Source organism: Kitasatospora sp. NPDC005856, assembly GCF_040629945.1.
GTDB lineage: Bacteria > Actinomycetota > Actinomycetes > Streptomycetales > Streptomycetaceae > Kitasatospora.
Genome location: NZ_JBEXWT010000063.1, coordinates 1 through 54,428, shown reverse-complemented (window position 1 = coordinate 54,428; position 54,428 = coordinate 1). Strand labels below are relative to the sequence as shown.

Below are 54,428 nucleotides of genomic sequence, written 5' to 3'. Positions count from 1 at the left end.
CCCGCGGCCCGCCGGGGGGTCACCGCGGGGGGGGCGGGGGGGGGGGCGGGGGGGGCCCGCCGGGGGGGGGGGGGGGGGGGGGGGCCCCCCCCCCCGCTCCGCGCGCTGTCGGGCGCCCGCTTTGCCCGGAACCTGAGTACGGATACTCAGGCGCCCGCACTCCCGCGCGGCGCACTCTGGACGGGTGCTCTGGTCAGATCCCCGCGACGAGCCCTCGCCCGAGGCCCGTCGGATGCAGGTGCGGATGCAGCGGGCCGGCAAGGTGCTCGCCGTCCTGGTCCTGGTCGGCGCCGTGCTGATGATGCTCTCCCAGCCGTTCAGCTGAGCCCTCCGGCCCGGCCCTCCGGCCGGGCCGTCCCGCCGGGCTGTTCACCCGAACGGCGGACACGGGCACCCCCTACGCTGGTGGGCATGACCGACCAGCGCACCCTCGTCCTCGCCTCCGCCTCCCCCGCCCGCCTCGGGCTGCTGCGCCAGGCGGGCCTCGACCCGCGCGTGGTGGTCAGCGGCGTCGACGAGGACGCGATCACCGCCGCCACCCCCGCCGAGCTCGCGCTCGTCCTGGCCGAGGCCAAGGCGAAGGCCGTCACCGCCGAACTCTCCGACGGCGAGCTGGTGATCGGCTGCGACTCCGTCCTGGAACTGGACGGCCTGGCCCTCGGCAAGCCCGCCGACGCCGCCGAGGCCCTGGCGCGCTGGCAGTCCATGCGCGGACGGGCCGGCGTGCTGCGCACCGGCCACTGCGTGATCGACACCACGACCGGCCGGCAGTCCTCGGCCACCGCCTCCACCACCGTCCGCTTCGGCACCCCGGACGACGACGAGATCGCCGCCTACGTCGCCTCGGGCGAGCCGCTGCACGTGGCCGGGGCGTTCACCCTGGACGGCCGCTCCGCGCCGTTCGTCGACGGCATCGACGGCGACCCGGGCAACGTCATCGGCCTCTCCCTGCCGCTGCTGCGCCGTCTGCTCGCCGACCTGGACGTGCGCATCACGGACCTCTGGGCCCGCAACGACGGCTGACCGGACGGTCCGGATCCGACAAAATCCGGGCAGCATGCCTGGGTCAACCGGCCGACGACAGCGGGATTCCGCCCCCCATAAGCTGGCCGCGGTCCCGAACGGGAGGGGGTGCGGCAGGTGACCGACAGCGTGCTCAACGTGGTGCTCGGCCTGGTGGCCAGCGCGATCAGCGCCGGTCTCGGCTGGCTGGCCCAGGTGCTGCGCCGACGCCGCAAGGTCGAGCGGGTGCGGGCGTTCCTCGGCCTGCCGAACGGCAGCGAGTGCCTGATCGTGGTGCCGCGCAGCATCGGGACGGGCTCGCACGCCAACACCGTCACCCGGCGCGACGCCTACGCGCTGATGTGGCTGGCCGGGCTGGTCGAGGAGTGCGGGGCGCGCCCCGAACTGGTCGCCCACGACGCCGCGCACCGCGGCCTGGGCACCAAGACCGAGCTGTGCCTGGGCGGTCCGGTCAGCAACGAGCGGATGGCCGCGCACCTGGCCTGGGGCCTGCCGGGGGTGCTCGTCACCTCCGGACCGGGCCCCGGCAGCAACGTGATCGTGGTGGGCGAGCGCGACTACACCGCCGACCGCGACCAGGCGCACGCCCTGCTCGCCCGGCTCGCCACCCCGGACGGCGGCCGCCCGGTGTTCCTGGTCGCCGGCCAGACCGGCATCGCCAACCAGGCGGGGGTCCGCCACCTGGTCGCGCACCACCGCGAACTCGCCCGGAGGTACGGGCAGGACGGCACCTTCGCGCTCGTCCTGCGGGTGGTCAACCCGGAGGCGTACGGACCGGACATGGTCGAGGTGGCCGCCGACGTGACGGCCGAGGCGCTGCGGCGTCCCACCGCCCGTTCCGGTGCCGCTTGAACGGTCCGCGCGGGACTGTGGCCCATGCCACGTGCCGCCACGCCGCCCGCCGGTCACCCCCCGTGGCCCCCTCCGGCACCGGCCGCCCCGCGCCGACCTGCGAAGTCGTCCGCGGGGCCGTCCGCCGGGGTGGGAAGCCCATCACCGAGCGTGTGGGATAGTTCACAACCTGGGGCTACTCGCCGGTACCGCCCAGGAATCCATAAACTCAACGAGGTTCAAGAAGGGAGCCACAGTGCGCAAGGTGCTCATCGCCAACCGCGGGGAAATCGCCGTCCGCGTCGCCCGGGCCTGCTCGGACGCCGGTATTGCCAGCGTCGCCGTCTACGCCGAGCCGGACCGGGATGCGCTGCACGTCCGCGCGGCCGACGAGGCTTACGCGCTGGGCGGTGACACCCCCGCTACCAGCTACCTGGACATCGCCAAGGTCCTCAAGGCGGCCGCCGACTCCGGCGCCGACGCCGTCCACCCCGGTTACGGGTTCCTGTCGGAGAACGCCGACTTCGCCCAGGCCGTCCTCGACGCGGGTCTGATCTGGATCGGCCCGCCGCCGCAGGCCATCCGCGACCTCGGCGACAAGGTGACCGCCCGGCACGTCGCCCAGCGGGCCGGTGCCCCGCTGGTGGCCGGCACGCCGGACCCGGTCACGGGCGCCGACGAGGTCGTCGACTTCGCCCGGGAGCACGGCCTGCCGGTCGCCATCAAGGCGGCCTTCGGCGGTGGCGGCCGCGGCCTGAAGGTCGCCCGCACGCTGGAGGAGATCCCGGAGCTCTACGAGTCCGCGGTGCGCGAGGCCGTCGCCGCCTTCGGCCGCGGCGAGTGCTTCGTCGAGCGCTACCTGGACAACCCGCGGCACGTGGAGACCCAGTGCCTGGCCGACAAGCACGGCAACGTGGTGGTCGTCTCCACCCGTGACTGCTCGCTGCAGCGCCGCCACCAGAAGCTCGTCGAGGAGGCGCCCGCGCCGTTCCTGACGGAGGAGCAGAACGCCGAGCTGTACCGGGCGTCCAAGGCCATCCTGAAGGAGGCCGGCTACCAGGGCGCCGGGACCTGCGAGTTCCTGGTCGCACTGGACGGCACGATCTCCTTCCTGGAGGTCAACACCCGTCTGCAGGTGGAGCACCCGGTCACCGAGGAGGTCACCGGCCTCGACCTGGTCCGCGAGATGTTCCGGATCGCCGACGGCGAGGAGCTCGGCTACGGCGACCCGGAGGTCCGCGGCCACTCCTTCGAGTTCCGCATCAACGGCGAGGACCCGGGCCGCAACTTCCTGCCCGCGCCCGGCACCGTGTCGCTGTTCGCCCCGCCGTCCGGCCCGGGCGTGCGCCTGGACTCCGGAGTGGAGACCGGCTCGGTCATCGGCCCCGCCTGGGACTCGCTGCTGGCCAAGCTGGTCGTCACCGGCCGCGACCGCAAGCAGGCCCTGGAGCGGGCCCGCCGCGCGCTGGCCGAGTTCAAGGTGGAGGGCATGGCCACCGCCATCCCGTTCCACCAGGCGGTCGTCACCGACCCGGCGTTCGCGCCCGAGGTGCACGGCAGCGACGAGCCGTTCAAGATCTTCACCCGGTGGATCGAGACCGAGTTCGACAACACCATCCCGCCGTTCGCCGGCGCGGCCGGTGACGGCGAGGAGGCCGAGACCCGGGAGACCGTGGTGGTCGAGGTCGGCGGCAAGCGGATCGAGGTCTCGCTGCCGTCCTCGCTGGGCGTCGCGGCGGCCCCGGCGGCCGGTGCGGCGGGTGCCGCCAAGGCCAAGCGCCGGGTGGGCGCCAAGAAGGCCGGCTCGGCCGTCAGCGGTGACACCCTGGCCTCGCCGATGCAGGGCACCATCGTCAAGGTCGCCGTGGAGGAGGGCCAGGTCGTCGCCGAGGGCGAGCTGATCGTGGTCCTGGAGGCGATGAAGATGGAGCAGCCGCTGAACGCCCACAAGGCGGGCACCGTCTCCGGCCTCAAGGCCGAGGTGGGCGCGAGCGTCAGCAGCGGTGCCGCGCTCTGCGAGATCAAGGACTGACGCCGTCCCAGGACGGGCGCCTGCCCTCGGACCGGTCCGTACGCCCTGCGCGGGTGTGCGGACCGGTCCCGTTTCCGAGGTCTGCCGGGAGCGCGGCTCGCGGGGCGGCGCCGTACGGGCTCAGCGCCCGCGCGGCAGGCCCAGCTCGGCCAGCCGGGCCGGCATGCCGCCCGGGCCGGCCGGTCCGCCGTGCGCACCGGGGCGGCGCTGGCCGGGCAGCGGGGCGCCGCCGGGGGGCGGGCCACCGCGGCGGGCCATCGGGCCGGGCTGGGTCTGGTGCACCGGGCCGCTGCCGGTGCCGTGCACCGGGGCGTCGCCGCTCGGGCCCGCGCCCAGCGGGGCCAGGTCGACCTGCACCCCGCAGTCGGCGAGCGCGTCCAGTTCGCGGGCGGTGGTGTCGTCCGCGGTGGCCTGCTCGTCGGTGACCAGCCGGGTGATGGTGTCGGTGGTGACGGTCTGGAACATGCCGGCCGCGCCGAGCTTGGTGTGGTCGGCGAGGACGATCACCTCGGCGGCCGCCAGCACCATGGCCCGGTCCACGCTCGCGGACAGCATGTTCGCCGTCGACAGCCCGCGCTCGGCCGTCAGCCCGCTGCCGGAGATGAAGGCCTTGGAGACCCTCAGCCCCTGGAGGGCCTGCTCCGCGCCGCTGCCCACCAGCGCGTAGTTGGAGCCGCGCAGGGTGCCGCCGGTCATCACCACCTCGACCCGGTTGGCGTGCGCCAGCGCCTGGGCGACCAGCAGCGAGTTGGTGACCACCGTCAGCCCGGGCACCCGGGCCAATCGGCGGGCCAGCTCCTGGGTGGTGGTGCCGGCGCCGACCACCACGGCGTCGCCCTCCTCCACCAGGCCGGCGGCGAGGTCCGCGATGGCGCTCTTCTCCGCCGCGGACAGGTGGGTCTTCTGCGGGTAACCGGGTTCGCGGCTGAAGCCGCCGGGGAGCACCGCGCCGCCGTGCCGGCGGTCGAGGAGCCCTTCTGCCTCCAGCGCCCGCACGTCACGGCGCACGGTCACTTCGGAGGTCTGGACGACGCGGGCCAACTCCCGGAGCGAGACGGCTCCGTTGGCGCGCACCATTTCGAGGATCAACTGGCGACGTTCTGCAGCAAACACAGAACCGACGGTAACGTGCGTGACCGTCTGCTTTCAGGCGTTTGCAGCTGGTAGCGGGAATTGCTCACGCACGAGCGGCGCGTGACCGTACAATACGCGCCGTCGACGGACCCGGGACTGCGCCCGCCGTCCGGGTGACGGCCATGCCCGCGCGAAGGCGGCCGCCGATCGGCAGCCGCCCCCAACTGTGCACCGGACGCTCAGGATTCGCCGTCGGCCCGCTTGCGGATGTGCAGCTGCCGGGCGGCCTCGGCGGTCGAACCGGAGACGGACGGGTAGACGGTGAAGGCGCTGGCCACCTGTTCGACCGTCAGATTGGCGTCCACCGCGAGCGAGATCGAGTGGATCAGCTCGCTGGCCCGCGGGGCGACGACCACGCCGCCCACCACGATGCCGGTGCCCGGGCGGCAGAACAGCTTCACGAAGCCGTCCCGGATGCCCTGCATCTTCGCCCGCGGGTTGCCGCGCAGCGGGAGCTTGACCACGACGGCGTCCATCTTGCCGCACTCCACGTCGGCCGCCGTGTAGCCGACGGTGGCGATCTCCGGGTCGGTGAAGACGTTGGAGGCCACGGTCTTGAGGTTCAGCGGCTGCACCGCGTCGCCGAGCGCGTGGTACATGGCGATCCGGCCCTGCATGGCCGCCACCGAGGCGAGCATGAAGACGCCGGTGCAGTCGCCCGCCGCGTAGACGCCGGGGGCGGAGGTGCGGGAGACCCGGTCGACCTGGATCTGGCCCCAGTCGTTGAGCTTGACCCCGGCCTCCTCCAGGCCCATGTCGGAGGTGTTGGGGATCGAGCCGACCGCCATCAGGCAGTGGGTGCCCTCGATCACCTTGCCGTCGGCCAGCATGACCTCGACCCGGTCGCCGATCCGCTTGACGCTCTCGGCCCGCGAACGGCCCATCACGTTCATGCCGCGGCGGCGGAAGACGTCCTCCAGCACCTCGGCGGCGTCCGGGTCCTCGCCCGGCAGCACCCGGTCGCGGCTGGACACCAGGGTCACCTTGGAGCCGAGCGCCTGGTAGGCGCCGGCGAACTCGGCGCCGGTCACGCCGGAGCCGACCACGATCAGCTCGCGGGGCAGCTCCTCCAGGTCGTACACCTGGGTCCAGGTGAGGATCCGCTCGCCGTCCGGCTGCGCGTCCGGCAGCTCGCGCGGGTGGGCGCCGGTGGCGATCAGCACGGCGTCGGCGCGCAGCGACTGCACGGTGCCGTCGGGCGCGTCCACCAGCACCTCGCGGGAGCCGTCCACGGCCTGCCCGCCGGTGCCGAGCCGGCCGCGGCCGCGCAGCACGGTGACGCCGGCCCGGGTGACGGACTGGGTGATGTCGTGGGACTGCGCGATGGCCAGGCGCTTCACACGGCGGTTGACCTTGCCCAGGTCCACGCCGATGACCCGGGCCGCCTGCTCGACCGGCGGGGTGTCGTCCGCGACCAGGATGCCCAGCTCCTCGTACGAGCTGTCGAAGGTGGTCATCACCTCCGCGGTCGCGATCAGGGTCTTCGACGGAACGCAGTCCGTGAGCACCGCCGATCCGCCCAGACCGTCGCGGTCGACGACGGTCACCTCCGCGCCGAGCTGAGCGGCCACCAGAGCCGCCTCGTAGCCGCCGGGTCCGCCACCGATGATCACGATCCGAGTCACGTTCCCCATTGTCCCGCACGCCGGGACCGCCGCCACGCCGGGGTCCGGGCTCCGTACGTTCGTCCAGTGGCCGCGGCCCGCCCGCCGCCCGGGCTACGCTGGCCCCCATGCCCCTTTACGCCGCGTATGCCACCAACCTCGATGCCCGGCAGATGACCCGCCGAGCCCCGCACTCCCCGCTGCGCGGCACGGGGTGGCTAGCCGGCTGGCGGCTCACCTTCGGCGGCGAGCAGCTCGGCTGGGAGGGCTCGCTGGCCACCGTGGTCGAGGACGAGAAGGACCAGGTCTTCGTCTCGCTCTACGACGTCGCGCCGATGGACGAGGAGGGCCTGGACCGCTGGGAGGGCGTCCAGCTCGGCATCTACCGCAAGATCAAGCTGCGCGCGCAGACCCTGGACGGGGACATCCCGGTCTGGACGTACGTGCTCAACGACTACGAGGGCGGCCTGCCCGCGGCCCGCTACCTCGGCCTGATCGCCGACGCCGCGGAGAGCGCCGGCGCCCCGCACGACTACGTGATGGACCTGCGCCGCCGCCCCTGCTGACCGCCGGGCCCGCCGCCGGGACGGACCCCAGGGCGTGACCGGCACGCCCTACGGCCGGGCACCCCAGCTGCGCGCCGTCTCCGCCAGCACCCCGGCCACCACCGCCCGCCGGGCCGGCTCGGTGCGCAGCCCGTTGCCCAGCTCCACGTGCAGCCACGGCACCCCGACGCCGGCCGCGAACCGGCCCTCGACGTTCGTGGTGCCCTCCAGCTGCCCGCACTTCTCCCGCCAGGCCCGGCAGACCGCGTACCCGGCCCGGCCCAGCCCGGCGGCGGTCAGTTCGGCGGCCGGGCCGGCCTGCCCGGCGCCGCTGGAGACCACCGCGTCCTGCCCGGGCAGGCTGCCCTCGTCGAAGCCGTGCACCTGGATGCCGGGCAGTCCGCGTCCGCCGAGCGCCTCGACCACGGCGGCGAACACGGTGTCGGAGCGGTGCGCGACGTCCGAGGAGCCGTCCGCCCCGGCCCGGCGGTGCGCCCCGGCGAGCACCAGCACGCCCCCCGGCGCGGCCCGGAACAACTCCACGCCGAGCGCCTCGGTCCGGGCGTCCGACACCGGGTGGGGCACCTGTACGGACCAGTTCGCGCGGGCCGAGAGGTCCAGGTAGACCCGGCCCCAGCCACGGCTCCCGGCCGTGGTGCCGTCGGCGATCTCGGCCACCCGGCGGCCGGTCGCGGCCTCGGTGAACTCGGTGAGCCGGTAGCCGACCCGGGCCAGCTCCCGGCCCGCCTGGTCGGGCTGCCCGTCCAGCGCGCCGAGCACGCCGTCGGCCACCGCCCGGCGCTGCGCCGCGTCCGGTGCGGTGTACGGGCCGCCCGGCGCGAAGTCGGCGGTGTACTCGTCCACCCGGGCCGCGAGGTCCACCGGGGCCGGGCCGGAGGGCACCGACCGGACCACCCGCGGCCGATCGGCCCGGCCGCGCGCGGCCAGGGTCAGCACCCCCGCGAGCGCCGCCAGCACCAACAGCACCGCCACCGGCAGCAGCAGTGTGCGTCGCGAACCCCGAGTCTCCATGGCGGTCGAACCTACCGTGCCCGCCACCGCGGCCATGATCCGCGCCGGAGACCGGCGAACCGACACCCAAGCGGCACCGGATCGCAACCGGTACGTGACAACTTTTCGCGAAAGCCATTCGTACGCTGGTTCGGCTTGAACCATTCTTGATCATCGCTTGACCGGGAAGGCCGGCCGCCGCCTCCCGGAGCACGGCACGGCGAGCCCGGAGAAGAACGAGGCCCCTCGTGAGCACGGCACCGAACCCGCCGCGGCAGCACCGCTACCGCCGCCGTGCCGACATGCCACTGCTCGGAGGCATCCGCCCGCCCATCGTGCTGCTGCTGGTCCTGCTGCTCGCGGTCGCCGCGATCACCGCCCTGGCCGTCGGCGGACTGAGCGTCGACGACACCCCGCAGGCCGTCCGCGAGTCCCACCAGTACGCCGCCGAGGACACCGCGGCCTCGCTGCGCGCCGGACTGCACGAGAGCGCCACCGACCTGGGCCGGGCCGCCGCCCGCTACGAGAACGCCCCCGCCGAGCCCGCCGCGGTGCTGACCGCACTCGGCCAGGCGTACCACAAGTGGCGCGGCACGGTGGTGGTCCGCCCCGACACCGGCCGACTGCTGGCCGCCCGCGGCGAGACCGTCCCGCTGGCCGGACTGGACCTCACCAAGGTCACCGACACCGCGCCCGCCCCCGTCCTGGTGCCCTCGACCGCCGGCACCCGGCTGCTCACCTTCGCGCTCGTCGCCACCAAGGCCGACGGCCGCGCCCTGCTGGTCGCCTCCGACAACCTGCGGCTGCCCGGCATCGCCACCCGCAAGGAGCAGACCATCCAGGTCCTCGACGCCACCGGCGCCGTCCTGGACACCACCGGCGCCGCGCTCACCGCCGACGGCGACCGCAAGGTGGTCACCGCCGCCCGCGAGCGCGCCGCCCGGCAGCACCCGGCCCCCGGCGAGACGGCCTCCGGCAGCCTGGCCGGCAGCCCGGACGACAAGGGCCTGCGCCGGGTCGCCGGCTGGGCCGCCGTCGCCGCCCCCGGCGGGCACGACCCGGCCACCCCGCTCGGCCTGACCGTGGTCTCCACCAGCACCATCGACGGCAAGCCCGGCAACCTGCGCCACCCCATGCTCGGCCTGGCCGCCGCCGGCGCCCTGCTCGTCCTGGCCCTGCTGCTCGCCTGGTACCTGATCCGCAGCCTCCAGCGCCCGCTGCTGGGGCTGTTCCTGGAATCCCGCCGGCTCACCCGCGGCGACCGGCTGGAGCAGCCGGTGCGCGGCCCGAAGCGCGGCGAGGCGGGCCGGGTCGCCCGCGCCCTGGAGGAGTTGCGCCGCCAGCTCCTCGACCCGGCCCGCCCGCCGGCCGACGCCCCCGCCCGCGGGCGCCGCCCCGGCACCGCACTGCCGCTCGCGCTCTGCGCCGTCCTGGTGCTCGGCTGGTCCGGCCCGCTGCTGTTCCTCGGCGGCAACGACCCGACCGTACGGGTGCCCACCCAGGTCGTGGCCGGCCAGCGCGACCGCACCGACACCGCCGCCGACCGGATCCGCCAGGCGCTCAACGAGGGCTACGCGGACCTGCGTTCGATCGCCCCCTCGCTCACCGAGGCCTCCGTCGGCAAGGCCGAGAGCCTGCTGCGCGACACCCTCGCCGAGCACGACCGCTACCGCTCGCTCTACGTCCTCGGCGCCGACGGCGCGGTGCTCGCCCACGCCGGCGAGGCCCCGCACCGCACCGGCCCGGAGGCCCTCGGCGCGAGCGGCGTGCTGCTGCTCAACAGCTCTGGCAAGGAGCCCCGGATCGCCGCCCGCGCGGCCCTCACCGCCGCCCCGGCCGACGCCGAGGCGGAGGGCGCCCCGGAGCCCAAGGGGCCGGTCCTGATCGGCGAGTTCAAGACCGACTTCCTCAGCGGCCTGCTGGTCCGCCCCGGCCTCGGCCGGGTCTGGCTGGTCGACGACCGGCAGCGGGTGCTCGCCGCCAACGAGGGCTACACCTCCTTCGGCGACCTGCCGGACGGCCGGGCCCGGAAGATCCTCGCCGACGCCGGGAAGTCCGCCGCCGCCGACGTGCTCCGCGACGGCGGCGACCCGGCCCTGCTCGCCGCCGCCCCGCTCGGCGGCAACGGCAGCGTCGCCAAGCTCGGCTGGTCCGTGGTCACCGCCCACTCGGTGGCCTGGCTGCACCTCGACCAGAACCGGGCCGACCGGCGCGCGATCCTGGCCGGCATGCTCGGCCTGGCCGCCGCCGCGCTCTGCCTGGGCTGGCTGTACATCGCCGTCGGCCTGCCGCTGCGCCGGCTCGCCGCGAGCGCCGAGGCGCTGGCCGCCGGGGACCGCCGCACCGTGCTCTACCCCGTCCACCACGACGAGGTCGGCGCCGTCGCCCGCAGCCTGGAGCTGATCCGCCAGGAACTGGTGCGCGCCGAGCTCGCCGAGCGCGCCGTCCGCCGCACCCCCGCCACCGCCCGCTGAGCCCCGCCCGAAGGACCTCCCGTGCTCTTCCTCTACCTCGTGCTGCTGGTGTGCTGCACCGTGCTGCTGGTAGCCGGCATCGTCGAGCAGCGCCGGCACTTCACCGCGCTGGAGGCGATCCCGACCCGGGTCCTGGTCAACGGCATCCGCGGCAAGAGCTCGATCACCCGGCTGTGCGCGGGCGCGCTGCGCGGCGGCGGGCTGGTGACGGTCGCCAAGACCACCGGCACCGCGGCCCGTTTCATCCACCCGGACGCCACCGAGGAGCCGGTCTACCGCAAGTTCGGCATCGCCAACGTGGTGGAGCAGATCGGCATCGTCCGCCGCGCCGCCACCTACCGGCCGGACGCCCTGGTGATCGAGTGCATGGCCGTCATGCCGGCGCTCCAGGAGGTCAACCAGACCAAGCTGATCCGCTCCACCATCGGCGTGCTGTGCAACGTCCGCGAGGACCACCTGGCCGAGATGGGCCCGACCCTGGACGACGTCGCCCGCTCGCTTTCGCGCTCGATGCCGGTCGGCGGCGTGTGCGTCACCGCCGAGCAGGAGCGCGCGCACATCCTGCGCGAGGAGGCGGCCAAGCGGGACTGCCGGCTGATCGTGGTGGACCCGGAGACGGTCACCGACGAGGAGCTGCGCGGGTTCAGCTGGTTCACCTTCAAGGAGAACGTGGCGATCGCCCTCGCCGTCGCCGAACTCCTCGGTGTGGAGCGGCAGACCGCGCTGCAGGGCATGTGGGCGGCCCCGCCGGACCCGGGCGTGCTGTCGGTCGACCGCTACCGCACCGCGGACGGCAAGCGGCTGCGCTTCGCCAACGTCTTCGCCGCCAACGACCCCGAGTCCACGCTGATGAACGTCCGCCAGCTGGAGGACCTCGGTGCGATCCACCGCCCGCTCAACGTGGTGATCAACTGCCGCCCGGACCGGGTCGAACGCAACGGCCAGATGGGCCAGATCGTCCCGGACCTCGACCCAGACACGGTCTTCCTGATCGGCCACCCCACCAAGAGCGCCCGCGACGGCATCCCGGCCGGCTGGTCGGGCCGGGTGGTCGACCTCGGCGGCGACAAGCGCGACCCGGAGCGGCTCACCGCCGAACTGCTGGCCGAGCTCGGGCCGGACTCCTCGCTGGTGGCCGTCGGCAACATCCACGGCCAGGGCGAGCTGTTCCTGGAGGAGCTGGCCCGGCTCGAACCCGACGAGGCCGCGGACGCGCCGGAGGCCCCGGAGTACGCCTACCACGAGCCCGAACCGCTCTACCCGGAGCCGGACTACCCCGGGCCCGCGTACGACGCCGCCCCGGAGCCGTACCCCGAGCCGGCCCGGTACGCCGCCCCGGATCCGTACCCCGAGCCGACGCAGTACGCCGCCCCGGATCCGTACCCCGAGCCGACGCAGTACGCCGAACCCGCGTACCACCCCGAACCGCCCCCGTACGCCCGACAGGCGCCGTACACCGAGCCGGTGTACTACCCCGAGCCGCTCCCCGACTCCTGGTACGACCCCCACCACCGCACCACCACCGCCCCCTACGGAGACCAGCCGTGATCCCCACCGAGCTCACCCCCGAGATCGCCGCCATCGGCATCGCGCTCGGCCTGGTCTTCTCGCTGGTCTGCTACCTGACCACCAACCTCTCCCCGGGCGGCATGATCACCCCCGGCTGGCTGGCCCTCACCCTGGTCGAGTCCCTCCAGCGGGTGGCCATCGTGATCGGCGTGACGGTGCTGACCTACCTCGCCATCCGGGTCGTCCAGAAGCTGGTGATCCTGTACGGCAAGCGGTTGTTCGCCGCCGTGGTGCTGATCGGCGTGCTGCTGCAGGCCACCGTGATGCTGGTCCTGCAGCGCGAGCTGCCCACCCTGTACGCCAACCAGACGCTCGGCTTCATCGTCCCCGGCCTGATCGCCTACCAGCTGGTCCGCCAGCCCCGGGCGGCCACCCTGATGGCCACCAGCACGGTGACGCTCGCCAACTACGTCGTCCTGACCGCCGGCGTCCTGCTCGGCGCCCTGCCCGGCACCTGATCCCGACGGGAACCCCCATGCCAGTGACCCGCAAGTCCCTGCTCAGCGGCGGCCTCGCCGTGACCCTGCTGGCCGCCAGCGGGTACCTCACCGTCCAGCTGCGGGACCGCGACCGGCAGCCCGCGGCCGGCAGCAGCGCGCCGCTGATCACCGCGGCCGCCGCGCCGAGCCCCGCCACGGACGCCGGAACCGCCCGGGCCGCCGCGACCGCCCAGTACCGCTACGAGCGGCTGGCCGGACCGGACCGCACGGTGGTCCGCGACGCCCGCGGCGGCGTGGTCGCCACGCTGACCGACAACGCCCGCACCGCCGTGCTGGCCGGCCCCAGCCGCACCTTCGCCGAGCCGGGCACCACCACCGCCACCGTGGTGACCGACAGCTGGGTCCGGCTGATGCCGCAGGCCTGGAAGCCGGGCGCGGAGCAGGAGGGCTGGTTCCGCACGTGGTTCCAGCAGTCGCTCGGCTCCACCGCCGACGACGTCCTGGCGGCGGCCACCCAGTACGTGGCCGGGTCGCCCGCCGAGAAGGACGCCAAGGGCGTGCGCTTCAAGGGCGACGCCTCCTTCGGCCCGCTCAACCCCAACGGTTCGGCCGGCAACGACCTGCGGCTGGAACAGACCGACTTCTTCGACTACCTCGGCGTTCCGTACACGTTCGCCGACAAGGTGACCAGGCAGCCCGACAAGACCCGCTACGGCGCTTTCGACTGCTCGGGTTTCGTCCGGATGGTGTACGGCTACCGCTCCGGCTACCCGCTGCTCTCCAAGGACGCGTCCGGCCCCGGGCTGCCGCGCACCGCCAACGGCCTGGCCCGGATGGGCCCGGGCGTCCCGGTGATCCCGCTGGCCACCGCCGCCGGCTCGGACACCACGCTGCGCCCGGCCTCGATCGACCCGCTGCAACCCGGCGACCTGGTGTTCTTCGAGATCGACGCCCGCACCGGTGCCCGGCTCGACCACACCGGCATCTTCCTGGGCCTGGACACCGACGGCCACCCCCGGTACATCTCCAGCCGCGAGGAGGCCGACGGCCCGACCTTCGGCGACAAGGGCGGCACGGCGCGGCTCGACGACAACGGCATGTACGCGAAGGGGCTGCGCAGCGCGAAACGGCTCTGAGCCGCGGGCCGTCCACGCATACCCCGGAGGCGTGAAAGGCCGGGTGTGTGGAAACCGACGAACCGGGTCACCCGGACAGCGGCACCGAGCTGTATTTTCGGGTCAACCGGGTAACGATCCGGCATGCCGCGACGGAATTTCTACGCGCGTAGCCGAAACCCGTCTATCCTCGGACCCGTGAACGCTTCTCCTCAGTCGGTCGTCTCCGCCGACCCCTATGCCGCCGCCCAGGCCGCCGCCGAGCGCCTGCGCGAGCTGACCGGTGCCGAGCGGCACGACGTCGCCCTGGTGATGGGCTCCGGCTGGGTGCCGGCCGCCGACGCCCTGGGCGAGACCGTGGCCGAGTTCCCGGTCACCGAGCTCCCGGGCTTCCCCGCCCCCGCCGTCGCCGGCCACGCCGGCAAGATCCGCTCGGTGAAGATCGGCGACAAGCGCGCCCTGATCTTCCTCGGCCGCAACCACTACTACGAGGGCCACGGCGTGGCCACCGTCGTCCACGGCGTGCGCACCGCCGCCGCGGCCGGCTGCGGCATCATCGTGCTGACCAACGGCTGCGGCGGCCTGCGCCAGGGCTGGACCCCCGGGCAGCCGGTCCTGATCAGCGACCACATCAACCTGACCGCGGACTCCCCGATCGTCGGCGCCAACTTCGTCGACCTCACCGACCTCTACTCCAAGCGCCTGCGCGCGCTCTGCCGCGAGGTCGACGCGACCCTGGACGAGGCCGTCTACGTCCAGTTCCGCGGCCCGCACTACGAGACCCCGGCCGAGGTCAACATGGCCCGGGTGATCGGCGGCGAGCTGGTCGGCATGTCCACCACCCTGGAGGCCATCGCCGCCCGCGAGGCCGGCGCCGAGGTGCTCGGCATCTCGCTGGTCACCAACCTGGCCGCCGGCATGACCGGCGAGCCGCTCAACCACGCCGAGGTGCTGGAGGCCGGCAAGGCCTCCGCCGAGCGCATGGGCGAGCTGCTGGCGAAGGTCCTTGAGCGGATCTGACGTCCGCGGCGCAGAATGACTGACCGACGGGGCCCACGGGCGGCGTGATCCGCTGATCACGCCCTCCCGTGGGCCCCGTCCGCATGCGCGACCCCCTTCCCGGCGGAACCCTCCGGTCACAGCGGAGCCCTCCCGGTCACCCGCGGAAGCTCCGGCCGACACACCGACGCACTTCCCGATGGAGCTGTCATGACGCAGGCACCCAACACCGACCTCCTCGCCCGGGCCCGGACCTGGCTGGCCGAGGACCCCGACCCGCAGACCCGCGAGGAGCTCGCCGCCCTGCTGGCCCGGGCCGAGGGCCCGGAGGCCGAGACCGACAGCAAGCTCGCCTGGGCGGAGGTCGCCGACCGCTTCTCCGACCGCCTCCAGTTCGGCACCGCCGGCCTGCGCGGCGAACTCGGCGCCGGCCCGATGCGGATGAACCGCGCCGTGGTGATCCGGGCCGCCGCCGGCCTGGTCGCGTACGTCAAGCAGCAGGGCCTGGGCGACCTGGTCGTCATCGGCTACGACGCCCGCCACAAGTCGTACGACTTCGCCCGCGACACCGCCGCCGTGGTGGTCGGCGCCGGTCTGCGCGCCGCGCTGCTGCCGCGCCCGCTGCCGACCCCGGTGCTCGCCTTCGCCGTCCGCCACCTGGGCGCGGCCGCCGGCGTCACCGTGACGGCCAGCCACAACCCGCCGCAGGACAACGGCTACAAGGTCTACCTGGGCGACGGCTCGCAGATCGTCCCGCCGGCCGACGCCGGGATCGCCGCCGAGATCGACGCGATCGGCTCGCTGGACGAGGTCCCGCGCGCCGAGGAGGGCTGGGAGGTGCTCGGCGAGGAGGTCGTCGAAGCCTACCTGACCCGGGCCGTCTCCATCCTCGACGAGCACGGCCCGCGCGACCTGGAGGTGGTCTACACCCCGATGCACGGCGTCGGCCGCGACACCCTGGTCGCCGCGTTCCGCCGGGCCGGCTTCCCCGCGCCCACCGTGGTCGCCGAGCAGGCCGAGCCCGACCCGGACTTCCCGACCGTGGCCTTCCCCAACCCGGAGGAGCCGGGGGCGATGGACCTCGCCTTCCGCACCGCCGCCACCGTCGGCCCGGACATCGTGATCGCCAACGACCCGGACGCCGACCGCTGCGCGGTGGCCGTCCCCACCAACGGCAACGCGGCCGGCGGCGGCAGCGGCGCGGCCGGCTGGCGGATGCTGCGCGGCGACGAGGTCGGCGCGCTGCTCGGCTCGGCCCTGGTCGCGAAGAAGGCCGCGGGCACCTTCGCCACCACCATCGTCTCCGCCACCCTGCTCGGCCGGATCGCCGAGGCGGCGGGGCTGGAGTACGCCGAGACGCTGACCGGCTTCAAGTGGATCTCCCGCGCCGAGGGCCTGCGCTACGGCTACGAGGAGGCGCTCGGCTACTGCGTCGACCCGCAGGGCGTCCGGGACAAGGACGGCGTCACCGCCGCCCTGCTGGTCGCCGAGCTCGCCGCCACGCTCAAGAAGTCCGGCCGCACCCTGTCCGACCTGCTGGACGACCTGGCGCTGGAGCACGGCCTGCACGCCACCGACCAGCTCTCCGTTCGGGTCCAGGACCTCACGCTGATCGCCGACGCCATGCGCCGCCTGCGCGAGCAGCCGCCGACCGTCCTGGCCGGGCTCCAGGTCACCCGCGCCGACGACCTGTCGGCCGGCTCCGACGACCTGCCGCCCACCGACGGCCTGCGCTACTACCTGGCCGGCGAGGGCGTCCGCTCCGCCCGCATCGTGGTCCGCCCCTCCGGCACCGAGCCCAAGCTCAAGTGCTACCTGGAGGTCGTCCTCCCGGTCGCCTCCGCCGCCGACCTCGGGCCCACCCGCGAGCGGGCCGCCGCCCTCCTCGCCACCGTCAAGCACGACCTCGCCGAGGCCGCCGGCATCACCGCCTGACCTCCGCACGCACCCGAAGGGGCCCGCCGGTCACGACCGGCGGGCCCCTTCGTGCGGTCGGCGGGTCAGACCGCGATGACGGTGATCAGCGCGATCAGGCCGGCCAGGGTGGGGGCGATGACCCACCAGCACCAGCGGACCTCGACCGGGCCGGCGGCGGCGGGGCGGGCGGCGTTGCGCTCGGCCATCTCCTGGAGGACGGCGGTGACCTGGTCGGACCAGGCGCGGGTGGGATCGGGCGAGCCCTGGACGACCGGGTTGGTCCGCTTGGCCAGGCCCATTCCGAGGCCGGTCCGGGAGGCGTGCTCGGCGACGCTGCCGCTCTGCGCCCGGGCGGCCCGCTTGCGCTGGCGCATCGACACCGGCACCGCCCACAGCTGGTACTTCCTGCCGCCCGCGAGCAGTTCGACCGAGTAGCCGGCGCGCAGCGCGTCCACCGAGGCCCACGGCGCCACGACGGTCCGCCACGGGTTGCGCACCACCAGCCGGTCGCGGCCGGCCGTCACGGTCGGGCGCAGCGTGTACGCGATCACCGGGAACGCGAACACCGGCACCGCCGCGAGCGAGACGTACGGGGTCTTCCCGGTCCCGCTCACCACCGCGTCGCCGATCAGCCAGGCCGCCACGACCAGCAGCAGCACTCCGGAGATCACACCGGGGACAGAGCGGTACACGCGGTCCGCGTACTCGGGGTCCCCGTCGGGGGCGGCGGGGCCCTGGCGGGGCTTGCCGTCGGAATCGGTCATGGCATCGATTCTGCCCCATGCCCCTCGCGCCGAGGTCTCGGTCCGGCCACGAATGGCGAGCGCCCTGGCGGCCCACTACGCGCGTAGATATGCTGGTCTGGTGACTATGTCCACTGTTGCAGCCAATGCCCTCGGCGTTGCGGGCAGCGGCCTTCAGGACGTTGCGGCGTCCGAGGCCTCGCTCCGCCGTTTCCTGCACGGCCTGCCCGGCGTCGACCAGGTCGGCCTGGAGGCGCGTGCCGCCGCTCTCGGTACCCGCTCGATCAAGACCACGGCGAAGGCGTACGCCATCGACCTGGCGATCTCGATGATCGACCTGACCACGCTGGAGGGCGCGGACACGGTCGGCAAGGTGCGCGCGCTGTGCGCCAAGGGCAGGACCCCCGACCCGACCGACCCGACCACCCCCCGCGTCGCCGCCATCTGCGTCTATCCGGACATGGTCGCCACCGCGAAGGCCGCCCTCCGGGGCACCGACATCCAGGTCGCCTCGGTGGCCACCGCCTTCCCGGCCGGCCGCGCCGCCCTCCCGGTCAAGCTCGCCGACACCGCCGACGCGGTGGCCGCGGGCGCCGACGAGATCGACATGGTGATCGACCGCGGCGCCTTCCTCTCCGGCCGCTACCTCGACGTCTTCAACGAGATCGTGGCCGTCAAGGAGGCCTGCGAGCGCCCCGACGGCAGCTCCGCCCACCTCAAGGTGATCTTCGAGACCGGCGAGCTCCAGACCTACGACAACGTCCGCCGGGTCTCCTGGCTGGCGATGCTGGCCGGCGCCGACTTCATCAAGACCTCCACCGGCAAGGTCGCCGTCAACGCGACCCCGCCGGTCACCCTGCTGATGCTGGAGGCGGTCCGCGACTTCCGCGCGGCCACCGGCGTCCAGGTCGGCGTCAAGCCCGCCGGCGGCATCCGCACCACCAAGGACGCCATGAAGTACCTGGTGATGGTCAACGAGACCCTCGGCGACGACTGGCTGACCCCGCACTGGTTCCGCTTCGGCGCCTCCAGCCTGCTCAACGACCTGCTGATGCAGCGCCAGAAGCTGGCCACCGGCCGCTACTCCGGCCCCGACTACGTGACGGTGGACTGATCACCATGGCCAAGAAGAAGAACACCGAGGAGCCCGCGGCCAAGCCCGCCGGCGGCCTCTTCGCCTACGCCCCGGCCCCGGAGTCCCCCGCCGCCGCTGGCGACATCGCCACCTCCTACGGCCACTTCATCGGCGGCGAGTTCGTCGACTCCTCCGGCAACGAGGCCCTGAAGACGGTCAACCCGGCCACCGAGCAGGTGCTCGCCGAGTTCGCCCAGGGCACCGAGGAGGACGTGGACCGCGCGGTCGCCGCCGCCCGCAAGGCCTTCGCCGACTGGTCGGCGCTGCCCGGCAGCGAGCGCGCCAAGTACCTGTTCCGGATCGCCCGGATCATCCAGGAGCGCAGCCGCGAGCTGGCCGTGCTGGAGTCGATCGACAACGGCAAGCCGATCCGCGAGACCCGGGACGTCGACCTGCCGCTGGTCGCCGCCCACTTCTTCTACTACGCGGGCTGGGCGGACAAGCTCGACCACGCCGGCTTCGGCCCGAACCCGAAGCCGCTGGGCGTGGCCGGCCAGGTCATCCCGTGGAACTTCCCGCTGCTGATGCTGGCGTGGAAGATCGCGCCCGCGCTGGCGACCGGCAACACGGTCGTCCTGAAGCCGGCCGAGACCACCCCGCTGACCGCGCTGCGCTTCGCCGAGATCTGCCGCCAGGCCGGTCTGCCGAAGGGCGTCGTCAACATCGTCACCGGTGACGGCCGCACCGGCGCCGCGCTGACCTCCCACCCGGACGTCAACAAGGTCGCGTTCACCGGCTCCACCCCGGTCGGCCGCGCCATCGCCAAGCAGCTGGCCGGCACCCGCAAGAAGCTCTCGCTGGAGCTGGGCGGCAAGGCCGCGAACATCGTCTTCGACGACGCGCCGATCGACCAGGCGGTCGAGGGCATCGTCAACGGCATCTTCTTCAACCAGGGCCACGTCTGCTGCGCGGGCTCGCGCCTGCTGGTCCAGGAGTCGATCCAGGACGAGCTGCTGGACGCCCTGAAGCGCCGGATGGCCACCCTGCGGGTCGGCGACCCGCTGGACAAGAACACCGACATCGGCGCCATCAACTCGGCCGAGCAGCTGGCCCGGATCACCGCGCTGACCGACGCCGGCGAGGCCGAGGGCGCCGAGCGCTGGTCGCCGGCCTGCGAGCTCCCGGGCACCGGCTTCTGGTTCAAGCCGACCCTGTTCACCGGCGTGAGCCAGGCCCACCGGATCGCCCAGGAGGAGATCTTCGGCCCGGTCCTGTCGGTGCTGACCTTCCGCACCCCCGCCGAGGCGGTGGAGAAGGCCAACAACACGCCGTACGGCCTCTCCGCGGGCATCTGGACGGAGAAGGGCTCGCGCATCCTCTGGATGGCGAACCGGCTCCGGGCCGGCGTGGTCTGGGCCAACACCTTCAACAAGTTCGACCCGACCTCGCCGTTCGGCGGCTACAAGGAGTCGGGCTACGGCCGCGAGGGTGGCCGCCACGGTCTGGAGGCCTACCTCGATGTCTGACACGACCTTCGCGCGTCTTGACGTCCTCAAGACCTACAAGCTGTACGTCGGCGGGAAGTTCCCGCGCTCCGAGAGCGGGCGGGTGTACGAGGTGACCGACGCAAAGGGCGAGTGGCTCGCCAACGTGCCGCTGGGCACCCGCAAGGACGCCCGCGACGCCGTCGTGGCCGCCCGCAAGGCGGTCAAGGGCTGGTCCGGCACCACCGCGTACAACCGCGGCCAGGTGCTGTACCGGGTGGCCGAGATGCTCCAGGGCCGACGCGAGCAGTTCGCCGCCGAGGTGGCCGTCTCCGAGGGCATCGGCCCGAAGAAGGCCGCCGCGCTGGTGGACGCCGCGATCGACCGCTGGGTCTGGTACGCGGGCTGGACGGACAAGGTCGCCCAGATCGCGGGCGGCGCCAACCCGGTCGCCGGGCCGTTCTTCAACCTCTCCACCCCGGAGCCGACCGGCGTGGTCGGGATCGTCGCCCCGCAGGCCGGGTACGGGCACTCGCTGCTCGGCCTGGTCTCGGTGATCGCCCCGGCGATCGCCACCGGCAACACGGTCGTGGTCGCGGCCGCCGCGGACGCCCCGCTGCCCGCGCTGTCGCTGGGCGAGGTGCTGGCCACCTCGGACGTCCCGGGCGGCGTGGTCAACATCCTCTCGGGCCGGACGGCGGACGTCGCCCCCACCCTGGCCTCGCACCAGGACGTCAACGCGCTGGACCTCACCGGTGCCATCGCCGCCGACGGTCCCGGCGCGGCGCAGGCGCTGGAAGCGGCCGCCGCGGATACCCTGAAGAGGGTGGTCCGTCCGGTGCTGGACCCGTTCGCCCAGGACTGGACCAATGCGCCCGGTACGGACCGGCTACTCTCCTTCCTGGAGACGAAGACGGTCTGGCACCCGATGGGGATCTGACCTCCCCGCTCCGAGTAACAACTCCACAGACTGGCCGTCCCCAGCGCCCTCACCCCCCCCAGGGCCCGGACGGTCATCGGACGGACCCGCGCCTCTCCCCCCCTGGCGCGGGTCCGTCGCCCTTCCGACGACTTTCGTCGCCGCCCGGGCCGACTTTCGGGGCTCCCGGTCCGTGTGCGACCGGACCAGGATCACCGGTGGGAGAACGATCGAGGGGGCGCCGTGGGAGAGTTGATCGCCGAGCTGATGCCGCTGTTCGCGGACGGGTTCGTCCGCAGGTGGCACGTGGCCCGGGTCCGTCGGCGACTGGCCGCCGGGAAGCCCGTACGGGTGCCCTGCTCGGCCCGGTCGGACCGGCCCGGCTGGCAACGCGAGTACGTCAACGGCAGGTTGGGCATCACCCCGGGCGCCGCCACGGTCGCCTTCGGCTCCCGTGCGCTCGGTCACGTCGAACTGCCCACCGGCGGGGGCTTCCACGAACCCGAGCCGGGGACCTGGCACGACCAGGACTGGGCGGCGACCGCCTACCTGCCGCCCGGCGGCGACCACCCGGTGTACCTCCAGGTCGACAGCCGCTACCTGCCGCTGGTCCACGTCGCCCTCGCCGGCCCGCAACCGCCGCGGAAGGTCTGAACCGACCGGTTTCGGCAACCGGCCGGGATGCGTCAGACTGGTGTCCCGTGAGTGACTCCCCCATGAACCCCGCACCGACCGGGCATGCCCGGGTGATCCTGCTCTCCGGGCCCTCCGGGTCGGGGAAGTCCTCGCTGGCCGAGCGCAGCGGGCTGCCGGTGCTCCAGCTCGACGACTTCTACAAGGACGGGGACGACCCGACCCTGCCGCGGCTGCCGGACGGCGCCGTGGACTGGGACTCCCCGCTGGCCTGGCACCGCGACCAGGCCGTCGCCGCGATCCGCGCCCTGCACGAGCGCGGGCGCGCCGACGTCCCGGTGTACTCGATCCCGGACAACGGCCGGATCGGCACCCGTGCCCTGGAGCTGGGCGGGGCGGGCGCGTTCATAGCGGAGGGCATCTTCGCCGCCGAGATCACCACCGAGTGCGCCGACCAGGGCCTGCTCGGCGACGCCCTGTGCCTGCGCAACGGAGCGCTCACCACGGCCTGGCGCCGGCTGCGCCGGGACGTCCGGGAGGGCCGCAAGTCGCTGCCGGTGCTGCTGCGCCGGGGCCTGCGGCTGATGCGGGCCGAGCGGTCCATCGTCGGACGGCAGGTCGCGCTCGGCTCGTACGCGTGCGCCGGCCCGGAGGCCGCGCGGCGGATCCGCGCCGCGGCCCGAACCGGCGAGCTCTCCGCCGTCTGAGCTCCGCGGTCTGCGCGCCCGCCGGGACACGACGAAGGGCCCGGTGCGTCTCCCCCGCACCGGGCCCTTCGCCCTCTTCCCCGAACGGTCCTCGGCTCCCCCACGGGCGTGCTCCCCCGAGCCACTGCCCCCGGACCGTGACCGTCCGATCCCCGTCCCCCGACGGGAGTCCCTTACGCGACCAGCTCGCCGAACGCCCGGACGGTGTCGCCCGACTTGTTCAGGTGCTCGTCCTCGCGCAGCCGGCGCAGGGCGCGCCAGATGCTGCTCTTGACCGTGCCGACGCTGATCCCCAGCACGTCGGCGATCTCCGGGTCGGTCTTGCCCTCGTAGTACCGCAGCACCAGCATGGTGCGCTGGTTCTCCGGCAGCTTCGCCAGCGCCTGCCAGAGCACGGTGCGCAGCTCGGTGCCGCCCATCGCGTCGGTGTCGCCGGCCGTCTCCGGCAGCTCCTCGGTCGGGTACTCGTTGACCTTGCGGCGCCGCCAGGCGGAGATGTGCAGGTTGGTCATGGTGCGGCGGAGGTACCCGCCGACCGCGGCCTTGTCGGTGATCCGGCCCCAGGCCCGGTAGGTGCTGAAGAGCGCGCTCTGCAGCAGGTCCTCGGCCTCGTAGCGGTCACCGGTCAGGTGGTAGGCCGTGGCGTACAGGGAGGCGCGGCGCTCGCGCACGTACGCGGTGAACTCCGTGATGTGGTCCTCCGCGACGGCCGGGTGCTCCCCCTGCGCGCCCCCCTGTCCGGCCTCGGTGGTGCGGGCCGCCGCGGGGTTCAGCCGCAGCAGCGTCGCACCGGCGGCCTCGCGGCCGGTCGGCTCCCCCGAACCGACCGTCCGCAGACCGTTCCCCCCGGTCCCCCGGTTCCCCCCCGGGGCGTCCTTGCCCTCGACGCGCACGGGGAGGATCCCCCGCAGCGTGAGGGTGCCGGCGGAGTCGGCCGAACTCCCCAGACGGCCGATCCCGTACAGCTCCCCCGTCCTGCCGCCGCCGCTCACCCGACGGGCGCCAGGGTTTCCACCGGTGCTGTGCGCGCACCCCCGCACGCTCACCGCACCGGAGTTCTCGTCGGTCCTGATCTCGTACCGGGTCCGGTGGGACGTGGCTGACGAACGCGCGGTGCGGACAGCCGGGTTGGTCCGGGTCTGAAGCATGGCGTTCATCGTGCGCCCCCTGGGTCGGTACGAGCGGTTCCGGTAGCCGCCCTTCAGCCGGCCTCTGCGGCCCGCTGTCCTGCGGCGACATGGAAAATCCTGCCCGCCGGTTGTGATGGCGCTGTCCGCCGACTGTCACAGGGGTGTCACAGGAGGGGGCCGAACGTCCCGGACCGCCCCCCGCCGTACCGGACGCCGGTGGCGCTCGTTCCGGTTCCCGAGGGGCCGGTGAGCGGTCCGGGGGGTGATTCGGCGCGGCCGGTGGGCCAAAATGGGGCCGTGCCTTTCCTCCTACTCATCGAGGACGACGACGCCATCCGGACCGGCCTCGAACTCGCCCTCACCCGCCAGGGCCACCGCGTGGCCACCGCCGCCTCCGGCGAGGACGGCCTGAAGCTGTTCAAGGAGCAGCGGCCCGACCTGATCGTGCTGGACGTGATGCTGCCCGGGATCGACGGCTTCGAGGTGTGCCGCCGGATCCGCCGCACCGACCAGCTGCCGATCATCCTGCTGACCGCGCGCTCCGACGACATCGACGTGGTGGTGGGCCTGGAGTCCGGCGCGGACGACTACGTGGTGAAGCCGGTGCAGCCGCGCGTGCTGGACGCCCGGATCCGGGCGGTGCTGCGGCGCGGCGAGCGGGAGAGCTCGGACTCCTCGGCGTACGGCAGCGTGGTGATCGACCGCGCGGCGATGACCGTCACCAAGGACGGACAGGACCTCCAGCTCACCCCGACCGAGCTGCGGCTGCTGCTGGAGCTCAGCCGCCGCCCCGGCCAGGCGCTCTCCCGCCAGCAGCTGCTGCGGCTGGTCTGGGAGCACGACTACCTCGGCGACTCCCGCCTGGTGGACGCGTGCGTGCAGCGGCTGCGGGCCAAGGTCGAGGATGTGCCGTCCGCGCCGACGCTGATCCGCACCGTCCGCGGAGTGGGATACCGGCTGGACCCGCCGGCCTGATCCCGAACGCCTCCGACCAGCCCACGCCCACCCGCCCCTGAACTCCCGTACCACGACAGGCTCTTGTGACTGACCATCAGACGACTGCCCGGCGGTTCCCGACGGGCCGGTGGCGTCGGCTGCGCTCCCTGCGGGTGCGGCTGATCGCGGTGTTCGCGGCCGTCGCGCTGCTCGCCGCCGTCTCGGCCTCCGGCATCGCGTACTGGCTGAACCGCGACGCGGTGCTCAAGCGCGCCCAGGACACCGCGCTGAACGACTTCCGGGTCTCGCTCACCCGCAACGTCTCCGAGCTGCCGCTGAACGCGAGCTGCCCGGAGCTGGCCACGCTGGCGTCCAACGTGGCCAGCTCCGGGCTGACGTACGACGTGGTGGTGGTCGACCCGGCGCACCCGGAGTGCTCGGCCTCCTCCGACCCCGCGAACTTCACGCTGGCGGACGTCCCGGCGGCGCTGCAGTCCACCGTCGCCAAGCCGCGCGAGATCACCGAGAACAACCCGTACCCGTACCACCTGTACTGGCAGCGGCAGAACCTGGAGGGCCGGCCGTTCGTGATCGGCGGCACCAAGGTGGTGCCGAACGGCCCGACGGCGTACATGTTCAAGTCGCTGGAGAACGAGCGGGCCGACCTCAACACGCTGGGCTGGTCGCTGGCCATCGCCACGCTGCTCGCGCTGATCGGCTCGGCGCTGCTCGCCCAAGCCGCCTCGGCGACCGTGCTGCGGCCGGTCAAGCGGCTCGGGGACGCCGCCCGGCGCCTCGGCGAGGGGCACCTGGACACCCGGCTGGAGGTCGAGGGATCGGACGAACTCGCCGACCTGGCACGGACCTTCAACCGGGCCGCGGAGTCGCTGCACGAGCAGGTCGAGGAGCTGAGCGCGCGCGAGGCGCAGAGCCGGCGGTTCGTCGCCGACATGTCGCACGAACTGCGCACCCCGCTGACCGCGATGACCGCCGTGACCGACATCCTGGAGGACGAGGCCGAGTCGCTGGACCCGATGATCGAGCCGGCCGTCCGGCTCGTGGTCAGCGAGACCCGGCGGCTGTCCGACCTGGTGGAGAACCTCATGGAGGTGACCCGCTTCGACGCCGGCACCGCCAAACTGGTCGCCGACGAGGTGGACGTCGCCGACCTGATCATGTCCTGCATCGACGGGCGGGCCTGGTACGACGCGGTCGAGTTGGACGCCCCGCGCGGCATCCTGGCCGTGGTCGACCCGCGCCGGCTCGACGTGGTCTTCGCCAACCTGATCGGCAACGCGCTGAAGCACGGCGGCTCGCCGGTGCGGGTCAAGGTCCGGCAGGACGGGGAGTCGGTCGTGGTCGAGGTCTCCGACAGCGGCCCGGGCATCCCGGAGGACGTGCTGCCGCACGTCTTCGACCGCTTCTACAAGGCGGACCGCGGGCGGGCGCGCTCGGAGGGCAGCGGCCTCGGACTGTCGATCGCGATGGCCAACGCGCAGATACACGGGGGGACGATCACGGCGGCGAACGGGGAGGTCGGCGCGGTGTTCACCCTGACCCTGCCGCTGGCCCCGCCGCCGCCGTCCGCGGGCGAGGCCGAGGGCGGCCCCGTCGGCGACGCCGCCGAGGACAAGGACGCCACGTGACCGCCCCGACCGACACCGCTGCCCCCCGCACCGTCCTGCGCCGCGGCGCCGGCGTGCTGCTGTTGATCGCGCTGGCCTCCGGCTGCGGCATCCGGCCGACCGCCGTACCGGTCGACGCCGGCGCGCCCGCCAGCCGGACGGCCTGCCCGACCACCCCGCACATACCGGCGGCCCTGGCCACCCCGCCCGGCCCGGCCCCGAGCACGACCCCGGCCCGTGGCACCAAGGCGGCCGCGAGTCCCAGCCCGTCCCCCGTCCCGGTGGCGCCGGGCACTCCGCCGCCGGACAACGTGTTCGGCGCGGTGCCGACGGCCTCGCCCTGCCGGTAGGCCACCGGGGAGGGGCGCCGGCGAGGGGCGTCGGCGGGGTTCGGGGGGCGCGTTTGGGAATGTTCACGCCCGGTGTGGAACCGACGTGACGTCGACCCACGTCCTTCCCCCCGTGCAGCGAGATGGCACCAGGACACGCGACGAGCGTTCCGGCGCGGGGACCGAGAGCAGCCCGGCGGCGGCCGTCCACCGTCCCCTCCGGCTGGCCGGACTGGCGGGTCTCACCGGCCACCTGGCGCTGGTGCTCTGGCTGGTGCTGAGACCGCTGCCGGTGGCCTGGGTGTACGACGCCAACCTGACGCCGCTCGCCTCGCTCCGCTCCTCCAGCGGCTGGCAGGTGGTCGGCGAACTCCTGCTGCTGGCCCCGCTCGGGGTCCTGCTGCCGCTGGCCGGGGGCCGGCTCCGGGCCCGCTGGCTGCCGTCCTTCCTGCGCACCACCGGCGTCTCCGCGCTGCTGGCGACCGCGCTGGAGTTCCTCTCCTCCTGGGCGCCCGGGCACGTCCTGAACGTGGACCACATCCTGCTCGCCGTGGCCGGCGTGGCCGTCGCCCACCTCGCGCTCGTCCCCGGTCTGCGGCACCTGCTGCGGGACCGGCGGCCACGGGCGCCCCGGATGGCGGTGCTCTCCGTGCCGCCGGTGGCCGCCGCCGCCTCGGTCGCCGCCGTCACCTCCGTCGCGGCCGTGGCCCCGGCCGCCCGCCGGTGCGCCTACGCCGAACCGACGCCGCCGGCCGGCTGAGCCGGTCCGGCGTCCCGGACCACCCGGCCACCGACCTCGACCAGCCCGCCGGGCAGCGGTCCGGCCAGCAGCTGCGAGCCCCGGCCCTGAGTGACGGTCAGCGCCCGGCCGAGGCTCGCCGCCAGCAGCAGGGCGGCCGCTCCGGTCGCCTCGTCCTCGTCGATCCCGTCGCCCCGCCCGGGGAAGGCCCGGGCCCGTACGGTGCCGGCCGCCTCGTCCTGCCAGGCCCAGGCGTAGACCCACTCCCCCGGCGGAGGAACCTCCAGCGCCTCCACCTCGGCCGCCGAACCGTACTGCCGCAGGGTGCGCCCCGGGGCCCACTGCGGCCGGGCCGCGATCCGGGTCACCCCGCCGTCGCGCCGCACCGCCACCTCCCCGGCGGCCGTGACCAGCCGGTCCACCCCGAGCAGCCAGGCGGCACCCACGCACGGGTGACCGGCGAACGGCAGGCGCACCGACGGGGTGTAGATGTCGATCTCCCCGCGCTCCGGGTCGTCGACGAAGACCGTCTCGCTGAAACCGAGTTCGTGTGCGATCCGCTGCCGCTGCGCGCGCCCCGGCACGGCGGCGCCGTCGCGCACCACGCCGAGCGGGTTGCCCCGGCTCCCGTCCGGCCCGCAAAAGACCCGCAGCACCTCAAAGTCCGTCATTTCCCACCTCGTCGACTGCCGCTGTCGTGCAGCGCAATGACACCGTGACACAAAGGCCGCGACGGATGTCCGCCGCCTCCAGTACTGTGCGCTGTCGTCCCCGAACGGCGCCTGCCGTTTATTCTTCTTCCCCTTCCCAGGAAACCGCTTTGAACAATCTCGACTTCAGCGCCGAACCGCTCTTCTCCTGGTACGTCGTGGCGCTGGCGCTCAGCGGCGTCATCTTGGCGGCCATCGGGGCCGTCGCGACCCGGATGAAGGCCGGTCTGCGCGTCCTCAACATCGTCATCGGCCTCGGGTTCCTGGGGTACGCCTACTACCTGGCGTTCGTCTTCGAGGGCGGCACGTACACCATCTTCTACAAGGTGTTCATCCTGCCGGTCCTGCTGATCTTCGCCTCGGTGAAGACGCTCGTCGAGCGCAACAACGAGAAGCAGCAGCAGGCCGCCCAGGCGGCCGCCGCGTTCAACCCGAACGCCCCGCAGGCCCCGTTCAACCCGAACGCCCCGCAGGCTCCGTTCAACCCGAACGCCCCGCAGCCGGGCGCGCCCGTCCCGCCGGCCGCGCCGCAGGGCGCCGCGCCGTACCAGCCGGGCGTCCCGCCGCAGCCGGTGGCGGACAACCCCTACGCGCAGCCGCAGCCGCCGGCGAACTGACTGGGCCGCACCTCCGTACGAACGCCGGAAGGCCCGGCCGCCACCCGCTCCGAGCGGTGACGGCCGGGCCTTCCGGTCTGTCAGTTCCCCGCGCCGCGCCGCACCCGGTTGCGGCGCCGCGCCACCACCAGGGTGCCGACTCCCATGGCGATCGCGGTCACCCCCGTGATCGCCATCGGCTCCGCGCCCGTACCGCCACCGGTGGAGGCCAGCCGGGGGCCGGCGGCCGGGGCGGCGACCGCCCGCGGCCCGCCCGCCGAAGGGCTCGGCGCCGCCGAGGGGGCCGCCGCCGGGACGACCTGGACGGCGGACGGCTCCGGCAGCTCCGGAACGGGGTCCGGGTCCGGGAAGGCCGGAGCGGGCGCGACGGTGGCGCCCGCCGCGGGCACGGTGATGAAGTCGGCCGCCTGGCCGACCGCCTCGGCCGCGCTCTCGCCCGGCTCCGGCAGGGTGTCCGAGACGGCGACCAGGGACTCGAACAGGATCGGCGCGTCCTTGGTGAAGGCCAGCCGGACCTCGACGGTGCGGCTCTCGCCCTTCGCCAGCACGATGACGTCGGAGTTCCCGTTCCCGGTCCGCAGCCCGAAGCGGAGCCCGGCCGGGCGCTCGGGGCCGTCGCCCGGGGTGGCTTCCCACCAATGCCCGTCGGCGGTACGGAACTCGAACCTGACGGTGCTCGAAGGGAGTCGGGACGCCCCCTGGAACAGGGCCGCGGGCACGACCCGCAGCTCCCGGCCGCTCCGGTTGGTGAGCACCAGCCTGAACGGCTTCGCCTCCCCGCCCACCGTGAACGAGACGGGCATGCCCTCGAACCCGACCTCCGCGGTGGCCGCCGGGGTGGCCGGTGTGGTGGTCGGCGTGGTGGTCGGCGTGGTGGCCGGCGCGGTGCTCGGCGCCGCCGCCGGGGCGACGACCAGGTCCGGGTGGTCGCTCTGCGCGCCGGTGGTGCGCTGCTCCGGCGGCAGGTCCGGGTCCGAGACCACGGCGTCGAAGGCCGGCGCCACCCGCCCGGCAGGGGCGTCGGCGGCGACGGTGAGGCGCAGCCGGTAGGTGACCTCGGCGCCGGCCGCCAGCGACAGCACGGCGGGCTGGTCGAGCGCCCAGCGGACGCCGGCGCCCGCGGCGTCCGCCCTGGCGTCCTGCCACCGGGCCGCACCGGGCGAGCGGTACTCCAGCCGGAAGCGGCCCTGCCCGGTGACGGCCTCCGCGAGTCCGAAGGCCGGGGACAGGACGTCCAGCCGGTGGTCGGCGGTGTTGCGGAGCGTCGCGGTGAACTCCACCGGCGCGCCACCCGCCCTGACGGTGCCGGGAAGGCCGCCGAGGGCGATGGTGACCGGCGAGGGGCCGGTCCGGGCGCCCGGGACCACCGCGACGGCCCGCGGCGCGGCGATGACGGCCGGGGCTCCGGCGGCGGCCAGGCCGGAGGCCAGTGTGACGGCGGCGGTCGCGGTCAGGAATCTGCGATGCCGAGTGCGCAATTCAACCTCACGAGAGAATGCGGGAGAGAACCCATCAGGACGTGAAATCGCTTGCGCGAGAGGTCATTCCACAACGAAGCCGGGCTTTCGTCCGCCCCCCGGCCGACTGCGATCGGCAGCATCCTACCGAGCCCGTCGCGCCCCTCCGGACGGGCCCGGCCGAACGTTGCGGGCCCCGGCCCTCAGGGTCACCCCGAGGACGACCCCGACATCCGGATACGACTACCCGGTGACTCGGCGGGGTGGAGAATCACCTGCCGGACTGAGGCTCCGGAGCCGTCCGCGACGGACCATGGAAACAGCCCACCGGACCGGCCGGAGAGGGCCGCCACCACATGGAGCCGACCATGACCGCCCGCCTCGCCCGCCCCCGCCGCAACCGCGTCATCGCCGGCGTCTGCGCCGGTATCGCCGAACGCTTCGGCCTGACCCCGTGGACCGTCCGACTGATCTTCCTGCTCTCCTGCCTGCTGCCCGGCCCCCAGTTCCTGCTCTACCTGGCCCTCTGGCTGCTGCTCCCGCAGGAGCCGTGAGCCGGGCGGCCCGGTACGCGGCGACGGGCCGCCCGCCCCGGATCCCCGGGGTGGGCGGCCCGTCGCCGCGCCTGTGGGTCGGGGCGCGCCGGTCGACGCGCCCCGGGCCTCAGCCGGTCAGACCGGGAAGGGCCGGGAGGGTGCTGGTCAGCTGCCCGATCGGGGTCTTGTCCAGGCCCGGGACGGTCGGGAGGGCGGCGCGCTGGGCGGCCCGCTCCTGGGTGACGCCGGCCAGCGGGGTGTCGCCGGCCGGGACGGCCTTGCCCACGCTCGGGGCGAGGGTGCCCAGCGTCTCGGTCACCTTGCCGGTGGGCAGCTTGGCGGCGGTGTCGGCGACCGCACCGGTCACCGCCGGGTTCGTCAGCGCGCCGGTGGGCAGCCCGAGGCCGCCGGCCGCCTGGCCGTCGGCCGCGGAGGCGGTACCGGCGCCGACCGCCGCGATGGCGATGCCGAGCGCCGCGGTGCCGGCGGCCTTGAGAGCCTGCTTCATGGTTGGTCCCCTTTGGGTCCTCGTCGGTGGCCGACTTCACGCACGGGACCGGCGGACGGGGGACCGCCGCCGGGACGTGTCGGCAATGACGGGCACACCGTAGTGAGCCGGTCGCGCGGGAACCAAAGGGCGTTCACTCACCCGAGTGAGTAGTCGGATGAACGCCAACTCCTGTGCAGGGAACCGCCGTTCATCCGACCACCGGGGCCGGACGCACCGCCCGACGGCTCAGTTGCCGCCGGCGGCCGCGCTGAACAGCCACTCGGCCTTCAGCTCGGCGTAGCCCGGCTTGATCACGTCGTTGATCATCGCCAGCCGCTCGTCGAAGGGCAGGAACGCGGACTTCATCGCGTTCACCGTGAACCACTCCAGGTCACCCAGGGTGTAGCCGAAGGCCTCCACCACGTGGCCGAACTCCTGGCTCATGCTGGTGCCGCTCATCAGCCGGTTGTCGGTGTTCACGGTGACCCGGAACTTCAGCCGGCTGAGCAGCCCGATCGGGTGCTCGGCGTACGAGGACGCGGCGCCGGTCTGGATGTTGGAGGTCGGGCACATCTCCAGCGGGACGCGCTTGTCGCGCACGTACGCGGCCAGCCGGCCGAGCTCGACCGTGCCGTCCTCGCCCACCGTGATGTCGTCGACGATCCGCACGCCGTGGCCGAGCCGGTCGGCACCGCAGCACTGCAGGGCCTCCCAGATCGACGGCAGGCCGAAGGCCTCGCCCGCGTGGATGGTGAAGTGGTTGTTCTCGCCCTTGAGGTAGTCGAAGGCGGCCTGGTGGCGGGTGGGAGGGTATCCGGCCTCGGCGCCGGCGATGTCGAAGCCGACCACGCCGCGGTCCCGGTAGCGGTTGGCCAGTTCGGCGATCTCGGTGGAGCGGGCGGCGTGCCGCATCGCGGTCAGCAGGGTGCCGACGCGGATCCGGTGGCCGGCCTCGCGGGCGTTGGCCTCACCGAGGCGGAAGCCCTCCTGGACGGCCTCGACGACCTCGTCCAGGCTCAGTCCGGCCTCCAGGTGCTGCTCGGGGGCGTAGCGGACCTCGGCGTACACGACGCCGTCGGCGGCCAGGTCCTCGGCGCAGTCCGCGGCGACCTTGATCAGCGCCTCACGGGTCTGCATCACGGCGCAGGTGTGCGCGAAGGTCTCCAGGTAGCGGACCAGCGAGCCGGAGTCGGCGGCCTCGCGGAACCACTCGCCGAGCTCCTTGACGTCGGTGGTCGGCAGGCCCTGGTAGCCGCAGGCGGCGGCCAGCTCGACCACGGTCTCCGGGCGCAGCCCGCCGTCCAGGTGGTCGTGCAGGAGGACCTTCGGCGCGCGGCGGATCTGGTCGGCGGTGGGGATGCGCGGGCCGGTGCCCGCGGCGGTGACGGGGATCTGCTGTTCCATTGCGGAAATATAGCCCCTACGCGCGTAGACCGACTACCGGTGACACCACCGGATGGTCCAAACCCGACCCGGAATTCCACCGCCCGGTCCATAGGATCCGCCAAAGCGCCCACCCACCGGGGCCACCGCGTCAGTCGTGCTGCAACAGCCGCCCCCGCCGGGACAGCACGAAGTCCCGGAAGGTCCGCGCCGGCGGCGTCAGCGGCCGCCCCGCCGCCCAGGCCAGCCCGATCGCCCGCCGGGTGCGCGGCGCCGTCACCTCCAGCTCCACCACCCCCGGCCGCGGCACCAGGGCCGGCGGCAGCAGCGCCACCCCCAGCCCGGCCGCCACCAACCCGCGCAGCGTCTCCGCCTCCTCCCCCTCGAACGCCAGCCGGGGCACGAACCCGGCCCGGGCGCAGAAGCCGTCCGTGATCGCGCGCAGCCCGTACCCCTGCTCCAGCCCGACGAACGGCTCCTCGGCCACCTCCGCCAGCCGGATCCGCCGCCGCCCGGCCAGCCGGTGGTCCGCCGGGACGACCAGGTGCAGCCGCTGCTCGTCCAGCGGGCGGGCGGCGAACGCCGGGTCCTCCGGCAGCGGAGAGACCAGGCAGAGGTCCAGCTCCCCGGCCCGCAGCCGCTCCAGCATCGCCGCGCCGTAGTCCTGCACCAGCTGGAACCGCACCCGCGGGTGCGCGGCGCGAAAACCCCGCAGCAGCGCCGGCACCGTGTCCGGCCCCATCGTGTGCAGGAAGCCGAAGGCCACCAGGCCCGCCGCCGGGTCCGCCTCCGCCCGGGCCGCCGCCGCACCGCGCTCGAGCTCGGCCAACGCCCGCTCCACCGAGGCCAGCAGCAGCCGGCCCGCCCTGGTCAGCCGCACCGCACGGCCCTGACGGGCCAGCAGGTCCACCCCCAGCTCCTCCTCCAGCCGGGCCACCGCACGCGACAGCGTCGGCTGCGGCACCCCGAGCAGCGCGGCCGCCTGGGTCACGTGCTGCAGCCGGGCCACCGCGGCGAACCGGGCCAGCCGGGGCGCCAGCAGCGCCGCCGGCTCGTCCGGCCCCAACTCGGCCACCCGGTACGGCTGCTCGCCACCGTCCACCGGTTCCGGACCGGACATCGCGCCACCACCTCGACTCATACGCCAACGCATCGATCATCCATGCTTCATGCATTGGACGCATCAACGACGCCAGGCCTACGGTCGACGGCATGCAGCCCTCCGATACCGGGGCGTCCGTGACCACCCCGGACGCCCCCGCCACCGCCCCCGCGACCTCCTCCGCCACCGCCGCGGACGACCGCCACCGCCCCGGCCGGCGCGGCTTCCGCCGCGCCAACCTCGCCCTGTTCGCCGCCGGGGTCGCGACCTTCGTCCTGCTCTACTCCACCCAGGGCCTGCTGCCGATCCTCTCGGCCGACCTCGACCTCACCCCCGGCCAGGCCAGCTGGACGGCCTCCGCCGCCACCCTCGGCCTCGCCCTCGGGCTGCTCCCGGCCAGCGCGCTCTCCGACCGGTACGGCCGCACCGCGGTGATGACGGCCTCCACCCTCGCCGCCTCCGTCCTCGCGCTCGCCCTGCCCTTCGCGCCGGACCTCACCACCCTCGTCACCCTGCGGGCCCTCCAGGGCGCCGCCCTCGCCGGGCTCCCCGCCACCGCCATGGCCTACCTCGCCGAGGAGGTCCACCCCAGCGCGCTGCCCTCCGCGATGGGCCTGTACGTGGCCGGCAACAGCATCGGCGGGATGGGCGGCCGGCTGCTCTCCGGCTGGACCGCCGCCGAACTCGGCTGGCGCTGGGGCCTCGCCGCCTCCGCCGTCCTCGCCCTGCTCGCCACGCTCGCCTTCCGGCTGCTGATCCCCGCCGCCCGGCACTTCGCCCCGGCCCCGGTGGACGCCCGCGCGCTCGCCCGGACCGTCGGGCGGCACCTGCGCAACCCGCTGCTGGTGCGGCTGTACGTCCTCGGGATGCTGTTCATGGCCGTGTTCGGCGCGGTCTACAACACCGTCGGCTACCGGCTGATCGCCGCGCCGTTCCACCTGCCGGAGTCGATCGCCGCCTCGATCTTCGTGGTCTACCTGGTCGGCACCGGCACCTCCGCCGCGGCCGGCCGGCTCTCCGGCCGCCTCGGCCGGCGCGGCGCCCTCTACGTCTCCATCGGCGTGACCGCGGCCGGCCTGCTGCTCTCCCTCGCCGAATCCCTGGTCTGCGCCCTGCTCGGCCTGGTCCTGATCACGGCCGGCTTCTTCGCCGGCCACGCCACCGCGTCCTCCTCGGTCGGCCGCACCGCCACCGAGGGTCGCGCCCAGGCCTCCGCCCTCTACCTGATCGCCTACTACCTCGGCAACAGCCTCGGCGGCACCCTCGGCGCCGACGCCTACCACGCCACCGGCTGGCCCGGCGCCGCCACCGTCGGCCTCACCGCCATGGCCCTCGCCGCCGCCGTCACCCTCTACGCCACCCGCCGGGCCCACGCGGCCAGCCGAACGGTCGCGAACGCTTGACGGCCGCCACGGATAAACTCCGGGACATGAGCATCGATCCTGCTGTGTACGCGCGGCTGCTCGAGATCGCGGATCAGCTGCCGAAGGTGCCGGGGATAGGGAAGATCGAGATCGCCGACGGCCAGATCGTCATGACGACGTCGCCGGTGAAGCGCCACGAGCTCGCCGTGCTTCGCCTCTCCCGACAGCTCAACGCCCAGTTGCCGACCACCCACCCGGGTCACATCGCCTACCACGGCGCGGATCTCCAGGACGCGGGGCTCGGCCGACTGCGCAATCCGGACCTGATGGTGTTCCCCGAGGCGACCCTGGAAGGCGAGCAGCGGGCGGTCCTGCCGCACGAGGTGCTGCTCGTCGTGGAGATCGTCTCCAAGTCCAACCCCGAGAACGACTACCACGACAAGGTCCGCGACTACTCGGCGATGGGGATTCCGCTCTACCTGCTCGTCGATCCGCGCACCGGCACCGGCATCCTCCACTCGGAACCCGGTTACGAGGCCCGCGACAAGTTCGTCTTCGGCGACACGATCGCCGTGGGCCCCTGGACCGTCGACACCAGCGGTCTGCTCACGTACGCCTGATCCGGCGCACGTGAGCAGACCTCACGAACCTCAGGCGATGCGGTCGAGGACGATCGGGTTCGGGGTGAAGGCCGTGCCCGCCGGGGCGACCTCGATGGCGCCGGCCAGGGCCTCGACGGCGTAGTCGAAGCGCTCCGGGGTGTCGGTGTGCAGGGTCAGCAGGGGCTGGCCGGCCACCACGGTGTCACCGGGCTTGGCGTGCATCTCGACGCCGGCGCCGGCCTGGACCGGGTCCTCCTTGCGGGCGCGGCCGGCGCCCAGGCGCCAGGCGCAGACGCCGATCGCGTAGGCGTCCAGGGTGGTGAGCACGCCGGAGGCGGGCGCCGGGATGACGTGCTGCTCGCGGGCGACCGGGAGCGGGGCGTCGACGTCGCCGCCCTGGGCGGCGATCATGCGGCGCCAGTGGTCCATCGCGGAGCCGTCGCGCAGCGCGTCCGCCGGGTCCTTGCCCTGCACGCCGGCCGCGGCGAGCATCTCGCGGGCGAGCGCGAGGGTCAGCTCCACGACGTCGGCCGGGCCGCCGCCCGCGAGCACCTCCAGGGACTCCCGGACCTCCAGCGCGTTGCCCGCGGTCAGGCCGAGCGGGGTGGACATGTCGGTGAGCAGGGCGACGGTGTTGACCCCGGCGGTGGTGCCCAGGCCGACCATGGTGCGGGCGAGTTCGCGGGCGTCGTCCAGGTTCTTCATGAACGCGCCGGAGCCGACCTTGACGTCCAGGACCAGCGCGCCGGTGCCCTCGGCGATCTTCTTCGACATGATCGAGGAGGCGATCAGCGGGATGGCCTCGACGGTGCCGGTGACGTCGCGCAGCGCGTACAGCTTCTTGTCGGCCGGCGCGAGGCCGTCGCCCGCCGCGCAGATCACCGCGCCGGCGGAGCGCAGGACGTCCATCATCTCCTCGTTGGAGAGCAGGGCGCGCCAGCCGGGGATGGACTCCAGCTTGTCCAGGGTGCCGCCGGTGTGACCGAGGCCGCGGCCGGACAGCTGCGGGACCGCGGCGCCGCAGGCGGCGACCAGCGGGGCGAGCGGCAGGGTGATCTTGTCGCCGACGCCGCCGGTGGAGTGCTTGTCGCTGGTGGGCAGCGGCAGCGAGGAGAAGTCCATCCGGACGCCGGAGCGGATCATGGCGTCGGTCCAGCGGCTGATCTCGCGCGACTGCATCCCGTTCAGCAGGATCGCCATCGCCAGCGCGGACATCTGCTCGTCGGCGACCTCACCACGGGTGTAGGCGTCGATGACCCAGTCGATCTGAGCGTCGCTCAACTCTCCGCGATCGCGCTTGGTCCTGATGACGGAGATGACGTCCATGCGTGCTCCAAGAGGGGTTTCAAAAGCGAAGAGTGTCGCGAGATGACCGGGTTCCGGCCCACTCGCGACACTCTACGCGCGTAACAGAAAGGGATGCTAGAGCCGCTCCGGCCCGAACGCGTCGGGCAGGACCTCGCTCATCGGCTTCACGCCCGAGGGCAGTTCGATCAACAGCCCCGGCCCGCCGTGCTCGTACAGCAGCTGGCGGCAGCGCCCGCACGGCATCAGCAGTTCGCCGGCGCCGTCCACGCAGGTGAAGGCGACCAGCCGGCCGCCGCCGGAGGCGTGCAGCGCGGACACCAGCCCGCACTCGGCGCACAGCCCGAGCCCGTACGAGGCGTTCTCCACGTTGCAGCCCGTGACCGTCCGGCCGTCGTCGACCAGGGCGGCCGCGCCGACCGGGAACCTGCTGTACGGCGCGTACGCGCGGCCCATGGCCGCGCGCGCCGCCGCCCGCAGCGGCTCCCAGTCGATCGCGGACGCCGCCGGAGGAACGGGGGCGGTCACTTGCCCTGGCCCTTGCGGTAGATCTGTCCGTCCGCCTTCGGCATCCGCAGTCGTTGCGAGGCCAGCGAGAGCACCACCAGGGTGATCAGGTACGGCGTGGCGACGATCAGCGGGCGCTGCACCTCGTCGGTGAGCGAGTACCAGGCGATCAGGCCGCCGGCCACCACGAAGGAGATCACCGTCGCGGTGTACTTGCGGCGGTACAGCTGCCAGAGCGCGAGCAGGATCATCGCGATGCCGACGATCAGGATCAGCACGTGCACCGACTCCGGGTCGCGCAGCTGGAGGCTGTCGGTGAAGCCGAACAGGCCGGCGCCCATGGCGAGGCCGCCGGGCATCCAGTTGCCGAAGATCATCGCGGCGAGGCCGATGAAGCCTCGGCCGAGGGTCTGGCCGTCCTTGTAGAAGTGCGCCGCGACCAGCGAGAGGTACGCACCGCCGAGGCCGGCGAAGGCACCGGAGGCGACGACCGCGAGGTACTTGTACTTGTAGACGTTGACGCCCAGCGACTCGGCGGCGGTCGGGTTCTCACCGCAGGAGCGCAGCCGCAGGCCGAACACCGTGCGCCAGAGCACGAAGTAGCTGACCACGATCAGCGCGCCGGCCAGCAGCACGACCACCGAGATGTTGGTGACCAGGCCGCCGAGCACGCCCGCGACGTCCGAGACGAAGAACCAGTGGTGGCTCTCGATGTCCTTCAGCCCGGAGGACAGGCCCGGGACGGTGATGTACGGCAGCGGGTCGGCCGGCGGGGACTGGTTCTGGCCGGCACCGGCCGAGACGTAGTCCTTGTAGTAGATCCGGTTGACGTACGCGCAGATGCCGGGGATCAGCAGGTTGATGCCGACGCCGGAGACGATGTGGTCGACGCCGAAGGTGACGGTGACGAGCGCGTGCAGCAGGCCGCCGAGCGCCCCGCCCAGCATGCCGGCCAGCAGGCCGACCCACGGGTTGACCAGGTAGCCGGCCCAGGCGCCGCAGAAGGTGCCGGCGACCATCATGCCTTCGAGGCCGATGTTGACCACACCGGCCCGCTCGGACCAGAGACCGCCCAGACCGGCCATGCCGATCGGCACGGCGGCACCGAGCGCGGCGGTGACCTGCCCGGAGGAGGTCAGCGAGTGGTTGCCGGTGGCCATGCCCACGGCGGAGAACAGCACCAGGGCGCCCGCGATCAGGAGCAGGACGACCGGCCAGGACAGCTTGGCCTTCTTCGCGGGTGCGCCCGGCGCCTTCGGACGAGCAGCGGTGGCGGTACTCACGCGGACACCTCCTTCTTCTCAGTGGCCGCGAGCTGGGCGGCGAGCTGGGCGCCGACCTTCTGCTGCTGGCGCTTCAGGCCGTAGCGGCGCACCAGCTCGTACGCGACGACGACGCAGATGACGATGGTGCCCTTCATGACGTCGACGATCTCGAAGGGGAAGCCGCCCTGGAGCGGCAGCACCGAGCCGGTGACGTCCAGGAAGGCGAACAGGAGCGCCGCGAAGGCGATGCCGATCGGGCTGTTACGGCCGAGCAGGGCGATCGAGATGCCCAGGAAGCCCAGGTTCTGCTGGAAGGTCTGGCCGAAGTAGTGCGAGTTCTGCAGCAGCTCGGGCAGGCCGATCAGACCGGCGATCGCGCCGGAGACCGCCATCGAGACGATGACCATCTTCTTGACGTTGACGCCCGAGGCGGTCGCCGCGGACTCCGAGCGGCCGGTGGCGCGCAGGTCGAAGCCGAAGCGGGTGCGGGTCAGGGTGACCTGGAAGACCACGCCGACCAGGGCGGCGATGAAGATGAAGCCCCAGAGCTTTCCGCCGGCCGTCTCCAGCGCGAAGAAGTGGCTGGACTCCGAGATCGGCTCGGTCTGGATCGAGTTGGTGGTGCCGCTGACCTTCGGCGCGAAGATCCCCGGAACGAGCAGCACACCGATGATCGCGGTCGCGATCGAGTTCAGCATGATGGTCGAGATGACCTCGCTGACGCCGCGGTAGACCTTCAGCAGACCGGCGATGCTCGCGTACAGGCCGCCGACCAGCATGGCGGTGATCAGCAGCAGCGGGATCTGGATGAAGGACGGCAGGTCCAGCTGGCTGCCGACGAAGGCCGCGAACAGCGCCGCGACCTTGTACTGGCCCTCGACGCCGATGTTGAACAGGTTCATCCGGAACCCGAACGCGGCGGCCGCGGCGGCCAGGTAGTAGGTGGTGGTCCGGTTGAGGATCAGCACCTGGCCGTCCGACTTGGTGCCGAACGTGATCATCACGTTCCACGCGTCGAACGGGTTCTTGCCCGAGGTCGCCAGCAGGACGGAACAGATCGCGACGGAGAGCACGACCGCGAGCACCGGCGCGGCCAGCGCGAGCACGATCCGCTCACCGCTGAACCGCTGTGCCAGGCCGGGCTTCGCGGCGGCGGGGTTGGGACTGGTCATGGGTTACTCCCCCGCCTGCGGGTCGTCGGCGGTGTCGGTGGGCTGGTGCCCGGCCTCGGCCTCGGTGCCCTCGGCCGCGACGGCCTGCGCCTCGGCGAGGGCCTCCGGCTCGGACTCCAGGTGGCCGCTGGCGGCACCGGTCATCGCGGTGCCGAGGTCCTCGGCGGTGACGGTGGCCGGGTCGGCGTCGGCGACCAGGCGGCCGCGGTAGATCACCCGGATGGTGTCGGACAGGCCGATCAGCTCGTCCAGGTCGGCGGAGATCAGCAGGACTGCCAGGCCGGCCCGCTGGGCGACCCGGATGTGCTCCCAGATCTGCGCCTGCGCGCCGACGTCCACACCGCGGGTGGGGTGGGCGGCGATCAGCAGCTTGGGCTGGTGGCTCATCTCGCGGCCGATGATCAGCTTCTGCTGGTTGCCGCCGGAGAGAGAGGCCGCGGTGACCTCGATGCCGGGAGTGCGGACGTCGTACTCCTCGACGATCCGCCAGGTGTCCGTGCGGGCGGCGGCCGGGTCGAGCAGCACGCCCTTGGAGTTGGGCTCCTCGGTGACGTGGCCGAGGATGCGGTTCTCCCAGAGCGGGGCCTCCAGCAGCAGGCCGTGCTTGTGGCGGTCCTCGGGGATGTAGCCGATGCCGGCCTCGCGGCGGGCCCGGGTCTGGGTGCCGGAGAGGTCCTTGCCGTCCAGGGTGACGACGCCGGCGTTCAGCGGCAGCATCCCCATGACGGCCTCGACCAGCTCGGCCTGGCCGTTGCCCTCGACACCGGCGATGCCGAGGATCTCGCCCTTGTGGATGCGCAGCGAGATGTCGTCCAGGACGACGCGCTCGATGCCCTCGGCGTCGGTCTTGGCGATCCGCAGGTCTTCGACGTCGAGCATCACGATGTCGGTGACGGTCGACTCGCGGCTCTCCGGGGAGGGCAGTTCGGCGCCGACCATCAGCTCGGCGAGCTGCCGGGCGGTGACGGCCTTCGGGTCGGCGTCGCCGACCGTGGTGCCGCGCCGGATGACGCTGATCGCGTCGGCCACCGCGAGCACCTCGTGCAGCTTGTGCGAGATGAAGATGACGGTGACGCCCTCGGACTTGAGCTCGCGCAGGTTGTCGAACAGCGCGTCGACCTCCTGCGGGACCAGCACGGCCGTGGGCTCGTCGAGGATCAGGATCTTGGCGCCGCGGTACAGCACCTTGAGGATCTCGACGCGCTGGCGGTCGGCGACGCCGAGGTCCTCGACCAGGGCGTCCGGGCGCACGCCCAGGCCGTACTGGTCGGAGATCTCCTTGATCTTCGCCTTCGCCTTGGCGCCGATGCCGTGGAGCTTCTCGCCGCCGAGGACGACGTTCTCCCACACCGTGAGGTTGTCGGCGAGCATGAAGTGCTGGTGCACCATGCCGACGCCGCGGGAGATGGCGTCGCCGGGGGTGTTGAACTCGCACAGCTCGCCGTTGATCGCGATGGTGCCCTCGTCCGGCTTCTGCATGCCGTAGAGGATCTTCATCAGCGTCGACTTGCCGGCGCCGTTCTCACCCATCAGGGCGTGCACGGTTCCGGTGCGGACGGTGAGGTTGATGTCGTGGTTGGCCACGACACCCGGGAAGCGCTTGGTGATGCCGCGCAGTTCGACGGCCGGTGTCGCCGTCCCCGCGCTGGGGGTGCCGTCCTTGCGCAGGGGGACGGGTTCGGATGCGGTGATGGCGATCTCCTGGTGGTCTGGAGGCGCGTCGTTGCGCTCGGAGGGCCAAGGGGGAACGGGGGGACGGAACGGGGCCCGGGGGTACGCGTTGAGCGCACCCTGCCGGGCCCCTCCCGTGAACTGTGTGGATGCATCGCGCTGCCGGGCAGGCGGCAGGCGCTGCGGCGTCCGGGACGCGCGGTCCTTACTTGACCGGCGCGGTCGGAATGGTGGTGGCGCCCGACTTGATCGCGTCGCCCGCGGCCTTCAGCTTGTCCTGGATGTCGTCGATCTTGCCGCCGGTGGTGGCCAGCGAGACACCCTCGGCCTTCAGGTCGAACAGCTTGACACCGGTCGGGCTCTGGCCCTGCTTGACCGACTGGATGTACGAGAACACCGCGGTGTCGACGTTCTTGACCATCGAGGTCAGGATGCTGTTCTTGTACTTCGCCAGGGCCGGCTGGCTGGCCTGGTCGGAGTCGACACCGATGGCCAGGGCGCCCTGCTTGTTGGCGACGGCCTCGATGGCGCCGTTGCCGGAGGAGCCGGCGGCGGTGTAGATGACGTCCGCGCCCTTGTCGAGCTGGCCCTGGGCGGCCTCCTTGCCCTTGTCGGGCGAGGCGAAGCCGGTGAAGTCCGGCGGGGTGGTCAGGTAGGTGGTCTCGACCGTGATGTTCGGGTCGACGGACTTCACACCCGCCGTGTAACCGGCCTCGAACTTCTTGATCAGCTCGGACTGCACACCGCCGATGAAGCCGACGTGCTTGGCCTTCGACTTGTTCGCGGCGGCGACACCGGCCAGGTACGAGCCCTCCTGCTCGGCGAAGAGCAGCGAGGTGACGTTGGCCGGCTGGTCCTTGTCGTTCGAGTCGATGATCGCGAACTTGACGCCCGGGTTGTCCTTGGCGACCTTGTTGACGGCCGGCTGGTAGACGAAGCCGACGGCGATGATCGTCTTGTAACCCGCGTCGATCAGGTTCTTGAGACGGGTCTCCTTGTCGGCCTCGGCCTCGCCCTGCTTGGCCTCGGCCTCGGTCACGGCGACGCCCAGCTCGGACTTGGCCCTGTCGAGGCCACGGGCGGCGGAGTCGTTGAACGACTGGTCGCCGCGGCCGCCGATGTCGTAGGCCATGCCGACCTTGAGCGAACCGTCGCTCGAGCCGGAGGAGGAGGAGTCGGTGCTCTTTGCGCCGCAAGCGGCGAGCGAGGCCATGCCCAGGGAACCCGAGAGCACAACCGCGGCGAGCTTCATTGAACGGCGCAAGGGGATATCTCCTTCTACACGCAACCGTTTGGCGTGGTCGGACGCCACCGTAACGCGCGTAGAACACGGTTGTGTTACGGGGTGCCGGAGCATACGGGTTGTTATCAAACCGTGGTCTGATGTTCTTCCCGGGGCTCTATCCCCTGCGCGGACGGTGATCCGAGGTCGGTTCGGCCAGTTTACGGACCCTCGCCGGCACACCGGATCCCGCCATTCCGCTCCGTGTCGGCCGTTCCGCCCCCGGAGCCGCCGTCAGCTGTCGTCCGCCTCCAGGGCGAGCGCCGAGAACAGTTCCACGCCGATGCCGATCGCCCGCTCGTCCACGTCGAACCGACCCTGGTGCAGGTCCCGGACCGTGGCGTCACCGGGGGCGCGGACGCCGAGCCGGGCCAGGGCGCCCGGGGCGTGCTCCAGGTACCAGGAGAAGTCCTCGCCGCCCAGGCTCTGCTCGGTGCCCTCCACCACCACGGCGCCGTCCCGGCCGAAGCGGGCGTGCATCGCCTCGTCCAGCCGCGCGACCGAGACCGCCTCGTTCACCACCGGCGGCACCCCGCGGTGATAGTCCAGCGTCCACTTGGCCCGGTAGGTCTCGGACAGCTTGGCGATCAGCTCGTGCAGCAGGTCCGGCGCCTCCCGCCAGCCGTCCAGCTCCAGGCAGCGGACGGTGCCCTCCAGTTCGGCGTGCTGCGGGATGACGTTGGGCGCGGAGCCGGAGGCGATCCGCCCCCAGACCAGGCTGACGCCCCAGCGCGGGTCCATCCGGCGGGCCAGCGAGCCCGGGAGGTCGGCGGCCATCTTGGCGACCGCGGTGACCAGGTCCGTGGTCAGGTGCGGGCGGGCGGTGTGCCCGCCGGGGCCGTCCAGGTGCAGCACCAGGCGGTCGCAGGCCGAGGTGATCGCCCCGACCCTCAGGGCGATCCGGCCGACCTCCACCTTCGGGTCGCAGTGCACCGCGAAGATCCGCCCGACGCCCTCCATCCCGCCGGCCTTGATCACGTCCAGCGCGCCGCCCGGCATGACCTCCTCGGCGGGCTGGAACACCAGCCGGACGGGGCGGCGCAGCTCGCCGGTGCGGACGGCCTCGGCCAGCACCAGGGCGGTGCCGAGCACCACCGAGGTGTGCACGTCGTGGCCGCAGGCGTGGGCCCGGCCGGGGACGGTGGAGCGGTACGGCACGTCGGTCTTGGCGTCGTCGATCGGCAGCGCGTCGATGTCGGCGCGGAAGGCCAGGAACTCCGTCCCCGGGGTCGTTCCGGGCGGGACGATGTCGACGAGCATGCCGGTGCCGCCGGGCAGCACCCGGGGTTCGAGGCCGGCGGCCACCAGCCGGTCGCGCAGCAGCCCGGTGGTTCGGAACTCCTGGCGGCCCAGCTCCGGGTGCCGGTGCAGATCACGACGGAAGGCGATCAGCTCGGGCTCCAGCGCCCGGACCCGTTCGCGCAGATCGGCGGCGGGGCGTGCGGCGATGAGAGTGGTGCCCGGCTGAGCGGGCTCAGGACGGTTCATCTCGCCAATCGTAGGCCTGTTGGGGGGTTTTGGCCCGACTTCCCGAAAATTAGTCCCCGGATGGGTGCATACCGGCCGGACACGTGGGTATGACATCTTGTTTCAGCCGCCTTCCCCGGATTGCGTGCCCTGTGCAACGATCCCTCCGGCCGGCGGTCACGGCCGCCACCTCCTCGACGGCACCCGCGGGTTGACGGGCGTTCAGCCCGAGGTCAGAAACGCTCCACCGGGGCGTACGTCCCCCACACCCCGCGCAACGCGTCGCACACCTCGCCGACGGTGGCCCGGGCGGCCAGCGCCTCCTTCATCGGGTAGAGCACGTTGTCCGTCCCCCCGGCCGTACGGCGCAGCGCGTCCAGCGCCCGGGTGACGGCACCGGCGGAGCGCTCGGCCCGCAGCCGGGCCAGCCGCCGCGCCTGCAACCGCTCGATCGCCGGGTCCACCCGCAGCGGCCGGTACGGCTCCTCCGTGTCCGACCGGAAGCGGTTGACCCCCACCACCGTCCGCTCCCCGGAGTCGGTCTCCTGCTGGAGCCGGTAGGCGGTGCGCTCGATCTCGCCCTTCTGGAAGCCGCGTTCGATCGCGGCCACCGCGCCGCCCTGCTCCTCGATCCGGTCCATCAGCACCCGCGCGGCGGCCTCCACCTCGTCGGTGAGCGACTCGACGGCGTAGGAGCCGGCGAACGGGTCGACGGTGGCGGTCACGTCGGTCTCGAACGCGAGCACCTGCTGGGTGCGCAGGGCGAGCCGGGCGGCCTTCTCGGTGGGCAGCGCGATGGCCTCGTCGAAGCTGTTGGTGTGCAGCGACTGGGTGCCGCCGAGCACCGCAGCGAGCGCCTGCACGGTGACCCGGGCCAGGTTGACCTCGGGCTGCTGGGCGGTGAGCTGCACTCCCGCGGTCTGGGCGTGGAAGCGCAGCTTCTGCGAACGAGGGTCCCGGGCACCGAACACGTCCCGCATGATTCTGGCCCAAATCCTGCGCGCGGCGCGGAACTTGGCCACTTCCTCCAGCAGCGTCACCCGGGCCACGAAGAAGAAGGAGAGCCGGGGAGCGAAGTCGTCCACGGCCATCCCAGCGGCGAGCGCGGTACGGACGTAGGCGATGCCGTTGGCCAGGGTGAAGGCGATCTCCTGCGCGGGATCGGCCCCGGCCTCGGCCATGTGGTACCCGGAGACGGAGATGGTGTTCCAGCGCGGGATCTCGGCCCGGCAGTACCGGAACACGTCGGCGGCCAGCCGCAGCGAGGGCTCCGGCGGGAAGATGTAGGTGCCGCGGGCGATGTACTCCTTCAGCACGTCGTTCTGGACCGTACCGGTGAGCGCCGCCGGCGCCACCCCCTGGGCCTCGCCGACCAGCTGGTAGAGGAGCAGGAGCAGGGCGGCGGGCGCGTTGATGGTCATCGAGGTGGACACCTCGCCGAGCGGGATGCCGTCGAACAGCACCGCCATGTCCTCGACGCTGTCCACGGCGACGCCCACCCTGCCGACCTCCCCGGCGGCGAGCGGCGCGTCCGAGTCGTGGCCCATCTGGGTGGGCAGGTCGAAGGCCACCGAGAGGCCGGTGCCGCCGCCCGCGATCAGCCGGCGGTAGCGGGCGTTGGACTCGGCGGCGGTGCCGAAGCCCGCGTACTGGCGCATCGTCCAGGGGCGGCCGGTGTACATCGTCGGATGGACGCCCCGGGTGTAGGGGTACTCCCCCGGCCGGCCCAGCCGGGCGCCGGCGTCCCAGTCGGCCAGGGACTCGGGGCCGTACAGCGGCTCGATCGCGAAACCCGACTCGGCGCGGCGCGGCTCGGCGGTCATGGGTGCCTCCTCCGGAGCTGGGGAGCGGGGTCCTCGCAATGTAGGCCCTGACCGGCCCGCCGCGGCGGCGACGCGGTTGAGATGATCGGGTGAACGACCGACGAGCCCCAGGGAGTGGCAATGACCGAGCAGAAGGTGGCCGTGGTCACCGGTGCCAGCAGCGGAATCGGCGCGGCGACGGCCCGCCGACTGGCCGCCGAGGGCTTCGACGTGGTGCTGACCGCCCGCCGCACCGACCGCGTCGAGGCGCTGGCGAAGGAGATCGCCGAGCGGGGCGGTTCGGCCCGGGCCGTCACCCTGGACGTCACCGACCGGGCCGCGGTGGACGCCTTCGCGGCCGCGGTCGGCCGGGTGGACGTCCTGGTGAACAACGCCGGCGGCGCGATCGGCGCCGAGACCGTCGAGCAGGGTGACCCGGCCGACTGGCGGGCCATGTACGAGGTGAACGTGCTCGGCGTGCTGCACGTGACGCAGGCCCTGCTGCCGGCCCTGCGGGCCACCGGCGACGGCACGGTGCTGGTGCTCTCCTCGACCGCCGCGCTGGCCGCCTACGAGGGCGGCGGCGGGTACGTCGCCGCCAAGCACGCCGCGCACACCATCGCGGCCACGCTGCGGCTGGAGCTGTGCGGGGAGCCGATCCGGGTGATCGAGATCGCGCCCGGCATGGTGAAGTCCGAGGGCTTCGCGGTCACCCGCTTCCGCGGCGACGAGGAGAAGGCCGCCGCCGTGTACGCGGGCGTGGCCGAACCGCTCACCTCGGAGGACATCGCGGACACCGTGGCGTGGGCGGTCACCCGGCCCTCGCACGTCAACATCGACCTGCTGGTGGTCCGCCCCCGGGCGCAGGCCGCCAACCACAAGGTCCACCGCGCCTGAGCCGGCCGGCGGAGGAGGAAGGGGAGGGCGGCGCTGACGCGCAGGTGTCAACGTCACAACTTGATAGCTCGTCCGGATGAATTCGGCGCGTGCCCTCCCCAACTGATGACCGCTCAACTACCTTTGAGGCGCAGGTCGACCGGCGCCAACGCGCCCCTCGGCAGCCCCCATCCCACCTGTTCACCACCCCACTCCACCGGCACCTTCCCGCCCTCACGAGGAGGACCCGCTGGCCAGCGACATCCCGTCACAGCGGCTCGACGTCACGACGGAGCCGACCCTCCTCGGGTTGCACCGCTTCAACGAAGCCGACGCCGGCGCTGCCGAGGAGGCCCTGTTGGCCTGCTGCGGCAGCCACCGCTGGGCCCTGCGGCTCACCGCCCACCGGCCCTACCCCGACATCGAGTCCCTGCTGGCCGCGGCCAGCGAGGCCTCCTACGACCTGCGCCCGGCCGACCTCGCCGAGGCGCTGGCGGACGAGAGCTGGATGCCGCAGCCGCTGCTCGGCATGCGGGCTCCCGGAAGCCAGGCCGCGCACACCGCGCTGCGGGCGGCGCACGCCGCGTACGAGGCCCGGTTCGGCCACGTCTTCGTGGTCTGCCTGGAAGGGATCGCCCCGGAGGAGATGCTCGACACCGTGCTCTCCTCCATCCGCACCCGCCTCGCCAACGATCCGGACGAGGAGCGGCTGATCGCGGCCGACGAACTCCGCCGGATCGCCCTCGGCCGACTGGAGCACCTGGTCGCCACCCCGTCGGAGGCCGCAGCGCGCTGAGCGCGCACCACACACACTCCCCGTCACCCGCGAGGGTGACCCAACCCGTGAAACCGCCCGAACGAGTGAGGCCGGAGCACCGCCCGGCCCGAACCACCGACGAACCGGCGACCGCCCCGCCCCGCGCCCTCACCCTGCGGCGCGGGGCGTCGGCATGTCGTCACCCATCGTGATGACGCCGGGTTTGGTTCCCGCCCCGCTAGGCCAGAAGTGCCTGATTGATCACACCTGGGGCCCCCGGAGGCGGTTCACGACAAGGCGTCGATAGGATGCTGGCGGCCGGTGGACCGTACCCGGCCGGGCTGACCGACACCGAAGCCGGCCGAGCCCCCAATCGCTTCCGGAGGGTTTTTCCGTGCCGGCTGGAACGCTGTACCGCGGCCGGGAAGGCATGTGGAGCTGGGTGGCTCATCGAGTCACCGGCGTCCTCATCTTCTTCTTCCTGTTCGCCCACGTCCTCGACACCGCCCTCGTGCGAGTGTCGCCGGAGTCCTACGACACCGTCATCCAGACGTACAAGACTCCGCTCGTGAACCTGATGGAGTACGGCCTGGTGGCCGCCATCCTGTTCCACGCCCTCAACGGGCTGCGCGTCGTCGCGGTGGACTTCTGGTCCAAGGGCCCGAAGTACCAGAAGCAGATGCTCTGGAGCGTCGTCGGCGTCTGGGTCCTCCTGATGGCCGGTTCCTTCTACGGGATCCTCCAGCACACGCTGATCTCCTGGTTCGGGAAGTGAGCCGAGACATGTCCACGGAAATCTCCGACGCCATCGTCGTCCCCTCCAAGCAGGCGCACACGGGCAAGGGACTGGGCACCGGCAACCCCGCCGACGCGTTCGTCATCGAGCCCCCGCGCCAGCGGACCAAGAAGACCCCGCGCCGCACCCGCACCAACTTCGAGATGCTGGCCTGGCTCTTCATGCGCCTGTCCGGTGTCGTCCTGGTCGTACTGATCCTCGGCCACCTGCTGATCATGCTGGTGCTCGACGGCGGTGTCTCCAAGATCGGCTTCGCCTTCGTGGCCGGCCGCTGGGCCTCGCCGTTCTGGCAGGGCTGGGACCTCCTGATGCTCTGGCTCGCCATGCTGCACGGCGCCAACGGCATGCGTCAGGTCATCAACGACTACGCCGAGAAGGACTCGACCCGGCTCTGGCTCAAGGGGCTCATGGGTACCGCCACGGTCTTCACCGTGCTGCTGGGCACCCTGGTGATCTTCACCTTCGACCCCAACATCTGAGCCGCGAGCACCATCGACCATCGGCAGAGGCCAGAGGCGAGTTAACCCCCCATGCAGATTCACCAGTACGACACCGTCATCGTCGGCGCCGGCGGCGCCGGCATGCGCGCGGCCATCGAGTCGACGCAGCGCAGCCGCACCGCCGTCCTGACCAAGCTCTACCCCACCCGGTCCCACACCGGCGCGGCCCAGGGCGGCATGTGCGCCGCCCTCGCCAACGTCGAGGAGGACAACTGGGAGTGGCACACCTTCGACACGGTCAAGGGTGGTGACTACCTGGTCGACCAGGACGCCGCCGAGATCATGTGCAAGGAGGCCATCGACGCCGTCCTCGACCTGGAGAAGATGGGTCTGCCCTTCTCCCGCACCGAGCAGGGCCGCATCGACCAGCGCCGCTTCGGCGGTCACTCCCGCAACCACGGCGAGGCCCCGGTCCGCCGCTCGTGCTACGCGGCCGACCGCACCGGTCACATGATCCTCCAGACGCTGTTCCAGAACTGCGTCAAGCACGGCGTCGAGTTCTTCAACGAGTTCTACGTCCTCGACCTGCTGATCAACGAGGGCAAGACGGCCGGCGTCGTCGCGTACGAGCTCGCCACCGGCGAGATCCACGTCTTCCAGGCCAAGTCGGTCGTGTTCGCCTCCGGCGGCACCGGCAAGTTCTTCAAGGTCTCCTCCAACGCCCACACCCTCACCGGTGACGGCCAGGCCCTGGTCTACCGCCGCGGCCTGCCGCTGGAGGACATGGAGTTCTTCCAGTTCCACCCGACGGGCATCTGGCGCATGGGCATCCTGCTCACCGAGGGCGCCCGCGGCGAGGGCGGCATCCTCCGCAACAAGGACGGCGAGCGCTTCATGGAGCGCTACGCCCCCGTCATGAAGGACCTCGCGTCCCGTGACGTCTGCTCCCGCGCGATCTACACCGAGATCCGCGAGGGCCGCGGCTGCGGTCCCGACGGCGACCACGTCTACCTGGACCTGACCCACCTGCCGCCGGAGCAGCTGGACGCCAAGCTGCCGGACATCACCGAGTTCGCGCGCACCTACCTCGGCATCGAGCCCTACACGGACCCGATCCCGATCCAGCCCACCGCGCACTACGCCATGGGCGGCATCCCGACCAACGTCGAGGGTGAGGTCCTGCGCAACAACACCGACATCGTCCCCGGCCTGTACGCGGCCGGCGAGGTCGCCTGCGTGTCCGTGCACGGCGCCAACCGCCTGGGCACCAACTCGCTGCTGGACATCAACGTGTTCGGCCGTCGCGCGGGCATCGCCGCCGCCGACTACGCCAACGCGAACGAGTTCGTCGAGCTGCCGGAGAACCCGGAGGAGAAGGTGCAGGCCCTCGTCGACGGCCTGCGCGAGGCGACCGGCACCGAGTCCGTGGGGCAGATCCGCAAGGAGCTGCAGGAGACCATGGACACCAACGCCATGGTGTACCGCACCGGCGCCACCCTGAAGCAGGCGGTCGAGGACATCGCCGCGCTGAAGGAGCGCTACAAGAACGTCTCCATCCAGGACAAGGGCTTCCGGTACAACACGGACCTGCTGGAGGCCGTCGAGCTGGGCAACCTGCTCGACCTGGCCGAGGTGCTGGCCGTCTCCGCGCTGGCCCGCGAGGAGTCCCGCGGCGGCCACTACCGCGAGGACTTCCCGACCCGTGACGACGTGAAGTTCATGCAGCACACCATGGCGTACCAGGAGGTGGACGCCGACGGCGCCACCTCCATCCGCCTCGACTACAAGCCGGTCGTCACGACCCGCTACCAGCCGATGGAGCGTAAGTACTGATGAGCACTCCGACCGTGGAGAAGCACTCGGCCGCTCTGGACGCGGTCGAAGCCGGTGCCGTCCAGCCGATCACCGTCACCTTCCGCATCCGCCGGTTCAACCCGGAGGAGCACCCGGACCCGGTGTGGGTGGACTACCAGCTGACGATGGACCCGAAGGAGCGCATCCTCGACGCGCTCAACAAGATCAAGTGGGAGCAGGACGGCACCCTCACCTACCGCCGTTCCTGCGCCCACGGCATCTGCGGCTCCGACGCCATGCGGATCAACGGCCGCAACCGGCTGGCGTGCAAGACCCTGATCAAGGACGTCAACCCGGAGAAGCCGATCACGATCGAGGCCATCAAGGGCCTGACGGTCCTCAAGGACCTGGTCGTGGACATGGACCCGTTCTTCCAGGCGTACAAGGACGTCATGCCGTTCCTCATCACCAAGGGGAACGAGCCGACCCGCGAGCGCCTGCAGTCCGCCGAGGACCGCGAGCGCTTCGACGACACCACCAAGTGCATCCTGTGCGCCGCGTGCACGTCGTCCTGCCCGGTGTTCTGGAACGACGGCCAGTACTTCGGCCCGGCCGCCATCGTCAACGCGCACCGCTTCATCTTCGACTCGCGCGACGAGGGTGCCGAGCAGCGCCTGGAGATCCTCAACGACCGTGAGGGCGTGTGGCGCTGCCGCACCACCTTCAACTGCTCCGAGGCCTGCCCGCGCGGCATCGAGGTCACCAAGGCGATCCAGGAAGTGAAGCGGGCCCTGGTCACCCGCCGCTTCTGATCCCCGCCTGACAGCCCGAAGGCCCCCGGCCCGATCCTCCGATCGGGCCGGGGGCCTTCGGCGTTCCCGGGCTAACGCAGCACGCCGAGGTCCTTCGGCGTGGACCAGCCGCTGAAGGTCACCAGGTGCCGGTCGGGAGTGACGGCCCACAGGTCCGGCTTGCCGTCCCCGTCCCCGTCGCCCGCGCTGTCGAGCGTCGGGTACGCGGCGGTGGTGAAGCCGGTGGCGACCACGTTCGCCGAGGGATCGGCGAGGGCGGAGAAGTCCAGCAGACCGTTGGGCTCCCTGGTGACCGGGTAGGCGTGCAGGGTGCCGGTGGCCCGCTCGCGCGCCCACACGGTGAGGTTGCCGGAGGCGTCCGCGCCCGGGGCGATCAGCTCGTAGCCGTTCCAGTCGCCGGTGGTGGCGACGGGCTGGGCGTAGCCGTAGTCACGGCCCGTGTCGATGAAGGCGTACAGCTTGCCGTGCTCGACCGAGAGGAGCGTCGGCAGGGACGGCCCGGTGCCGGTGCGGCCGCCGACCGCGACGAGCTGATCGGCAGCGGCCCAGTCCGCGGCGTAGTCCTCGGGGCAGGCGATCGACCCGCCCGCGGGATCGAGACAGTCGGACGGCTTCCACGCGAGGGTGGGCAGCCGGTCGCTGAAGTCCCCCTTGCTCCAGTTGGAGTAGACGTACAGGACCCCGCCGTTGTCCTTGGGGCGCACCACCAGGTCGTCGCCGGGTCCGTGGATGTCGGCCCAGCCGCGGTGCAACACCAGGTAGTCCTGCCAGCCGGCGTGCAGCGGGGCGAGCGCGGCCGGGATGGTGGAGGCCGGGGTGGTGTCCTCGGCGGCGGCGCTGATGACCTGAAGGTTGCCCTGGGCGTCCGGGAGCAGGATGTCCGGCACGGCGTCGCCGTCGACGTCACCGGGAACGGCCGGCTTGGGGCGCGGGTCCCAGGGCGCGTAGAAGGTATGGGTGGAGGGCTGGCCGACGTTGCCCGCGTCGTCCATGGCCTGGACGGTCAGGACGTTGGTGCCCCAGTCCTTGGGCTTGAGGGTGAGCTGGGCGGTACCGTCGGCGCCCGCCTTGACGGTGTGCCCGGAGGCGCAGTCCCAGCCGACGCCGAGCGAGCCGTTCAGCACGTACCGGTAACAGGCCACGCCGGAGGCCTGGCCGCCGGCCGGGGCGGCGTCGAGGCCCTTGAGGGTGAAGACCCCGTTCTCACCGGCGTACTTGCCGGGGGTGGTGCCGGAGCCGCTCTCCGGGAAGTCGGTGGACGAGACGGACAGGCCCGGGTGGGTCAGGTCGACCCGGAAGTGGCAGGTCGGAGCGGGCTTGCCGCTGCCCGGGTCGTACGCGGGCCAGGTCTGCCACGAGTAGGAGTGGCCGTCCGCCAGGCCGCTGGTGGCCAGCCGGGCGGTGCCGCCGGTGACGTCCACGGCGGTGTCGACGATCTTGTCGTGCTCCGGGGTCGAGTCGTCCCAGACCTTGAAACGCACCTGCGGCGAGGTGGCCGAGACGGTCAGCACCGGGTTCGCGACCTCCAGCCAGCCGGGGGCGGTGGCGTCGTCGCAGGCGTCGGTGCGGACACCGGTGGAGGCGAAGCCCGGTGCGGGCAGCGCCTTCGGGTCGGTGACCGCGACCCCCGGTACGGCGGCGGCGCCCGGCGCCGCGAGCAGACCGGCGGCGAGCGCCGCCGCGGTGGCCCCGCCGATGCGACGGGCATGTCGAAGTGTCATGAAGGTTCCCCACCCCTGGTGCACAACGGACCGTTTCCATGTGAGAGCGGTGAGGATCCTGCCAGTGGGGGCCGACAACGGCAACGGGATTGTCAGTCGGTGGCCGGTGTGCGGCGGGTGGCGCGCAGGCCGCGGAGGCCGATGGTGCCGACGGCGATGCCGAGGACGAAGGAGGTGACGGCGAGGAGGAGGTGGACCCAGAAGAAGGCGGTGGGCTGGGAGTGGTCGCCGCCGGTGAAGGCCTGGCCGCCGGAGTCCTTCCAGAGGTTCTTCACGAAGGTCGTCCAGATGACGATCGACCAGACCCCGAAGGCGGTCAGGAACCAGGAGGTGCGGCGGCTGAGCTTCATGGGGGTCCTCGACGTGTGAAGGCGGTGTGCATCCCCAGTATGCGCGGGCCGCCGATCGGCGTACGGCGGGCCCCTCCTGCGGAGGACGGGCTCCGGGGGACGGGCTCCGGAAACCGTGAGTGGGTACGGTCTGGTGGTGCCCACACCCCGTCTCACGTTCGCGCGACTGTGCGCCGCGGTCACCGCGGCCCTGCCGGTACTGCTCGCCGCCCCGGCGGGCGCGGCCCCGCAGCAGCCGCCGCCGTCGGTCGCGATCGGTGGCGAGCGGCTCGGGCTCCCCGGGGTGCAGGTCGCCCCGATGGCGGGCGCCCCGCCGCTGCCCACCGACCTCACCGGCCAGTCCTGGATAGTCTCCGACGCGGCGTCGGGGGAGGTGCTGGCGGCCAGCAATCCGCATCTGCGGCTGCCCCCGGCCAGCACCCTGAAGATCCTCTTCGCGGACACCGTGCTGCCCAAGTTCGACCGCGACGCGGTGCACCGGGTGGCCGACGAGGAGATCCAGGGGATCGGCCCCGGCAGCAGCCTGGTCGGCATCAAGGAGGACCTGGACTACCGGGTCGAGGACCTGTGGCGCGGGGTGTTCCTGAGCTCCGGCAACGACGCCGTGCACGTCCTGGCGCACATGAACGGCGGGATCCGGCGGACCGTCGCCGAGATGCAGGCGCGCGCCGACGCGCTCCAGGCGCGGGACACCAGGGTGATCTCCCCGGACGGCTACGACATGGACGGCCAGGTCTCCTCGGCCTACGACCTGTCGCTGATGGCCCGGGCCGGCCTGCGCAACGCGGACTTCCGGATGTACTGCGCCACCCGGGACGCGATGTTCCCGGGCGCCGTCGACCGGAAGACCGGCCAGCGGAGCAGCTTCGGGATCGCCAACACCGACCGGCTGCTGGGCAGGTACCCGGGCCTGATCGGCGTGAAGAACGGCACCACCACCAACGCCGGCTCGACCTTCGTCGGCGCCGCCGAGCGCGACGGCCGCACCCTGCTGGTGACGGTGATGCACCCGGCGAGCTACCAGAAGGTGTACGACGAGCCAGGAGACCCGATGGCACCCCTCACCACGCCCCCGCCCCGCGCGGCGCAGGGCGACACCGCGCCCAGCGCCTTCGACGACCACCTCGCGGCGCAGC

The 54,428-nt window shown here is 72.9% G+C and carries 50 protein-coding genes and 1 pseudogene; 31 read left to right on the top strand and 20 right to left on the bottom strand.

What is annotated here, in order from left to right; translation table 11 throughout:
- The first annotated feature begins 184 nt into the window (after nucleotides 1-184).
- From ABZ449_RS29975 to ABZ449_RS29960, 4 genes are all read left to right on the top strand, one after another.
- Nucleotides 185-325 carry a hypothetical protein gene (locus ABZ449_RS29975; RefSeq protein WP_360352442.1) on the top strand — a complete coding sequence of 47 codons (141 nt, stop codon included), beginning with the start codon at nucleotides 185-187 and terminating at the stop codon, nucleotides 323-325.
- 86 nt (nucleotides 326-411) lie between these two features.
- Nucleotides 412-1,023, top strand: a complete 612-nt coding sequence (locus tag ABZ449_RS29970; protein WP_360352440.1) for a nucleoside triphosphate pyrophosphatase — start codon at nucleotides 412-414, stop codon at nucleotides 1,021-1,023.
- A gap of 117 nt (nucleotides 1,024-1,140) precedes the next feature.
- Nucleotides 1,141-1,875 (top strand): hypothetical protein, encoded by a 735-nt coding sequence (locus tag ABZ449_RS29965; RefSeq protein ID WP_360352439.1) that lies wholly within the window; start codon nucleotides 1,141-1,143, stop codon nucleotides 1,873-1,875.
- 235 nt (nucleotides 1,876-2,110) lie between these two features.
- Nucleotides 2,111-3,886 (top strand): biotin carboxylase N-terminal domain-containing protein, encoded by a 1,776-nt coding sequence (locus ABZ449_RS29960; RefSeq protein WP_360352437.1) that lies wholly within the window; start codon nucleotides 2,111-2,113, stop codon nucleotides 3,884-3,886.
- Nucleotides 3,887-4,006: 120 nt separating this feature from the next.
- Here the strand turns inward: ABZ449_RS29960 and ABZ449_RS29955 are convergent, their stop codons facing one another.
- Both ABZ449_RS29955 and ABZ449_RS29950 read right to left on the bottom strand, forming a co-directional pair.
- The gene (locus ABZ449_RS29955) at nucleotides 4,007-4,999 is read right to left on the bottom strand and encodes a DeoR/GlpR family DNA-binding transcription regulator (protein WP_360352435.1); all 993 of its coding nucleotides are present in this window, start codon (nucleotides 4,997-4,999) and stop codon (nucleotides 4,007-4,009) included.
- Nucleotides 5,000-5,199: 200 nt separating this feature from the next.
- Nucleotides 5,200-6,654, bottom strand: coding sequence for an NAD(P)H-quinone dehydrogenase (locus tag ABZ449_RS29950; protein ID WP_360352433.1), 1,455 nt, complete (start codon nucleotides 6,652-6,654; stop codon nucleotides 5,200-5,202).
- 98 nt (nucleotides 6,655-6,752) lie between these two features.
- Between ABZ449_RS29950 and ABZ449_RS29945 the strand changes: the two genes are divergently transcribed.
- A complete protein-coding gene (locus tag ABZ449_RS29945; RefSeq protein WP_224284955.1) occupies nucleotides 6,753-7,190 on the top strand; it encodes a gamma-glutamylcyclotransferase in 438 nt (145 codons plus the stop codon).
- Nucleotides 7,191-7,238: 48 nt separating this feature from the next.
- Here ABZ449_RS29945 and ABZ449_RS29940 read toward each other — a convergent pair whose 3' ends face one another.
- Nucleotides 7,239-8,201 (bottom strand): hypothetical protein, encoded by a 963-nt coding sequence (locus tag ABZ449_RS29940; protein ID WP_360352432.1) that lies wholly within the window; start codon nucleotides 8,199-8,201, stop codon nucleotides 7,239-7,241.
- Nucleotides 8,202-8,428: 227 nt separating this feature from the next.
- Here ABZ449_RS29940 and ABZ449_RS29935 point away from each other — a divergent pair, with 227 nt between their 5' ends.
- The 6 genes from ABZ449_RS29935 to ABZ449_RS29910 all read left to right on the top strand — a co-directional run bounded on the left by ABZ449_RS29935 (nucleotide 8,429) and on the right by ABZ449_RS29910 (nucleotide 16,712).
- On the top strand, nucleotides 8,429-10,654 hold the full coding sequence (locus tag ABZ449_RS29935) for a cache domain-containing protein (protein ID WP_360352430.1): 2,226 nt from the start codon (nucleotides 8,429-8,431) through the stop codon (nucleotides 10,652-10,654).
- A 21-nt stretch (nucleotides 10,655-10,675) separates the two neighbouring features.
- Nucleotides 10,676-12,202, top strand: a complete 1,527-nt coding sequence (gene pgsB / locus ABZ449_RS29930; RefSeq protein WP_360352428.1) for a poly-gamma-glutamate synthase PgsB — start codon at nucleotides 10,676-10,678, stop codon at nucleotides 12,200-12,202.
- The gene (locus ABZ449_RS29925) at nucleotides 12,199-12,681 is read left to right on the top strand and encodes a poly-gamma-glutamate biosynthesis protein PgsC/CapC (RefSeq protein ID WP_189916166.1); all 483 of its coding nucleotides are present in this window, start codon (nucleotides 12,199-12,201) and stop codon (nucleotides 12,679-12,681) included. The genes pgsB and ABZ449_RS29925 overlap by 4 nt, the downstream gene beginning before the upstream one ends.
- A gap of 17 nt (nucleotides 12,682-12,698) precedes the next feature.
- A complete protein-coding gene (locus ABZ449_RS29920) occupies nucleotides 12,699-13,799 on the top strand; it encodes an NlpC/P60 family protein (protein ID WP_360352425.1) in 1,101 nt (366 codons plus the stop codon).
- A gap of 177 nt (nucleotides 13,800-13,976) precedes the next feature.
- Entirely contained in the window at nucleotides 13,977-14,798 is an 822-nt protein-coding gene (locus ABZ449_RS29915) for a purine-nucleoside phosphorylase (protein WP_360352422.1), read from the top strand.
- Between the two features lie 189 nt (nucleotides 14,799-14,987).
- Nucleotides 14,988-16,712, top strand: a complete 1,725-nt coding sequence (locus ABZ449_RS29910) for a phospho-sugar mutase (RefSeq protein WP_360352419.1) — start codon at nucleotides 14,988-14,990, stop codon at nucleotides 16,710-16,712.
- Between the two features lie 65 nt (nucleotides 16,713-16,777).
- Here ABZ449_RS29910 and ABZ449_RS29905 read toward each other — a convergent pair whose 3' ends face one another.
- Complete coding sequence (locus ABZ449_RS29905) at nucleotides 16,778-17,458, bottom strand: PH domain-containing protein (RefSeq protein WP_360352417.1); 681 nt, start codon at nucleotides 17,456-17,458, stop codon at nucleotides 16,778-16,780.
- Nucleotides 17,459-17,564: 106 nt separating this feature from the next.
- Here ABZ449_RS29905 and deoC point away from each other — a divergent pair, with 106 nt between their 5' ends.
- From deoC to ABZ449_RS29880, 5 genes are all read left to right on the top strand, one after another.
- A complete protein-coding gene (gene deoC / locus ABZ449_RS29900; RefSeq protein WP_360352414.1) occupies nucleotides 17,565-18,551 on the top strand; it encodes a deoxyribose-phosphate aldolase in 987 nt (328 codons plus the stop codon).
- 5 nt (nucleotides 18,552-18,556) lie between these two features.
- Entirely contained in the window at nucleotides 18,557-20,038 is a 1,482-nt protein-coding gene (locus ABZ449_RS29895; protein ID WP_360352411.1) for an aldehyde dehydrogenase family protein, read from the top strand.
- On the top strand, nucleotides 20,031-20,936 hold the full coding sequence (locus tag ABZ449_RS29890; RefSeq protein WP_360352408.1) for an aldehyde dehydrogenase family protein: 906 nt from the start codon (nucleotides 20,031-20,033) through the stop codon (nucleotides 20,934-20,936). Before ABZ449_RS29895 ends, ABZ449_RS29890 begins: the two co-directional genes overlap by 8 nt.
- A gap of 222 nt (nucleotides 20,937-21,158) precedes the next feature.
- Nucleotides 21,159-21,569, top strand: coding sequence for a hypothetical protein (locus tag ABZ449_RS29885; RefSeq protein ID WP_360352405.1), 411 nt, complete (start codon nucleotides 21,159-21,161; stop codon nucleotides 21,567-21,569).
- A 62-nt stretch (nucleotides 21,570-21,631) separates the two neighbouring features.
- Nucleotides 21,632-22,255: an ATP-binding protein gene (locus ABZ449_RS29880; protein ID WP_360352446.1), complete on the top strand. Its 624-nt coding sequence runs from the start codon at nucleotides 21,632-21,634 to the stop codon at nucleotides 22,253-22,255.
- 173 nt (nucleotides 22,256-22,428) lie between these two features.
- Here the strand turns inward: ABZ449_RS29880 and ABZ449_RS29875 are convergent, their stop codons facing one another.
- A complete protein-coding gene (locus ABZ449_RS29875) occupies nucleotides 22,429-23,091 on the bottom strand; it encodes a SigE family RNA polymerase sigma factor (protein WP_316524017.1) in 663 nt (220 codons plus the stop codon).
- A gap of 591 nt (nucleotides 23,092-23,682) precedes the next feature.
- Between ABZ449_RS29875 and ABZ449_RS29870 the strand changes: the two genes are divergently transcribed.
- The 4 genes from ABZ449_RS29870 to ABZ449_RS29855 all read left to right on the top strand — a co-directional run bounded on the left by ABZ449_RS29870 (nucleotide 23,683) and on the right by ABZ449_RS29855 (nucleotide 27,035).
- Nucleotides 23,683-24,360: a response regulator transcription factor gene (locus ABZ449_RS29870; RefSeq protein WP_360352402.1), complete on the top strand. Its 678-nt coding sequence runs from the start codon at nucleotides 23,683-23,685 to the stop codon at nucleotides 24,358-24,360.
- A 65-nt stretch (nucleotides 24,361-24,425) separates the two neighbouring features.
- The gene (locus tag ABZ449_RS29865) at nucleotides 24,426-25,967 is read left to right on the top strand and encodes a HAMP domain-containing sensor histidine kinase (protein WP_360352399.1); all 1,542 of its coding nucleotides are present in this window, start codon (nucleotides 24,426-24,428) and stop codon (nucleotides 25,965-25,967) included.
- The gene (locus ABZ449_RS29860; RefSeq protein ID WP_360352396.1) at nucleotides 25,964-26,296 is read left to right on the top strand and encodes a hypothetical protein; all 333 of its coding nucleotides are present in this window, start codon (nucleotides 25,964-25,966) and stop codon (nucleotides 26,294-26,296) included. Before ABZ449_RS29865 ends, ABZ449_RS29860 begins: the two co-directional genes overlap by 4 nt.
- A 112-nt stretch (nucleotides 26,297-26,408) precedes the next feature.
- Nucleotides 26,409-27,035, top strand: coding sequence for a VanZ family protein (locus ABZ449_RS29855; RefSeq protein ID WP_360352393.1), 627 nt, complete (start codon nucleotides 26,409-26,411; stop codon nucleotides 27,033-27,035).
- On the opposite strand, the gene ABZ449_RS29850 is transcribed toward ABZ449_RS29855, so the two are convergent.
- Entirely contained in the window at nucleotides 27,005-27,685 is a 681-nt protein-coding gene (locus ABZ449_RS29850) for a PhzF family phenazine biosynthesis protein (protein WP_360352390.1), read from the bottom strand. The genes ABZ449_RS29855 and ABZ449_RS29850 overlap by 31 nt on opposite strands.
- Nucleotides 27,686-27,834: 149 nt before the next feature.
- Between ABZ449_RS29850 and ABZ449_RS29845 the strand changes: the two genes are divergently transcribed.
- Nucleotides 27,835-28,341, top strand: coding sequence for a hypothetical protein (locus ABZ449_RS29845; RefSeq protein WP_360352387.1), 507 nt, complete (start codon nucleotides 27,835-27,837; stop codon nucleotides 28,339-28,341).
- 80 nt (nucleotides 28,342-28,421) lie between these two features.
- On the opposite strand, the gene ABZ449_RS29840 is transcribed toward ABZ449_RS29845, so the two are convergent.
- Complete coding sequence (locus ABZ449_RS29840) at nucleotides 28,422-29,819, bottom strand: hypothetical protein (RefSeq protein WP_360352384.1); 1,398 nt, start codon at nucleotides 29,817-29,819, stop codon at nucleotides 28,422-28,424.
- 347 nt (nucleotides 29,820-30,166) lie between these two features.
- Here ABZ449_RS29840 and ABZ449_RS29835 point away from each other — a divergent pair, with 347 nt between their 5' ends.
- A complete protein-coding gene (locus ABZ449_RS29835; RefSeq protein ID WP_360352382.1) occupies nucleotides 30,167-30,352 on the top strand; it encodes a PspC domain-containing protein in 186 nt (61 codons plus the stop codon).
- A gap of 109 nt (nucleotides 30,353-30,461) precedes the next feature.
- Here ABZ449_RS29835 and ABZ449_RS29830 read toward each other — a convergent pair whose 3' ends face one another.
- The 3 genes from ABZ449_RS29830 to ABZ449_RS29820 all read right to left on the bottom strand — a co-directional run bounded on the left by ABZ449_RS29830 (nucleotide 30,462) and on the right by ABZ449_RS29820 (nucleotide 33,327).
- Nucleotides 30,462-30,842, bottom strand: a complete 381-nt coding sequence (locus tag ABZ449_RS29830; RefSeq protein ID WP_360352379.1) for a hypothetical protein — start codon at nucleotides 30,840-30,842, stop codon at nucleotides 30,462-30,464.
- A 228-nt stretch (nucleotides 30,843-31,070) separates the two neighbouring features.
- Entirely contained in the window at nucleotides 31,071-32,228 is a 1,158-nt protein-coding gene (locus ABZ449_RS29825) for an adenosine deaminase (protein ID WP_360352376.1), read from the bottom strand.
- Nucleotides 32,229-32,358: 130 nt separating this feature from the next.
- Entirely contained in the window at nucleotides 32,359-33,327 is a 969-nt protein-coding gene (locus ABZ449_RS29820; protein WP_360352373.1) for a LysR family transcriptional regulator, read from the bottom strand.
- A 92-nt stretch (nucleotides 33,328-33,419) separates the two neighbouring features.
- Between ABZ449_RS29820 and ABZ449_RS29815 the strand changes: the two genes are divergently transcribed.
- Together ABZ449_RS29815 and ABZ449_RS29810 are read left to right on the top strand one after the other, a co-directional pair.
- Entirely contained in the window at nucleotides 33,420-34,712 is a 1,293-nt protein-coding gene (locus tag ABZ449_RS29815) for an MFS transporter (protein ID WP_360352371.1), read from the top strand.
- 26 nt (nucleotides 34,713-34,738) lie between these two features.
- On the top strand, nucleotides 34,739-35,293 hold the full coding sequence (locus ABZ449_RS29810; RefSeq protein WP_360352368.1) for a Uma2 family endonuclease: 555 nt from the start codon (nucleotides 34,739-34,741) through the stop codon (nucleotides 35,291-35,293).
- Nucleotides 35,294-35,323: 30 nt separating this feature from the next.
- On the opposite strand, the gene ABZ449_RS29805 is transcribed toward ABZ449_RS29810, so the two are convergent.
- The 8 genes from ABZ449_RS29805 to ABZ449_RS29770 form a co-directional block, all read right to left on the bottom strand.
- The gene (locus ABZ449_RS29805; RefSeq protein WP_360352366.1) at nucleotides 35,324-36,601 is read right to left on the bottom strand and encodes a thymidine phosphorylase; all 1,278 of its coding nucleotides are present in this window, start codon (nucleotides 36,599-36,601) and stop codon (nucleotides 35,324-35,326) included.
- A 96-nt stretch (nucleotides 36,602-36,697) separates the two neighbouring features.
- Nucleotides 36,698-37,108: a cytidine deaminase gene (locus tag ABZ449_RS29800; protein WP_360352363.1), complete on the bottom strand. Its 411-nt coding sequence runs from the start codon at nucleotides 37,106-37,108 to the stop codon at nucleotides 36,698-36,700.
- Nucleotides 37,105-38,370, bottom strand: coding sequence for an ABC transporter permease (locus ABZ449_RS29795; RefSeq protein WP_360352360.1), 1,266 nt, complete (start codon nucleotides 38,368-38,370; stop codon nucleotides 37,105-37,107). Before ABZ449_RS29795 ends, ABZ449_RS29800 begins: the two co-directional genes overlap by 4 nt.
- On the bottom strand, nucleotides 38,367-39,524 hold the full coding sequence (locus ABZ449_RS29790; RefSeq protein ID WP_360352357.1) for an ABC transporter permease: 1,158 nt from the start codon (nucleotides 39,522-39,524) through the stop codon (nucleotides 38,367-38,369). Before ABZ449_RS29790 ends, ABZ449_RS29795 begins: the two co-directional genes overlap by 4 nt.
- A 3-nt stretch (nucleotides 39,525-39,527) precedes the next feature.
- Nucleotides 39,528-41,192 (bottom strand): ABC transporter ATP-binding protein, encoded by a 1,665-nt coding sequence (locus tag ABZ449_RS29785; RefSeq protein ID WP_360352444.1) that lies wholly within the window; start codon nucleotides 41,190-41,192, stop codon nucleotides 39,528-39,530.
- A 208-nt stretch (nucleotides 41,193-41,400) separates the two neighbouring features.
- Entirely contained in the window at nucleotides 41,401-42,459 is a 1,059-nt protein-coding gene (locus ABZ449_RS29780) for a BMP family ABC transporter substrate-binding protein (protein ID WP_360352355.1), read from the bottom strand.
- A gap of 252 nt (nucleotides 42,460-42,711) precedes the next feature.
- On the bottom strand, nucleotides 42,712-43,965 hold the full coding sequence (locus tag ABZ449_RS29775) for an amidohydrolase (protein WP_360352352.1): 1,254 nt from the start codon (nucleotides 43,963-43,965) through the stop codon (nucleotides 42,712-42,714).
- Nucleotides 43,966-44,177: 212 nt separating this feature from the next.
- Nucleotides 44,178-45,767 (bottom strand): methylmalonyl-CoA mutase family protein, encoded by a 1,590-nt coding sequence (locus ABZ449_RS29770; protein WP_360352349.1) that lies wholly within the window; start codon nucleotides 45,765-45,767, stop codon nucleotides 44,178-44,180.
- Between the two features lie 120 nt (nucleotides 45,768-45,887).
- On the opposite strand from ABZ449_RS29770, the gene ABZ449_RS29765 reads away from it, so the two are divergent.
- The 6 genes from ABZ449_RS29765 to ABZ449_RS29740 all read left to right on the top strand — a co-directional run bounded on the left by ABZ449_RS29765 (nucleotide 45,888) and on the right by ABZ449_RS29740 (nucleotide 51,221).
- Complete coding sequence (locus tag ABZ449_RS29765; RefSeq protein ID WP_360352346.1) at nucleotides 45,888-46,643, top strand: SDR family oxidoreductase; 756 nt, start codon at nucleotides 45,888-45,890, stop codon at nucleotides 46,641-46,643.
- 289 nt (nucleotides 46,644-46,932) lie between these two features.
- Nucleotides 46,933-47,418 carry a 2-oxo-4-hydroxy-4-carboxy-5-ureidoimidazoline decarboxylase gene (locus ABZ449_RS29760; RefSeq protein ID WP_360352343.1) on the top strand — a complete coding sequence of 162 codons (486 nt, stop codon included), beginning with the start codon at nucleotides 46,933-46,935 and terminating at the stop codon, nucleotides 47,416-47,418.
- 355 nt (nucleotides 47,419-47,773) lie between these two features.
- Nucleotides 47,774-48,154: a succinate dehydrogenase, cytochrome b556 subunit gene (gene sdhC, locus ABZ449_RS29755; RefSeq protein ID WP_224277929.1), complete on the top strand. Its 381-nt coding sequence runs from the start codon at nucleotides 47,774-47,776 to the stop codon at nucleotides 48,152-48,154.
- A gap of 8 nt (nucleotides 48,155-48,162) precedes the next feature.
- Nucleotides 48,163-48,654 (top strand): succinate dehydrogenase, hydrophobic membrane anchor protein, encoded by a 492-nt coding sequence (gene sdhD, locus ABZ449_RS29750; protein ID WP_360352340.1) that lies wholly within the window; start codon nucleotides 48,163-48,165, stop codon nucleotides 48,652-48,654.
- A gap of 51 nt (nucleotides 48,655-48,705) precedes the next feature.
- A complete protein-coding gene (gene sdhA, locus ABZ449_RS29745; protein ID WP_360352337.1) occupies nucleotides 48,706-50,448 on the top strand; it encodes a succinate dehydrogenase flavoprotein subunit in 1,743 nt (580 codons plus the stop codon).
- The gene (locus ABZ449_RS29740) at nucleotides 50,448-51,221 is read left to right on the top strand and encodes a succinate dehydrogenase iron-sulfur subunit (RefSeq protein ID WP_360352334.1); all 774 of its coding nucleotides are present in this window, start codon (nucleotides 50,448-50,450) and stop codon (nucleotides 51,219-51,221) included. Before sdhA ends, ABZ449_RS29740 begins: the two co-directional genes overlap by 1 nt.
- A gap of 71 nt (nucleotides 51,222-51,292) precedes the next feature.
- Here the strand turns inward: ABZ449_RS29740 and ABZ449_RS29735 are convergent, their stop codons facing one another.
- Nucleotides 51,293-52,942, bottom strand: a complete 1,650-nt coding sequence (locus ABZ449_RS29735) for a hypothetical protein (protein WP_360352331.1) — start codon at nucleotides 52,940-52,942, stop codon at nucleotides 51,293-51,295.
- Between the two features lie 92 nt (nucleotides 52,943-53,034).
- Nucleotides 53,035-53,292, bottom strand: a complete 258-nt coding sequence (locus ABZ449_RS29730) for a hypothetical protein (protein ID WP_360352328.1) — start codon at nucleotides 53,290-53,292, stop codon at nucleotides 53,035-53,037.
- Between the two features lie 199 nt (nucleotides 53,293-53,491).
- On the opposite strand from ABZ449_RS29730, the pseudogene ABZ449_RS29725 reads away from it, so the two are divergent.
- A pseudogene (locus tag ABZ449_RS29725) lies at nucleotides 53,492-54,428 on the top strand (D-alanyl-D-alanine carboxypeptidase); the annotation flags it as partial.

Bases quoted from the DNA above. Each gene is read 5' to 3' on its own strand.
- ABZ449_RS29815 (WP_360352371.1), top strand. From the start codon at position 33,420: ATGCAGCCCTCCGATACCGGGGCGTCCGTGACCACCCCGGACGCCCCC.
- ABZ449_RS29740 (WP_360352334.1), top strand. From the start codon at position 50,448: ATGAGCACTCCGACCGTGGAGAAGCACTCGGCCGCTCTGGACGCGGTC.
- ABZ449_RS29895 (WP_360352411.1), top strand. From the start codon at position 18,557: ATGGCCAAGAAGAAGAACACCGAGGAGCCCGCGGCCAAGCCCGCCGGC.
- sdhD (WP_360352340.1), top strand. From the start codon at position 48,163: ATGTCCACGGAAATCTCCGACGCCATCGTCGTCCCCTCCAAGCAGGCG.
- ABZ449_RS29810 (WP_360352368.1), top strand. From the start codon at position 34,739: ATGAGCATCGATCCTGCTGTGTACGCGCGGCTGCTCGAGATCGCGGAT.
- ABZ449_RS29775 (WP_360352352.1), bottom strand. From the start codon at position 43,965: ATGAACCGTCCTGAGCCCGCTCAGCCGGGCACCACTCTCATCGCCGCA.
- ABZ449_RS29765 (WP_360352346.1), top strand. From the start codon at position 45,888: ATGACCGAGCAGAAGGTGGCCGTGGTCACCGGTGCCAGCAGCGGAATC.
- ABZ449_RS29890 (WP_360352408.1), top strand. From the start codon at position 20,031: ATGTCTGACACGACCTTCGCGCGTCTTGACGTCCTCAAGACCTACAAG.
- ABZ449_RS29790 (WP_360352357.1), bottom strand. From the start codon at position 39,524: ATGACCAGTCCCAACCCCGCCGCCGCGAAGCCCGGCCTGGCACAGCGG.
- ABZ449_RS29920 (WP_360352425.1), top strand. From the start codon at position 12,699: ATGCCAGTGACCCGCAAGTCCCTGCTCAGCGGCGGCCTCGCCGTGACC.
- ABZ449_RS29805 (WP_360352366.1), bottom strand. From the start codon at position 36,601: ATGGACGTCATCTCCGTCATCAGGACCAAGCGCGATCGCGGAGAGTTG.
- ABZ449_RS29850 (WP_360352390.1), bottom strand. From the start codon at position 27,685: ATGACGGACTTTGAGGTGCTGCGGGTCTTTTGCGGGCCGGACGGGAGC.
- ABZ449_RS29730 (WP_360352328.1), bottom strand. From the start codon at position 53,292: ATGAAGCTCAGCCGCCGCACCTCCTGGTTCCTGACCGCCTTCGGGGTC.
- ABZ449_RS29910 (WP_360352419.1), top strand. From the start codon at position 14,988: ATGACGCAGGCACCCAACACCGACCTCCTCGCCCGGGCCCGGACCTGG.
- ABZ449_RS29770 (WP_360352349.1), bottom strand. From the start codon at position 45,767: ATGACCGCCGAGCCGCGCCGCGCCGAGTCGGGTTTCGCGATCGAGCCG.
- ABZ449_RS29830 (WP_360352379.1), bottom strand. From the start codon at position 30,842: ATGAAGCAGGCTCTCAAGGCCGCCGGCACCGCGGCGCTCGGCATCGCC.
- ABZ449_RS29820 (WP_360352373.1), bottom strand. From the start codon at position 33,327: ATGTCCGGTCCGGAACCGGTGGACGGTGGCGAGCAGCCGTACCGGGTG.
- ABZ449_RS29835 (WP_360352382.1), top strand. From the start codon at position 30,167: ATGACCGCCCGCCTCGCCCGCCCCCGCCGCAACCGCGTCATCGCCGGC.
- ABZ449_RS29940 (WP_360352432.1), bottom strand. From the start codon at position 8,201: ATGGAGACTCGGGGTTCGCGACGCACACTGCTGCTGCCGGTGGCGGTG.
- ABZ449_RS29945 (WP_224284955.1), top strand. From the start codon at position 6,753: ATGCCCCTTTACGCCGCGTATGCCACCAACCTCGATGCCCGGCAGATG.
- sdhA (WP_360352337.1), top strand. From the start codon at position 48,706: ATGCAGATTCACCAGTACGACACCGTCATCGTCGGCGCCGGCGGCGCC.
- ABZ449_RS29825 (WP_360352376.1), bottom strand. From the start codon at position 32,228: ATGGAACAGCAGATCCCCGTCACCGCCGCGGGCACCGGCCCGCGCATC.
- ABZ449_RS29905 (WP_360352417.1), bottom strand. From the start codon at position 17,458: ATGACCGATTCCGACGGCAAGCCCCGCCAGGGCCCCGCCGCCCCCGAC.
- ABZ449_RS29950 (WP_360352433.1), bottom strand. From the start codon at position 6,654: ATGGGGAACGTGACTCGGATCGTGATCATCGGTGGCGGACCCGGCGGC.
- ABZ449_RS29970 (WP_360352440.1), top strand. From the start codon at position 412: ATGACCGACCAGCGCACCCTCGTCCTCGCCTCCGCCTCCCCCGCCCGC.
- deoC (WP_360352414.1), top strand. From the start codon at position 17,565: ATGTCCACTGTTGCAGCCAATGCCCTCGGCGTTGCGGGCAGCGGCCTT.
- ABZ449_RS29880 (WP_360352446.1), top strand. From the start codon at position 21,632: ATGAACCCCGCACCGACCGGGCATGCCCGGGTGATCCTGCTCTCCGGG.
- ABZ449_RS29735 (WP_360352331.1), bottom strand. From the start codon at position 52,942: ATGACACTTCGACATGCCCGTCGCATCGGCGGGGCCACCGCGGCGGCG.